The 57,671-nt window shown below is 40.0% G+C and carries 53 protein-coding genes; 33 read left to right on the top strand and 20 right to left on the bottom strand.

What is annotated here, in order from left to right:
* Positions 1 to 33 precede the first annotated feature (33 nt).
* Positions 34 to 324, bottom strand: coding sequence for a putative quinol monooxygenase (locus tag PR809_RS16405; protein WP_102137715.1), 291 nt, complete (start codon positions 322 to 324; stop codon positions 34 to 36).
* Positions 325 to 498: 174 nt separating this feature from the next.
* A complete protein-coding gene (gene rne / locus PR809_RS16410) occupies positions 499 to 3,783 on the bottom strand; it encodes a ribonuclease E (protein WP_206276798.1) in 3,285 nt (1,094 codons plus the stop codon).
* Positions 3,784 to 4,325: 542 nt separating this feature from the next.
* Here rne and rluC point away from each other — a divergent pair.
* Positions 4,326 to 5,285 (top strand): 23S rRNA pseudouridine(955/2504/2580) synthase RluC, encoded by a 960-nt coding sequence (rluC, locus tag PR809_RS16415; RefSeq protein WP_206276797.1) that lies wholly within the window; start codon positions 4,326 to 4,328, stop codon positions 5,283 to 5,285.
* 43 nt (positions 5,286 to 5,328) lie between these two features.
* Here the strand turns inward: rluC and PR809_RS16420 are convergent, their stop codons facing one another.
* Positions 5,329 to 5,916 carry a Maf family protein gene (locus PR809_RS16420; RefSeq protein WP_206276796.1) on the bottom strand — a complete coding sequence of 196 codons (588 nt, stop codon included), beginning with the start codon at positions 5,914 to 5,916 and terminating at the stop codon, positions 5,329 to 5,331.
* A 143-nt stretch (positions 5,917 to 6,059) separates the two neighbouring features.
* Here PR809_RS16420 and yceD point away from each other — a divergent pair, with 143 nt between their 5' ends.
* From yceD to umoD, 22 genes are all read left to right on the top strand, one after another.
* The gene (gene yceD / locus PR809_RS16425; RefSeq protein ID WP_102137719.1) at positions 6,060 to 6,584 is read left to right on the top strand and encodes a 23S rRNA accumulation protein YceD; all 525 of its coding nucleotides are present in this window, start codon (positions 6,060 to 6,062) and stop codon (positions 6,582 to 6,584) included.
* Between the two features lie 12 nt (positions 6,585 to 6,596).
* Positions 6,597 to 6,767, top strand: a complete 171-nt coding sequence (rpmF, locus tag PR809_RS16430) for a 50S ribosomal protein L32 (RefSeq protein WP_004253223.1) — start codon at positions 6,597 to 6,599, stop codon at positions 6,765 to 6,767.
* 12 nt (positions 6,768 to 6,779) lie between these two features.
* A complete protein-coding gene (plsX, locus tag PR809_RS16435) occupies positions 6,780 to 7,820 on the top strand; it encodes a phosphate acyltransferase PlsX (RefSeq protein ID WP_102137720.1) in 1,041 nt (346 codons plus the stop codon).
* A gap of 9 nt (positions 7,821 to 7,829) precedes the next feature.
* On the top strand, positions 7,830 to 8,780 hold the full coding sequence (locus tag PR809_RS16440) for a beta-ketoacyl-ACP synthase III (RefSeq protein ID WP_102137805.1): 951 nt from the start codon (positions 7,830 to 7,832) through the stop codon (positions 8,778 to 8,780).
* A gap of 18 nt (positions 8,781 to 8,798) precedes the next feature.
* A complete protein-coding gene (fabD, locus tag PR809_RS16445) occupies positions 8,799 to 9,731 on the top strand; it encodes an ACP S-malonyltransferase (RefSeq protein ID WP_102137721.1) in 933 nt (310 codons plus the stop codon).
* 7 nt (positions 9,732 to 9,738) lie between these two features.
* Positions 9,739 to 10,473, top strand: coding sequence for a 3-oxoacyl-ACP reductase FabG (gene fabG / locus PR809_RS16450; RefSeq protein ID WP_102137722.1), 735 nt, complete (start codon positions 9,739 to 9,741; stop codon positions 10,471 to 10,473).
* A gap of 155 nt (positions 10,474 to 10,628) precedes the next feature.
* Entirely contained in the window at positions 10,629 to 10,865 is a 237-nt protein-coding gene (gene acpP / locus PR809_RS16455) for an acyl carrier protein (protein WP_004253236.1), read from the top strand.
* 77 nt (positions 10,866 to 10,942) lie between these two features.
* Entirely contained in the window at positions 10,943 to 12,193 is a 1,251-nt protein-coding gene (gene fabF, locus PR809_RS16460; RefSeq protein ID WP_102137723.1) for a beta-ketoacyl-ACP synthase II, read from the top strand.
* A 151-nt stretch (positions 12,194 to 12,344) separates the two neighbouring features.
* Positions 12,345 to 13,175: an aminodeoxychorismate lyase gene (pabC, locus tag PR809_RS16465; RefSeq protein ID WP_195697340.1), complete on the top strand. Its 831-nt coding sequence runs from the start codon at positions 12,345 to 12,347 to the stop codon at positions 13,173 to 13,175.
* A gap of 52 nt (positions 13,176 to 13,227) precedes the next feature.
* On the top strand, positions 13,228 to 14,250 hold the full coding sequence (gene mltG, locus PR809_RS16470; RefSeq protein ID WP_206276795.1) for an endolytic transglycosylase MltG: 1,023 nt from the start codon (positions 13,228 to 13,230) through the stop codon (positions 14,248 to 14,250).
* A 5-nt stretch (positions 14,251 to 14,255) separates the two neighbouring features.
* On the top strand, positions 14,256 to 14,885 hold the full coding sequence (gene tmk / locus PR809_RS16475) for a dTMP kinase (RefSeq protein WP_166264649.1): 630 nt from the start codon (positions 14,256 to 14,258) through the stop codon (positions 14,883 to 14,885).
* A gap of 24 nt (positions 14,886 to 14,909) precedes the next feature.
* Entirely contained in the window at positions 14,910 to 15,902 is a 993-nt protein-coding gene (gene holB / locus PR809_RS16480) for a DNA polymerase III subunit delta' (protein WP_206276794.1), read from the top strand.
* Between the two features lie 12 nt (positions 15,903 to 15,914).
* Entirely contained in the window at positions 15,915 to 16,706 is a 792-nt protein-coding gene (locus tag PR809_RS16485; protein WP_166264653.1) for a metal-dependent hydrolase, read from the top strand.
* A gap of 40 nt (positions 16,707 to 16,746) precedes the next feature.
* On the top strand, positions 16,747 to 17,097 hold the full coding sequence (gene hinT, locus PR809_RS16490; protein ID WP_102137729.1) for a purine nucleoside phosphoramidase: 351 nt from the start codon (positions 16,747 to 16,749) through the stop codon (positions 17,095 to 17,097).
* Between the two features lie 27 nt (positions 17,098 to 17,124).
* Positions 17,125 to 17,517 (top strand): YcfL family protein, encoded by a 393-nt coding sequence (locus PR809_RS16495; protein ID WP_195697337.1) that lies wholly within the window; start codon positions 17,125 to 17,127, stop codon positions 17,515 to 17,517.
* A gap of 2 nt (positions 17,518 to 17,519) precedes the next feature.
* Entirely contained in the window at positions 17,520 to 18,098 is a 579-nt protein-coding gene (lpoB, locus tag PR809_RS16500) for a penicillin-binding protein activator LpoB (protein WP_102137731.1), read from the top strand.
* Positions 18,061 to 18,963 carry a phosphotransferase gene (locus PR809_RS16505; RefSeq protein ID WP_272524573.1) on the top strand — a complete coding sequence of 301 codons (903 nt, stop codon included), beginning with the start codon at positions 18,061 to 18,063 and terminating at the stop codon, positions 18,961 to 18,963. The genes lpoB and PR809_RS16505 overlap by 38 nt, the downstream gene beginning before the upstream one ends.
* Before the next feature lie 64 nt (positions 18,964 to 19,027).
* A complete protein-coding gene (nagZ, locus tag PR809_RS16510; protein WP_166264657.1) occupies positions 19,028 to 20,047 on the top strand; it encodes a beta-N-acetylhexosaminidase in 1,020 nt (339 codons plus the stop codon).
* Positions 20,048 to 21,436: 1,389 nt separating this feature from the next.
* Entirely contained in the window at positions 21,437 to 22,789 is a 1,353-nt protein-coding gene (locus PR809_RS16515) for an OprD family outer membrane porin (protein ID WP_102137734.1), read from the top strand.
* A 35-nt stretch (positions 22,790 to 22,824) separates the two neighbouring features.
* A complete protein-coding gene (locus PR809_RS16520; RefSeq protein ID WP_206276360.1) occupies positions 22,825 to 24,444 on the top strand; it encodes a bifunctional metallophosphatase/5'-nucleotidase in 1,620 nt (539 codons plus the stop codon).
* Between the two features lie 418 nt (positions 24,445 to 24,862).
* Positions 24,863 to 26,167, top strand: coding sequence for an NAD(P)/FAD-dependent oxidoreductase (locus PR809_RS16525; RefSeq protein ID WP_272524574.1), 1,305 nt, complete (start codon positions 24,863 to 24,865; stop codon positions 26,165 to 26,167).
* A gap of 582 nt (positions 26,168 to 26,749) precedes the next feature.
* On the top strand, positions 26,750 to 27,346 hold the full coding sequence (gene umoD, locus PR809_RS16530) for a UmoD family flagellar biogenesis regulator (RefSeq protein ID WP_102137736.1): 597 nt from the start codon (positions 26,750 to 26,752) through the stop codon (positions 27,344 to 27,346).
* Between the two features lie 70 nt (positions 27,347 to 27,416).
* Here the strand turns inward: umoD and mfd are convergent, their stop codons facing one another.
* Positions 27,417 to 30,860, bottom strand: coding sequence for a transcription-repair coupling factor (gene mfd / locus PR809_RS16535; RefSeq protein ID WP_102137737.1), 3,444 nt, complete (start codon positions 30,858 to 30,860; stop codon positions 27,417 to 27,419).
* Positions 30,861 to 31,136: 276 nt separating this feature from the next.
* Here mfd and lolC point away from each other — a divergent pair, with 276 nt between their 5' ends.
* The 3 genes from lolC to lolE are packed head-to-tail and all read left to right on the top strand — an operon-like array spanning position 31,137 to position 34,280.
* Positions 31,137 to 32,339 (top strand): lipoprotein-releasing ABC transporter permease subunit LolC, encoded by a 1,203-nt coding sequence (gene lolC / locus PR809_RS16540; RefSeq protein WP_102137738.1) that lies wholly within the window; start codon positions 31,137 to 31,139, stop codon positions 32,337 to 32,339.
* On the top strand, positions 32,332 to 33,033 hold the full coding sequence (gene lolD, locus PR809_RS16545) for a lipoprotein-releasing ABC transporter ATP-binding protein LolD (protein WP_125891188.1): 702 nt from the start codon (positions 32,332 to 32,334) through the stop codon (positions 33,031 to 33,033). The genes lolC and lolD overlap by 8 nt, the downstream gene beginning before the upstream one ends.
* On the top strand, positions 33,033 to 34,280 hold the full coding sequence (gene lolE, locus PR809_RS16550) for a lipoprotein-releasing ABC transporter permease subunit LolE (RefSeq protein WP_206276361.1): 1,248 nt from the start codon (positions 33,033 to 33,035) through the stop codon (positions 34,278 to 34,280). Before lolD ends, lolE begins: the two co-directional genes overlap by 1 nt.
* 40 nt (positions 34,281 to 34,320) lie before the next feature.
* Here lolE and PR809_RS16555 read toward each other — a convergent pair whose 3' ends face one another.
* Positions 34,321 to 34,893 (bottom strand): class IV adenylate cyclase, encoded by a 573-nt coding sequence (locus PR809_RS16555; RefSeq protein WP_206276362.1) that lies wholly within the window; start codon positions 34,891 to 34,893, stop codon positions 34,321 to 34,323.
* A gap of 140 nt (positions 34,894 to 35,033) precedes the next feature.
* Complete coding sequence (locus tag PR809_RS16560) at positions 35,034 to 35,522, bottom strand: TIGR00645 family protein (RefSeq protein WP_102137742.1); 489 nt, start codon at positions 35,520 to 35,522, stop codon at positions 35,034 to 35,036.
* 420 nt (positions 35,523 to 35,942) lie between these two features.
* On the opposite strand from PR809_RS16560, the gene cobB reads away from it, so the two are divergent.
* Positions 35,943 to 36,776, top strand: coding sequence for a Sir2 family NAD+-dependent deacetylase (gene cobB, locus PR809_RS16565; protein ID WP_102137806.1), 834 nt, complete (start codon positions 35,943 to 35,945; stop codon positions 36,774 to 36,776).
* 51 nt (positions 36,777 to 36,827) lie between these two features.
* On the opposite strand, the gene PR809_RS16570 is transcribed toward cobB, so the two are convergent.
* Positions 36,828 to 37,538 carry an SDR family oxidoreductase gene (locus tag PR809_RS16570; protein WP_166264663.1) on the bottom strand — a complete coding sequence of 237 codons (711 nt, stop codon included), beginning with the start codon at positions 37,536 to 37,538 and terminating at the stop codon, positions 36,828 to 36,830.
* Between the two features lie 385 nt (positions 37,539 to 37,923).
* Here PR809_RS16570 and pepT point away from each other — a divergent pair, with 385 nt between their 5' ends.
* A complete protein-coding gene (gene pepT / locus PR809_RS16575; RefSeq protein WP_166264665.1) occupies positions 37,924 to 39,159 on the top strand; it encodes a peptidase T in 1,236 nt (411 codons plus the stop codon).
* A 49-nt stretch (positions 39,160 to 39,208) separates the two neighbouring features.
* Here the strand turns inward: pepT and PR809_RS16580 are convergent, their stop codons facing one another.
* The 9 genes from PR809_RS16580 to rluE all read right to left on the bottom strand — a co-directional run bounded on the left by PR809_RS16580 (position 39,209) and on the right by rluE (position 48,234).
* Positions 39,209 to 39,808: a LysE family translocator gene (locus PR809_RS16580; RefSeq protein ID WP_206276363.1), complete on the bottom strand. Its 600-nt coding sequence runs from the start codon at positions 39,806 to 39,808 to the stop codon at positions 39,209 to 39,211.
* Between the two features lie 328 nt (positions 39,809 to 40,136).
* Entirely contained in the window at positions 40,137 to 41,261 is a 1,125-nt protein-coding gene (locus PR809_RS16585) for a ribosomal protein uL16 3-hydroxylase (protein ID WP_102137746.1), read from the bottom strand.
* 246 nt (positions 41,262 to 41,507) lie between these two features.
* Complete coding sequence (gene phoQ / locus PR809_RS16590; protein ID WP_181490123.1) at positions 41,508 to 42,965, bottom strand: two-component system sensor histidine kinase PhoQ; 1,458 nt, start codon at positions 42,963 to 42,965, stop codon at positions 41,508 to 41,510.
* Between the two features lies 1 nt (position 42,966).
* Positions 42,967 to 43,641, bottom strand: a complete 675-nt coding sequence (gene phoP, locus PR809_RS16595) for a two-component system response regulator PhoP (protein ID WP_206276364.1) — start codon at positions 43,639 to 43,641, stop codon at positions 42,967 to 42,969.
* A gap of 240 nt (positions 43,642 to 43,881) precedes the next feature.
* Complete coding sequence (gene purB, locus PR809_RS16600) at positions 43,882 to 45,252, bottom strand: adenylosuccinate lyase (RefSeq protein WP_206276365.1); 1,371 nt, start codon at positions 45,250 to 45,252, stop codon at positions 43,882 to 43,884.
* Positions 45,253 to 45,269: 17 nt separating this feature from the next.
* On the bottom strand, positions 45,270 to 45,896 hold the full coding sequence (hflD, locus tag PR809_RS16605; RefSeq protein WP_206276366.1) for a high frequency lysogenization protein HflD: 627 nt from the start codon (positions 45,894 to 45,896) through the stop codon (positions 45,270 to 45,272).
* 2 nt (positions 45,897 to 45,898) lie between these two features.
* A complete protein-coding gene (mnmA, locus tag PR809_RS16610) occupies positions 45,899 to 47,002 on the bottom strand; it encodes a tRNA 2-thiouridine(34) synthase MnmA (protein ID WP_102137807.1) in 1,104 nt (367 codons plus the stop codon).
* A gap of 139 nt (positions 47,003 to 47,141) precedes the next feature.
* A complete protein-coding gene (locus PR809_RS16615) occupies positions 47,142 to 47,591 on the bottom strand; it encodes an NUDIX hydrolase (RefSeq protein WP_102137751.1) in 450 nt (149 codons plus the stop codon).
* Positions 47,584 to 48,234: a 23S rRNA pseudouridine(2457) synthase RluE gene (rluE, locus tag PR809_RS16620; RefSeq protein WP_102137752.1), complete on the bottom strand. Its 651-nt coding sequence runs from the start codon at positions 48,232 to 48,234 to the stop codon at positions 47,584 to 47,586. Before rluE ends, PR809_RS16615 begins: the two co-directional genes overlap by 8 nt.
* Before the next feature lie 533 nt (positions 48,235 to 48,767).
* On the opposite strand from rluE, the gene icd reads away from it, so the two are divergent.
* Together icd and PR809_RS16630 are read left to right on the top strand one after the other, a co-directional pair.
* Positions 48,768 to 50,021, top strand: a complete 1,254-nt coding sequence (icd, locus tag PR809_RS16625; protein WP_206276367.1) for an NADP-dependent isocitrate dehydrogenase — start codon at positions 48,768 to 48,770, stop codon at positions 50,019 to 50,021.
* Positions 50,022 to 50,296: 275 nt separating this feature from the next.
* Entirely contained in the window at positions 50,297 to 50,653 is a 357-nt protein-coding gene (locus PR809_RS16630) for an MmcQ/YjbR family DNA-binding protein (protein WP_166264752.1), read from the top strand.
* A gap of 185 nt (positions 50,654 to 50,838) precedes the next feature.
* Here PR809_RS16630 and PR809_RS16635 read toward each other — a convergent pair whose 3' ends face one another.
* A complete protein-coding gene (locus PR809_RS16635; RefSeq protein WP_102139788.1) occupies positions 50,839 to 51,726 on the bottom strand; it encodes a PhzF family phenazine biosynthesis protein in 888 nt (295 codons plus the stop codon).
* Between the two features lie 667 nt (positions 51,727 to 52,393).
* Here PR809_RS16635 and PR809_RS16640 point away from each other — a divergent pair.
* Complete coding sequence (locus PR809_RS16640) at positions 52,394 to 52,783, top strand: nuclear transport factor 2 family protein (RefSeq protein WP_206276368.1); 390 nt, start codon at positions 52,394 to 52,396, stop codon at positions 52,781 to 52,783.
* An 87-nt stretch (positions 52,784 to 52,870) separates the two neighbouring features.
* Here PR809_RS16640 and PR809_RS16645 read toward each other — a convergent pair whose 3' ends face one another.
* Together PR809_RS16645 and PR809_RS16650 are read right to left on the bottom strand one after the other, a co-directional pair.
* Positions 52,871 to 53,713 (bottom strand): MBL fold metallo-hydrolase, encoded by an 843-nt coding sequence (locus tag PR809_RS16645; protein ID WP_206276374.1) that lies wholly within the window; start codon positions 53,711 to 53,713, stop codon positions 52,871 to 52,873.
* Between the two features lie 182 nt (positions 53,714 to 53,895).
* Positions 53,896 to 55,569 (bottom strand): methyl-accepting chemotaxis protein, encoded by a 1,674-nt coding sequence (locus PR809_RS16650; protein ID WP_206276369.1) that lies wholly within the window; start codon positions 55,567 to 55,569, stop codon positions 53,896 to 53,898.
* A gap of 355 nt (positions 55,570 to 55,924) precedes the next feature.
* Here PR809_RS16650 and PR809_RS16655 point away from each other — a divergent pair, with 355 nt between their 5' ends.
* Positions 55,925 to 56,263, top strand: a complete 339-nt coding sequence (locus PR809_RS16655) for a GlpM family protein (RefSeq protein WP_102139791.1) — start codon at positions 55,925 to 55,927, stop codon at positions 56,261 to 56,263.
* A 212-nt stretch (positions 56,264 to 56,475) separates the two neighbouring features.
* Positions 56,476 to 56,814: a hypothetical protein gene (locus PR809_RS16660; protein ID WP_241098686.1), complete on the top strand. Its 339-nt coding sequence runs from the start codon at positions 56,476 to 56,478 to the stop codon at positions 56,812 to 56,814.
* Positions 56,815 to 56,859: 45 nt separating this feature from the next.
* Here PR809_RS16660 and PR809_RS16665 read toward each other — a convergent pair whose 3' ends face one another.
* Positions 56,860 to 57,642: a class I SAM-dependent methyltransferase gene (locus PR809_RS16665; protein ID WP_206276371.1), complete on the bottom strand. Its 783-nt coding sequence runs from the start codon at positions 57,640 to 57,642 to the stop codon at positions 56,860 to 56,862.
* Between the last annotated feature and the right edge of the window lie 29 nt (positions 57,643 to 57,671).

Raw genomic sequence — 57,671 nt, forward strand, 5'->3', positions numbered from 1 at the left:
ATATGCTCCTAGGATCTCGTTTAACTAATGCGCTTATTCAAACGCACCATTCATCAGTTTGATAATAGGGTCCGACCGCTTATAGCTATTTATGAGCGGAACAAGGCGCTGAAAATGTTCGCTGGCACAGTGAATATCTAGCGCTTCTTGATTCGGCCACTCCTCGATAAAAATAAAGTGCCCCGGATCTTTTTGGTCAACGTAAAGGTCGTAACTGATACACAATGGTTCTTGTTTGGTTGCAGCGACTAATTCACGATATAGTGGCATAACTATTTCAATCGCCTCAGTTTTAATAAAATCTTCCGCAATGACTTTTAACATGGATTTCCCTTTTCTTTATAAATAAACTGTACAAAAACACAGTAATATAAACATGAATTGGGTGAGAATACAATGTAAAAAAACGACGAGGTGATGAAATTTTTAAATTATATTGTAATAAAAAAGCCTTGATAGTTTCCTATCAAGGCTTCGGTGTTTTAAAACTATTAAGTTTTAGTGACTAGATGGTTTTGCCATTGCAGAGGTTGCGACGTTTGAAGCAACATGGCCACCTGCGCCACCTTTACCTTCAAAGGTAGAGGCTTCACGCTGATACTCTGTTATCTCAAATGGTGCAGCGGCAGTTGTAGGTGCTGGCGCTTTTGTCATTGGAGAATAAGCATGGCGTTTGTGTAAGCTGACCGCTGGGCTGCTTGCTACCGCAGCAGGCTCAACCGCTGCAACAGGTTCGATAACTTCCTCGATACGGGCAACCTCAACTGATGTAGTGACAGCGACTTCAGCATGCTGTACTTCTTCAACCACGTCATTGACCTTTTCATTAACAATAACGGGCGCCGTTTGTTCGTCCGCGATAGTAACGCTTTCAGCCACTTCTGTTTGAGCTATTTCAACCTGTGGCTCAATAACGTCAGCCACTATTGCTACAGTTTCTTTTACAGCTTCGACGGTTTCAACTTCTTGCGAAACACCAGTTTTCTCTTCGACAATAACTGGAGCTGGTTCAACAATGTGCTCGACAGCGGTTGGTTCGTTAACTAAAGAAGTTTCTACAGTCGTGTCCTGAGACTCGAGTTTAACGTCTTCAGCGACGACAGGGGCAACAGTCACATGACTTTGTGACGCGGTAACATTTGCAGTTTCAGTTACAGAAGCTTCATTAACACTTTGTTGTTCAAGCATTTCTTCATTAGTGATGATTGCCATGCTCTCTTGCTGAGACTGGGCAATCGGGTAATGAATAAATACTTTGCCAGATGCGAGCTCAGGTGAGGCAACTGCAGCAACTAATGGCATTGGTGATTTTGTTAAATGACGTTCATCACGGTAGCGACGACGACGTTGCCCACTGACACGTAAATGACGTGGTGAACGACGTGAACGACGTGGAATGATGGTGTCTTGCTTTTCTTCGTCATCAGTTTGTGCCACAGCGCTTTGACGCTCTTCTGCTTGTACTTCACCTTCAGTTTGGCTCACTGGGGCAATTGGTGCAGGCAATGCAGTAATTGGCGCAGGCGTTATTTCAGGTGTCGTTTCAACTGGAGCAATAACCTGCTCGTTATCAGTAACACGAATTTTTTGCTCTAATTGACGACGTTGACGACGAGGGGCAACAGGACGTTGTTGTTCTTCCTTTTCCACTGCATCTTCAACATTATTTTGCTGAGAATCTTGCTGGGTTTTAGCCACCTGCTGTTGACGTTTTTCATCTTGGCGACGGCGACGCTCAGTCCGTTGCTCGCGACGTTGCTGCTGGTTGTCACGATTGTTAGTCTCAGTTGTTTGTTCGTCTTGTTGGCTCGTATTCTTATTATTACGGCCTTTATTACGATTATTCGCATCATCCGATGAGGCATTGCGGTTATTGCGATTGTCGCGGTTATCACGATTGTCACGATTGTCGCGTGTTTCATTATCATCGCGGTCACGACGATTATTATTACGGCGATTATTATTGCGACGATCATTGTTCCGACGACGATCATTATTATGGCGATTTTTTGGTGCAGGCTTCTCTACCACTTTTTCTTCTTCACCGAATAGGTTCTTGAAGAAAGCAGCAATTTTGCTAAATAAACCTGGTTTTGCTGGTTCTGCTGTTGCTGGTTTAACCGGCGCTTTTGTAGAGGCTTCTTTTAACTTAACAGTTGTAGATGCATCAACAGGCTCTTGCAGTGCAAAAGCAGAAATTGCAGGTTGCTCAGGTACTTTACGCTCAGCAGCAGTTTCATCACTTTGCGTTAAAGTTTCTGTCTCGTGATATTGAGCTAAGTTATAGCTTAGAGTATTTACCTCTTCACCTTTACGGATACGGATCACGTGGAAGTGAGGAGTTTGCATTTGGTCATTAGGAACAACTACAACACGAACATGGCTTTGGCGTTGTTCGATATCGCTGACCGCTTTGCGTTTTTCATTCAATAGGTAAGATGCAATTTGTACGGGAACAATCGCATGTACCTCATGGGTATTTTCTTTCAGCGCTTCTTCTTCAATAAGGCGAAGAACAGACAGAGAAAGTGATTCGTTGTCACGAATGGTTCCCGTTCCTGTACAGCGAGGGCATACGTGGTGGCTTGATTCACCTAAAGAAGGGCTCAAGCGTTGACGTGACATCTCTAATAAACCAAAACGAGAGATACGTGCAATTTGAATGCGAGCACGGTCTTGGCGCACAGCTTCACGTAAGCGGTTTTCAACTTCACGTTGATGCCTAACTGGCGTCATATCGATAAAGTCGATAACAATCAAACCACCTAAGTCACGTAGACGTAATTGACGAGCAATTTCATCGGCTGCTTCTAAGTTAGTATTGAACGCCGTTTCTTCGATATCACCACCACGTGTTGAGCGTGAAGAGTTGATGTCGATAGCAGTTAACGCTTCAGTGGTATCAATAACTAATGCACCGCCAGACGGTAAGCGAACTTCACGTTGGAACGCAGATTCGATTTGTGATTCAATTTGGTAGTGACTAAAGAGTGGAACATCACCACTGTAGTGTTTGATTTTACTTGCAAAATCACCACGACCAATAGCTTCGATATGGTTACGAGCCATTTCGACAACTTTCGGGTTGTCGATCAGGATCTCACCAATATCTGGGCGTAGGTAATCGCGGAATGCACGAACAATAACGTTACTTTCTTGGTGAATTAGGAACGGTGCAGGGCGATTTTCAGCCGCTTTTTGAATAGCTTCCCAATGACGTAAACGGTAGAGTAAATCTTGTTGCAGTGATTCTGCCGATTTACCTACACCTGCGGTGCGAACGATTAACCCCATGCCATCAGGGATTTCTAAAGAAGACAGCGCCTCTTTTAATTCCGTTCGGTCTTCGCCTTCAATACGGCGTGAAATACCACCCGCACGTGGGTTATTAGGCATTAAAACGAGGTAACTTCCTGCCAAGCTAATGAAGGTCGTTAACGCAGCACCTTTATTACCACGCTCTTCTTTATCCACTTGAACAATAACTTCTTGGCCTTCTTTTAACACATCTTTAATGTTAGGACGGCCTTGAGAGTGATAGTTACTTGGGAAGTATTCACGAGCGATTTCTTTGATAGGAAGGAAACCGTGTCTTTCAGCGCCGTAATCAACAAAAGCGGCTTCAAGACTAGGTTCAATACGGGTGATTTTACCTTTGTAGATATTGGCCTTTTTTTGCTCATGACCGGGACTTTCAATATCCAAATCATAGAGGCGTTGCCCGTCAACAAGGGCAACACGCAACTCTTCCTGTTGAGTTGCGTTTATTAGCATTCTTTTCATGTTATTACTTACTCATTATTTTCTTTTAAATAAGAGCAGCGAAAGAAAGAGCTACTGTAAACCGATGGCCTCGTGATTTTTACAAAACCGTCTGCCTCGCGGCAGTCGTTCGTATAGAGACGCGCAGTATTCGGTGAACCTGATTTTTAGATTAAAAATTCAGCGTTCTTAATCAGGATGCCGTAAGTTATTAAAGAAAACGGAAGTTCCTAACCCAATAAGCCAAAATTCGTTGCTCGCTAATTTATTTGATGTTGCTAAATGTCTTACGCCATTGCTGCATTGTTACGCCATCAAATAAGAAATCCTATAAAACGTTAACTTTCGTTTTTTAAACATCTCAGCAACTTCATATTATTCCATTGCCATAGCCATTATAGCAAGTGGATACGGAAGTTATATGGAAATTTTATTTAGAAATAGGATAAATCATGCAGAAAATAACCAAATTAAAAAAAAAGATAAAAAATTTTGTGGAGTCGGTATGATAGTGAAAGCGAATAAGAGCATATTTTAATCAATTAGAGTTAACGCATTCCCGAATGAATACACAAAATCAAGTTCAATTTATTGACATCAGCGATGACGAAGCTGGGCAACGTATCGATAACTTTTTGCTCACTAAACTAAAGGGTGTCCCAAAAAGTATGATTTATCGCATTATCCGCAAAGGGGAAGTGCGTGTTAACAAGGGGCGGATAAAGCCTGAATATAAATTGGCAGAAGGGGACCAAGTCCGCGTTCCACCTGTTCGGGTTGCTGAGCGTGAAACAGCCCCGGTTTCTGCTAAGCTGGATAAGGTCGCAGCATTAGCGAATTGCATTTTATTTGAAGATGACGTTCTCTTAGTGCTGAATAAACCGTCTGGTACAGCCGTTCATGGGGGAAGCGGTTTAAGCTTTGGTGTTATCGAAGGCTTGAGAGCATTACGCCCAGAAGCGCGTTTTCTTGAATTGGTTCATCGTCTTGATAGAGACACATCAGGCATTTTATTGGTGGCTAAAAAACGCTCAGCACTTCGGGCGCTACATGAACAATTGCGTCTGAAACAAATGCAAAAAGATTATTTAGCATTGGTAAGAGGCAACTGGCAGTCACATATGAAAGTTGTCCAAGCGCCTTTACTCAAAAATATTCTACAAAGTGGTGAGCGCGTTGTAAAAGTGAGTAGCGAAGGAAAACCATCAGAGACGCGCTTTAAAGTGGAAGAACGTTTTGATAATGCAACCTTAGTAAAAGCGAGCCCCGTCACAGGACGTACCCATCAAATTCGTGTACATACCCTCTATGCAGGGCATCCAATTGCGTTTGATGACCGTTACGGTGACAAACAATTTGATAGCCAACTGGCAGGAACAGGTTTGAATCGTTTATTTTTGCATGCGAGCGCACTGAAATTTACGCATCCTAAAACGGGTGAAGAGATGCGGTTGCACGCTCCATTAGATAGCCAGTTGAATCACTGCCTAAAAATACTGCGTAGCCGTAAAGCAGAAAAGTAAGCCATTTAATTAACTGGCAGGTTTTTCCTGCCAGTATAAATAGTTAGAGACTAAGTAATGGGTTGACTTGGTGTTGACGTAACATCTCGAGTAATAAGATAAGTGGAAGCCCAACTAATGTATTAGGGTCACGTCCTTCTAAACGTTCAAATAAACTGATCCCTAACCCCTCTGATTTAAAACTTCCAGCACATTGATAAGGCTCATCTTTGAGTAAGTAATTAGTGATTTCCTCATCAGATAATTGCCTGAAATGAACATGAAATAGTTCACACTCAACATTAAACTTACCTGTTTCAGTATCAAGCAAACATAAGCCAGTATAAAAAGTAACCTTATTTCCTGACGCAGATTGAAGTTGTTGAAACGCATTATCAAAATTATGTGGTTTTCCCATAATTTTATTATCAATAACACAAACTTGATCAGAACCAATTACCAGATGCTGAGGGTATTGAGCAGAGAGCGCGCTAGCCTTTGCATGAGATAAACGCATGACTAAAGCTTGAGCTGACTCATTTAGTATAGGGAACTCATCAATATTGGGTGCCGCTGCTAAAAAAGGTAATCCCAACTTTTTTAATAGGGCTTGTCGGTATGTCGAAGTTGACGCCAAAATAATCGATTTCATGATTTTTCTCGAAACTCGTAGCCAAAAGGGTTAACTCATTTTAAACTATAAAACGTAAAACCTACGGTTTTTTGGTGAAAAGGCGAGTTTACCCCGCCTTTTTCTTTGACTATAGCTCATTACAAAGTTAATATGCGCGCCTTATGCAAAAGGTAAAATTACCCCTGACTATCGATGCGCAGCGTGCAGCTCAGAAAAACCTCGACTATGTTGGGAGTTATACATCTGAGCAAGTTACACGAATTGCCGAATCAGTAGTCAGTGTAGACAGTGATGTAGAAACCGAATTATCATTTAATATTGATAAACAACGACTCACGGTTATCGAAGGGAAATCCGATGTGGATCTCACCCTCCAATGCCAACGTTGCGGGAAAAATTTCAAGCATCATGCCTACGTATCGTATTGTTTTAGTCCTGTCGTCAATGACGAAAAGGCCGAAGCATTACCGGAGCTCTACGAACCGATTCAAATTGATGAATTTGGTGAAATAGATTTGCTGGGAATGATAGAAGATGAAATAATTCTATCCTTACCAGTGGTTCCGGTTCATGATTCTGAACACTGTGAAGTGTCCGTAGCGGACATGGTGTATGGTGAACTGCCTCCTGAGGCAGAAAAACCAAACCCATTTGCCGTATTAGCCAGTTTAAAGAAAAGTACTTAAGGAGTAAGGTCAATGGCCGTACAACAGAATAAACCAACTCGTTCAAAACGCGGTATGCGTCGTTCACATGATGCACTGACTGCAACCCTAGTTTCTGTAGATAAAACTTCCGGTGAAACTCACCTGCGTCACCATGTGACTGCAGATGGTTACTACCGTGGCCGTAAGGTTATCAACAAGTAATTTGTTGTTACCTTGGCTAATCTAACCATTGCGTTAGATGCTATGGGCGGGGATGTTGGTCCCCGCGTCACGGTGCCTGCTGCATTGCAGGCACTGGCATCTAATCCAGCACTCAAATTACTGCTTGTCGGTCAACCCGAAGCCATTCAACCTTTGCTTGCACATCAAAGTGCTGAGCAAATTTCGCGTGTCGAAATTATTCCTGCAGACGGCATTATCGCAAACGATGCAAAACCATCAAACGCGATAAGGCAAAGTAAAGGAACATCGATGCGAGTGGCCTTAGAGTTAGTGAAGACAGGGCAGGCACAAGCGTGCGTGAGTGCAGGGAATACGGGTGCGCTGATGGGCTTAGCGAAATTAATGCTAAAGTCTATAGAGGGGATTGAGCGCCCAGCGCTAATGACAATCTTACCTAATCAGCAAAAAAGCCAAACAGTAGTACTAGATTTAGGCGCTAATGTTAACTGTAGTAGTGATATGCTAGTCCAATTTGCCGTAATGGGTTCCGTGATGGCTGAGGAAGTGGTTAACATTTCTAAACCGAGAGTTGCGTTACTGAATATTGGCGAAGAAGAGAGTAAAGGGTTGGATAATATCCGCGAAGCCGCCTCAGTATTAAAAGAAACGACATCAATTAACTACATTGGTTATGTAGAAGGTAACGAGTTACTGACAGGTAAAACCGATGTGTTAGTGTGTGACGGCTTCGCAGGTAATGTCTCATTGAAGACGATGGAAGGCGTAATACGCGTCATTCTTTCATTGATAAAATCGACCGGTGATCAACATAAAAAAAGCAGTTGGTTTATGCAACTAGCGAAAAAATGGTTAAAAAAACGTTTAATGAAACGTTTTGGGGACATGAACCCCGACCAGTATAACGGTGCGACTCTGTTAGGATTAAAAGGTATTGTCATCAAGAGTCACGGTGCAGCGAATGAAGGCGCTTTTAAAGCTGCTATTGACCGCGCAGTACAAGCTGTTGAAAAACAAGTCCCAGAAAGAATAACAGCGCGACTAAATATTGTTTTACCTAGGAGTGATCAATAACCTATGGCTATGTACAGTAAAATCTTAGGAACCGGCAGCTACTTACCAGCACAAGTACGTACCAATGCTGATCTGGAAAAAATGGTTGATACTTCTGATGAATGGATTGTGACACGCACTGGCATACATGAAAGACGAATTGCCAACGAAGACGAAAGTGTCTCAGTGATGGGGTTTCATGCTGCGAAGAATGCTTTAAGCATGGCGCAAGTTGATGCAACTGACATTGGCTTGATTATCGTTGCAACCACATCAGCAACTCACGCTTTTCCTAGTGCAGCTTGCCAAATCCAACAAATGCTTGGCATTCAAGATTGTGCCGCATTTGATGTTGCAGCCGCATGTGCAGGTTTTACCTATGCAATTAGTATTGCTGATCAATTCGTCAAAACGGGTATGACCAAAAAAGCATTAGTGATTGGTGCCGATGCATTATCTAAAACATTAGACCCAGCAGACCGTGGCACGATTATTTTATTTGGTGATGCGGCAGGGGCTGTTGTTATTGGTGAATCTGAAGAACCGGGTATTATTTCGACACATTTACATGCCGATGGCCGTTATGGGGATTTACTCACATTACCTAACCGTAGCCGCTGTTCTGAAGACCCTGCATATTTAACCATGACAGGTAACGAAGTCTTTAAGGTTGCAGTGCGCGAATTAGCTCATATTGTTGATGAGACATTAGCACAGAGCGGCATTGCGAAAGAAGAACTTGATTGGCTAGTCCCACATCAAGCAAATTTAAGAATTATTTCTGCGACGGCAAAAAAATTAGATATGACAATGGATAAAGTCGTTGTCACATTAGACCGTCACGGTAATACTTCTGCAGCATCAGTTCCTACAGCGTTGGATGAAGCGGTGCGCGATGGCCGTATTCAGCGTGGTCAACTTGTGCTTTTAGAAGCCTTCGGTGGTGGTTTCACTTGGGGCTCTGCATTGGTTCGTTTTTAATTAACTGAGAAAATAGACATGACACAATTTGCTATGGTATTTCCCGGGCAGGGTTCTCAGTCTTTAGGTATGTTAGCGGCACTGGCTGAAGAAAATCAGTTGGTTGAGCAAACATTCGCTGAAGCATCGGAAGCATTGGGTTACGATCTCTGGGCGTTAGTACAAAATGGGCCAGAAGAAGAATTAAATAAAACATGGCAAACACAGCCTGCTTTATTAGCAGCGTCTGTGGCGATTTTCCGTGTTTGGAAAGAAAAAAATGGCGTAATGCCTACAATCATGGCAGGCCACAGCCTTGGGGAGTATTCAGCTTTAGTTTGTGCCGGTGTTATCGACTTTAAACAAGCGATTAAATTGGTCGAATTGCGCGGGAAACTCATGCAAGAAGCGGTTCCTGAAGGCACTGGTGCAATGTATGCCATCATTGGTTTAGATAACGAATCAATTGAAAAAGCCTGCCAAGAAGCCTCTCAAGGTCAAGTGGTTTCACCGGTTAATTTTAATTCACCGGGCCAAGTTGTGATTGCGGGTGAAAAAGCGGCCGTTGAACGTGCGGGTGTCGCATGTAAAGAAGCGGGTGCAAAACGTGCATTGCCATTATCCGTTAGCGTACCTTCACATTGTGCATTAATGAAGCCAGCTGCTGATAAATTAGCCGAAGCGTTAGAAAAAATTGATTTTTGTGAGCCAGGCTATCCAGTTATTAACAATGTTGATGTTAAAATTGAGAAATCGGCACAAAATATTCGTGATGCTTTAGTCCGTCAACTGTATAATCCAGTACGCTGGACGGAAACAGTAGAATTGATGGCAGATCAAGGTGTTGAACATCTAATTGAAGTAGGCCCAGGGAAAGTATTGACTGGTCTTACCAAGCGAATTGTCTCTAAATTAACTGCCGTTGCAGTCAATGATCCTGTATCATTAAGCACTGCTTTAGAAAATAGCTGAGGACGACATGAGCTTTGAAGGAAAAATTGCACTGGTAACAGGCGCGAGTCGTGGAATTGGTAAAGCGATTGCTTTAACTCTAATTGCTCGCGGTGCTACTGTTATCGGAACAGCAACCAGCGAAAAAGGCGCAGAAGCCATTACCGCTTATCTTGATGGTAAAGGTAAAGGTTTAGCGTTAAACGTGACTGATACAGCATCAATCGAAGAAACTTTGACCAAAATCCGCGAAGAATTTGGTGAAATTGATATTTTGATTAATAATGCAGGTATCACTCGTGATAACCTATTGATGCGTATGAAAGAAGATGAATGGCAAGATATCATTGACACTAATCTTTCATCCGTTTACCGTTTGTCTAAATCCGTTTTGCGTGCCATGATGAAAAAACGTTGTGGACGTATTATTTCAATTGCATCCGTTGTTGGTGTAATGGGAAATGCGGGGCAAACTAACTATGCAGCAGCGAAAGCAGGGTTGATTGGTTTTAGCAAATCATTGGCTCGTGAAGTCGCTTCTCGTGGTATTACTGTCAACGTCGTTGCACCTGGTTTTATCGAAACTGATATGACTAAAGCATTGACAGATGAACAGCGTGCAGGCATTTTATCTCAGGTTCCTGCGGATAGACTGGGTGATGCACAAGAAATTGCCAGTGCTGTAGCGTTTTTAGCTTCTGATGAAGCTGCTTACATCACAGGTGAAACATTGCATGTCAATGGTGGCATGTACATGATCTAAAGAAATGATGGAACTATTTGCATTTTTAATGTTATCCAACGCTAAATAATGCAAAATAATAGTTCCAACAGCCGGGATTGGGTTGTATCTTTTCCTGTATTTCATAAACTACGAAAACCATCGCGAAAGCGAGTTTTGATAGGAATTTTAATAGTATGAGCACTATCGAAGAACGCGTTAAGAAAATCATCGTTGAACAACTGGGTGTTAAAGAGGAAGAAGTTGTAAATACAGCTTCATTTGTTGATGACTTGGGCGCTGATTCTCTTGACACAGTTGAGCTGGTTATGGCTCTGGAAGAAGAGTTCGATTGCGAAATCCCTGACGAAGAAGCTGAAAAGATCACAACAGTACAGGCTGCGATTGACTACGTCGAGAACGCATCTAAATAATTGTACGAAAACTTATCTAGGCGATCACTCGATCGCCTATGTTTCTTTTGTAACTTTTCCCTCCTTGGAGGAAATACGTGTCTAAGCGTCGTGTAGTCGTAACCGGACTGGGCATGTTATCTCCTGTCGGCAACACAGTTGAGTCATCATGGAAAGCTGTTTGTGACGGACAGAGTGGTATCAGCCTAATCGATCATTTTGATACTACTAACCACGCAACTAAATTTGCTGGCTTAGTAAAAGATTTCAATTACGAAGAATTTGGCATCTCCCGTAAAGATGCAAAGAAAATGGATCCATTTATCCAATATGGTATCGCGGCTGGCTTTCAAGCCTTCAAAGATGCTGGATTGGAAGTAACAGAAGCCAATGCTACCCGAATTGGTGCAGCGATTGGTTCTGGTATTGGTGGGTTAGGCTTAATTCAGGACAACTGTGAGTCATTACTGCACGGTGGACCTCGTAAGGTAAGCCCATTCTTCGTACCATCAACCATCATTAATATGGTGGCTGGTCATTTAAGTATTATGTACGGTTTCCGTGGCCCAAGTATTTCAATTGCAACCGCCTGTACATCAGGTGTGCATAATATTGGCCATGCTGCACGTATGATTGCTTACGGTGACGCGGATGTAATGGTTGCAGGCGGTGCTGAAAAAGCGACAACACCACTCGGTGTAGCTGGTTTCGGTGCAGCAAGAGCATTATCAACACGTAACGATGACCCGCAGGCGGCAAGTCGCCCATGGGATAAAGACCGTGATGGCTTTGTTCTGGGAGACGGCGCAGGTATCATTATTCTTGAAGAATATGAACATGCCAAAGCGCGTGGTGCAAAAATTTATGCAGAAATTGCAGGTTTTGGGATGAGCAGTGATGCTTATCATATGACATCACCACCTGAAAATGGTGCGGGTGCAGCACTTGCAATGGAAAACGCACTGAATGACGCAGGAATTAAAGCGAGTGACGTGGGGTATATCAATGCTCACGGTACTTCAACCCCTGCTGGTGATTTGGCAGAAGCGCAAGCGGTTATTAATGTATTTGGTGAAGGTACTGACGTATTAGTCAGCTCAACTAAATCAATGACGGGGCACTTACTTGGTGCAGCGGGTGCTATTGAGTCAATCTTCACCATTTTGTCATTGCGCGAACAAATTGTTCCACCAACCATCAATCTGGATAACCCAGATGAAGCGTGCAAACTGGATTTTGTTCCAGGTGAAGCCCGTAAAGTGGACAACATGGAGTTTGCTCTGTGTAATTCATTTGGTTTTGGTGGTACCAACGGTTCATTAATTTTCCGTCGTTATCACGGCGAGTAATTAATTTACTACCGTTATTAATTAGCCCTAGTCACTTAATTGTGGCTAGGGCTTTATTTTTTTCAGTTCTTTGCACAGTTCTTCGCTTTAGTTTATGATGATCCCACTTGATTACTGTCTGATTTATCAGCTTTTATTATAAGTAATATCAATGTCATATTGGGTTAATGGGCAGCTTTGCCAGCAAATAAGTGTTACCGATCGCGCAGTCTCTTTTGGGGACGGCTGCTTTACGACCATACACGGTGTTAACCAGCAAGCTAAAATGCTAGATGAGCATATTGCTCGGTTAAAACATGATAGCCAGAGGTTGAGAATTGCACAGCCAGATTGGGAAAGCTTGGCAGAGCACTTAAAGCAGATTTGTACAGAACAAACTCAAGACGAGTTTGTGATTAAAGTGATCCTGAGCCGTGGTGTCGGAGGCCGGGGATATAGTGCTAAAGGTTTTACTTCACCGACGGTGATAGTGAGCGTTTCTCCCTTTACAAATAACTATGTTCAACTGCAGTGCAAAGGAGCGCGCTTAGTTCTTAGCCAAATTCCATTAGCTCGTAACCCATTGTTAGCTGGTATGAAACACCTCAACCGCCTAGAACAAGTTCTTATTAGACAAGAGGTTGATGAACTTGGTGCAGATGAAGCGATTGTGCTAGATACCGACGGCATTATTATTGAATGCTGTAGTGCGAATGTTTTCTGGCGAGTTGGGCAAACTGTGTATACCCCAATTTTATCTCACAGTGGTGTGAATGGATTAATGAGACAAAAGATCATATCACTGTTAGAGGATAGCCAGTACCATCTTCAACAGGTCGAACGCTTTGCTAATGTTTTAAATCATTGTGATGAAGTGATCATTTGTAATACGTTGATGCCTGTTTTGCCAGTACAAAGTATTCAAATGAATAAACAGTGTCCACCATTGCAATTTGCGTCCCGCGAGTTGTTTGAGTATTTATTTTTGCGTTGCAAAATTTAGTTTTTATAAATGAATTAATTATTACCAACACACGCATTGAAATGGTCAATAAATGAAATTAGCCAAAAAAATCATTCTAATCGCCGTTACCTTGGCTGCTATTGTCGCAGCTGCGGTCTATTGGCAATACCGTCAAGTATTGGACTATGCCAAAACGCCTATCAACATCACACAAGAAAAAATCTTCACGGTGCCTGCGGGGACTGGACGTGTTGCGTTTGAAGGGCTACTTATTGAAGATAACATTCTTGAAAAAGGGAATGAATTTCAATGGTTACTCAAACTACGACCTGAACTGGCTCAGCTAAAAGCGGGAACTTACCGTTTGCAGCCGGGGATGAATGTTGAACAGCTATTACAATTAATTGTGAGTGGAAAAGAAGCCCAGTTTTCGATCCGTTTTATCGAAGGTAATCGTTTAAGTGATTGGGGTAATATTTTACGAGACGCTCCTTACTTAGAGCCTAAAACTACCAACTTAACCCCGACTGAACTGCATTCCCTCATTGGCTTTAACGGGGAAGGCACTTTAGAAGGGTGGCTATATCCTGACACTTATTTATACACAGCAGGGACAACCGATGCTGAAATTTTGAAACGTGCCTATAAACGTATGCAAAGTAGCCTTGATGAAGAGTGGAAAGGGCGTGATAGGGATTTACCCTATAAAAATGCCTATGAAATGCTTATCATGGCTTCGATTATTGAGAAAGAAACCGGTATCGATAGTGAAAGATCTCAAGTCGCTTCGGTGTTTGTTAATCGCCTAAAGAAAAATATGCGTCTGCAAACTGACCCAACAGTCATCTATGGTTTAGGTGAAAAGTATCGTGGTAAAATTTATCGTAGTGATTTAGATAATTACACACCATACAATACTTATAAGATTGATGGTTTGCCACCAACACCGATTGCAATGCCGAGCCTTGCATCGTTAAAGGCTGCCGCACATCCGGCTAAAACGGATTACATATTCTTTGTCGCAGATGGTAAAGGTGGGCATACTTTTAGTCGTAATCTAAACGACCACAATCGTGCCGTTAAAGTTTACCGCCAATTTGAACAGCAAAACTGATAAAAATGAAAAACCAATTTATTGTTATTGAAGGACTCGAAGGCGCTGGTAAAACAACTGCAATCAATACGGTTGTGGAAACGTTGAACCAAGCAGGGATCACAGATATTGTCTTTACCCGCGAGCCTGGTGGAACGCCATTGGCAGAGAAACTCCGTGAGCTGATAAAGCAAGGTATTGCAGGTGATAAAGTCACGGATAAGGCTGAATTGCTGATGTTATATGCAGCCCGTGTACAACTGGTTGATACAGTGATCCAACCTGCATTAGCAGCAGGTAAATGGGTGGTGGGTGATCGCCATGATTTATCTTCCCAAGCTTATCAGGGCGGCGGACGTGAGATTGACCGCGACTTAATGAAATCATTACGTGACTTGGTGCTAGGTGAATTCAAACCTTCATTAACGTTATACCTTGATTTACCACCTGAATTAGGTTTGCAGCGTGCAAGGTCACGAGGTGAATTAGATAGAATTGAAAAAGAATCGTTAGCCTTTTTTGAAAGAACACGCAGCCGTTATCTTGAACTTGCTGCTGGCGACAAAACGATACTCACTATTGATGCAAGCCAAAACATTGAGCAAGTACAGCAAGATATTCGGCAAACGCTGACAGAATGGCTCGCGCGTGCCTGATAAACCACATAAGGTATTAATCCCATGAATTGGTATCCTTGGTTAAATGAACCTTACCGACAAATCATTACTGCGTACCAAAGCGGTCGAGGCCACCACGCGTTACTGCTTCATTCTATACCGGGAAATGGGGCGCAAGCGCTGTGTTATGGCGTGAGTCGTTGGCTTATTTGCCAAGAAAGAGACGGCTTAAAAAGCTGTGGGCAATGCCATAGTTGCCGTTTGATGCTCGCAGGTCATCATCCTGATTATCATATTATTGAAGTAGAAAAAGGAAAATCTACTGTTAGTGTTGATGCGGTTAGGAAATTAATTGAAACCTTAAGTCGCCATGCACAGCAAGGTGGCAACAAAGTGGTGTATATCCCACAGGTTGAAGCATTGACAGATGCAGCAGCAAATGCCTTATTGAAAACATTGGAAGAGCCTGCAAAGGATACTTATTTTTTATTAGGAAGTGATAAACAAGAGAATTTGCTAGCGACTATTCGCAGCCGCTGTTTAAGTCATTTCTTGCCAGCACCCGACTCACAAATTGCGCTCTATTGGCTTCAAAAGCAAAAACCAGGTATTGCGACTGAAAATGCGATAACAGCATTAAAAATATGCCAAGGTGCACCAATTTCTGCGCTGGCCTTACTGGACGAACAACGTTGGCAAAAACGTAATGCGCTGTGCCATAGTTTAAGTCACGCATTGCAAACGGGTGATATGCTGAGTTTGCTGCCTAGTTTGAATATCGATGAACTGCCTGATGCCTTAAATTGGTTACTCAGTTTATTTGCGGATGCGATTAAAATTCAACAAGGGGCTGGTTTTTTTTGCATCAACCAAGATAAGCAAGCTCAAGTCCTGCAATTAGCTGGTGCTATGAATCGTACTCAGTTAATAAATATGTATGATAAGTGGTTATATTGCCGTCATCAATTAATGACAGTTCCTGCTCTGAATCAGGAACTGATCCTGACAAATCAATTATTACAATGGGAAGCTTCACTGGCTGTCCCTACATTTTAAAAAGAGTTAAATATGTTTGTTGTTGATTCACACTGTCATCTCGACTGTTTAGATTATGAAAAATTGCACACAAATGTCGATGATGTTATTGCAAAGGCCTCGGCTCGTGATGTTCACTTTATGTTAGCTGTTGCAACGACGTTGCATGGTTTTGAAAGCATGAAGAAAATGATTGGCATGCGAGACAATATCGCTTTTTCATGTGGTATCCATCCTCTTAATTTAGATGAAGGGTATGATTTCGCTCGATTAGCACAATTAGCCGCAGGAAACGAGGTCGTTGCGTTAGGGGAAACCGGGCTGGATTACTATTACCAGCAAGAAAATGCCGCGTTGCAACAAGAGTCTTTTCGTCAGCACATTCGCATTGGTCGCGAAGTTAATAAGCCAGTCATTGTGCATACTCGTGCGGCACGAGAAGATACCTTATCGATTTTGCGCGAAGAAAACGTGATGGATTGTGGCGGGGTATTACACTGCTTTACTGAAGATAAAGATACGGCAGTGGAACTACTCGATTTAGGCATGTATATCTCATTTTCAGGGATCGTCACATTTCGTAACGCAGAACAAATTAGAGAAGCCGCTCGTGTTGTCCCTTTAGATCGCATTTTAGTTGAAACTGACTCACCTTATTTGGCTCCTGTTCCTCACCGTGGTAGGGAAAACCAACCTGCGTATGTTCGTGATGTCATTGAATATATGGCAGTACTGAAGGGCGTTAGTGTTGAACAGCTCGCTGAAATTACGACGCAAAACTTCAATCGTTTGTTTCATTTAAATGTTGGTACAGGTAACGTATAAATTAGTTCACAAGAACGATTAAATGACTAAGGAAATTGAAATGGCAGAAGAAACGATTTTCAGTAAAATTATCCGTCGCGAGATCCCCGCAGATGTGGTTTATCAAGATGAACTTGTCACGGCATTTCGTGACATTTCGCCACAAACACCATCACACATTCTTATCATTCCTAATAAATTAATTCCGACTGTCAATGATGTCACTGCGGATGACGAGCTTGCGTTAGGCCGTTTGTTTACTGTTGCGGCTAAAATTGCCAAAGAAGAAGGGATTGCAGAGGATGGTTACCGTTTAATAATGAACTGTAATGAACACTCGGGGCAAGAAGTCTTTCATATCCACATGCATCTAGTGGGTGGTCGTCCATTAGGGCCATTATTGGCTAAGTAATGAGTAATAAGGGATAAGGGATCGACAATGAACCGTATTGCATTACTTGCTTTGGTAACAATGTTGCTAAGTGGTTGCATCTTTAAAAAGACACAAGGGCTGGTTTTTAATGAGCAACAACGCATCATTATGGAGCCAGCAGTACTCGCACAAGGGGTCATTGTCGAAAACCCAGTGATAGGTAGTGAAAACCATCAAACCATTGCCACGATTAATATGAGTAATACTCAATCTGAAGTGGTGACTATTGCTTATCGTTTATATTGGTATGATAAGCAAGGGTTAAAAGTGGAAACTTCAAATACCTTGTATCAGCAGATTGCAGCGAATTCCGTTGCGAAAGTTCGTGCTGTGACTTCCTCTCCACGTGCAACAAATGTACGTGTTCATGTATTTTTATCGCCAAAGGCCGGAGAGTAATAATGAAACGCATCTTAATGGTTGCTGCCGCTACATTAATTTTGGCTGGGTGCCCTTCATATCCACCTCAACAACCTGGTACTCAGCCACCGATTGTCCCCGTAGAGCCGGAAAAGCAACCTGAAGTAACGCCACCACCCATTGATGTTGTTCCAACTCCACCAAAACAGCAAACAACAGATTGGTCAGCGTCTATTACGCCTTTAGTTAACCAAATGGTGACTGAGGATGGCGTTGAAAGCGGCAAAGTCCTGTTAGTTGATTCAGTGAAAAATAATACGAACGGTTCACTACCTGTGCAAGCGGTGACATCAGCCATGACAACCGCAGTTGAGAATACAAATCGCTTTAAAGTTGTTCCTGCCAGTGTGGTGAGTTCTGCGCGTAAAACTCTCGGTTTATCTCAAGAAGACAGCTTGGTAACCCGTAGTAAAGCAATTGGGTTAGGTCGCTATGTCCAAGCGGATTATGTCATTTACAGTGTGATGTCAGGTTCAAACAAAGAAAGAAGCCTTGAAATGCAATTGATGGAAGTGCAAACAGGTGAAATTATTTGGACTGGAAAGCACAATATTGAGTAACTCGCAGTTACTTTTTCAACTGTTAGTGACGTGCTTTCCTACAATCTCGGTACGAGATTGGGAAATGACCCCGCTAGCAGGGCTGTCAGGTGGAAGTTATTTGCTGCAATGTTCTTTGCCTGGCAGCCAAGTAAAGCTTATCGCACGTGCTGATGGAAATGCACAAACCGCGTTGTATGTTAACCGAAAGAAAGAAGCGCGGATATTACAGCAATTACGTGCTTTTTCCTTTACACCGAAAGTGATTGGTCGAAATTCACAATGGTTATTATTAGGGTGGTGTGAAGGGCAACACCCTGATAATCATGTTTTTTTGCAGTCTAGCTTTCAGTGCGAACTTGCAAATATAGTCACACAATTACATCGTGCGCCACTGTTGGGGTATCACTTACAACTGCGCGATGAAATATCGCATTATGGCTATTTAATTGATAAAAAACGTTTTTCACCTCGTTGGAAAAAATTACATCATTATTTCACCTCTGCTGATTTTCCTAAAATGCTAAAACTTGCCCCTGCCCATATGGATATTCATGCTAAAAATATTGTTTGCACACCAACAGGGCGATTACTGCTATTGGATTGGGAATATGCGGCAAATACAGATATCGCGTTCTCTTTAGAAACCTATTTTCAATTTAATGGTCTGAGTGATATTCAGCGAGATTTTTTCTTGACGCAATATTGTGACATTCACGGTGCTTATCGAGACAGACAGCAATTGGCCGAAAGCTGTCAATTGTGGGCACCTTGGGTAAAATATATGACATTAATGTGGTATGAAGTGCAGTGGCATGAAAGCCAGTCATCTGACTTTTTGTTACACTCACAGTCATTACGACAATATTTTGGTTTATTAGGTTGATGGCCAAGGGCTATCAGAAAACAGTATCGGATTAAGTTAATTAGTTTAATAAGTGAGGCATGTTATGGGTCCTATAATGCTAGATGTTCAGGGTTATGAATTGGACAACGAAGAGCGCGAAATATTAGCTCACCCATCCGTGGGAGGGTTAATATTATTTACCCGTAACTTTCATGACGCAGCACAATTACGAGAACTTGTTCGCCAAATTCGTGATGCATCAAGACACCGGTTATTGATAGCGGTTGACCAAGAAGGTGGTCGAGTACAACGTTTTCGTGATGGTTTCACCGCATTGCCTTCTGCTCAGGCATTTGCTGCACTCAATAGTGAAATGGATGGCGCTAAGCTTGCTGAAGAGGCTGGCTGGTTAATGGCATCAGAGATGATAGCCATGGATATTGATATTAGCTTTGCACCTGTTTTGGATCTTGGTCATCAAAGTATTGCGATAGGTGAACGCTCATTCCATGAAGACCCAGAGATTGCGATGGTTATGGCGGAGCGTTTCATTAAAGGTATGCGCAGTGCGGGTATGAAAACGACAGGGAAACACTTTCCTGGTCATGGTGCAGTGAAAGCCGACTCGCATAAAGAAACGCCACGGGATGATCGCACGTTGGAGAAGATCCGTGGTAAAGATATGTTAATTTTTAAAGACTTTATCCAACGAGAGTTACTCGATGCGGTTATGCCTGCCCATGTTATTTATACCCAAGCGGATGATCGTCCCGCGAGCGGTTCACCATTTTGGTTAAAATCGGTATTGCGTGAGCAGCTTGGTTTCCAGGGGGTCATCTTTTCTGATGATTTGTCTATGGAAGGCGCGGCAGTGATGGGGAGTTACCCTGAGAGAGCACAGGCCTCACTGAATGCGGGGTGTGACATGATTTTAGTCTGTAATAATCGTGAAGGTGCCGTCAGTGTTTTAGATAACTTACCGAAGCAATATGATAGCCAAGCCTCTAAACTATATCATAGTGGTCGACAATACAGTTTGACAGAACTACAAGCCGTTGAGCGTTGGAAAGAAAGTCATCGGCAACTGGTTGATTTACATGAGCGTTGGCAAGAACACCGCTAATAATTTCGATTACATTTAGTATATCTAAAAGCCAGTATTTTATTTACTGGCTTTTTTGCATAAATACGCATAGCAAAGGGACACTATTTTGCATAAAGAAGATGGTGATATCATTGCTCATATTAAAAGTTACCCGTAACGTTATCAATAATTGCACAGTTAATCACAATAATATATCTAATCGTATTAGATAAAAATCAATCAATATTTATTTTGCTCTCTAAAATAATTAGAGAGTATTTTATTGATTTAATCATTTTAAGGTTCATTGTTTGAAATAAAGAAGTGAAATTGTTGATAGTTTGACTTATTGGTATTTATATTTTTAGTTTATATGAAATGATTAACTAATAATTTGCATTACAGCTTGTTTTTTATGCGATTAAAAGTGTTCAATATGACTTTGAGCCATTTAATAATGAAATAGGTTACTTTAAAAAGTTAAAGAAAATTTAAATAAATGAAAAACAAGATAAGTAAAACAACGTTTGATAGCTAAATAATACTTATCATTTATCCGAGATTTACTTGATCGCAATTGGCCTGTAGGGAAATGTACTTTCTCTTGTGATGTGCTATATAGAATAATTGTGGATTGAATATATATCTACAAACAGTATGTATTCATGTGAAAATTTTTATTAGGTTATATTTTATTCATTACTCTTTATATCTATAAAGAAAGCAGTTTACAGATATCCATTTAAATTTATGTTTTAACTGGTTATAAATGAATTGATTCTGAAACCCTATCCAAAATAAAGATTTATACCTTAAATTCTCCTAAAATGAAGTGTGACTGCGATCACTGTTGGCAGGTAGTTTAATGCAACTGATGTAACGCGTTGTGACAGCGATCGTTTTAATTGACATAAAATTACGATAGCATTCATATTATGAAAGATTTATGACAATTTAGAGCGATAAGTAATCAGTTAAAAAAAACAGCAATTTAATGGTTGCACTTTAAGTTAAATATTCAAATTTATTTGAGATGATTATTTCTCAGGGGAACACTTTGTCATAAAAAATAGAGTGAAAATTTTTTCTTAATGAATTAATGCGGTGTCGGTAAATACAGTACCGTAATGTGAGGCTTAAGCCAAACAAACACCAAATATGAGTGTTTATCGCTATTGATTCAATAATGTACTTTGGAATTCCTATAAGGAATATTTCTATTCATAGTAATAAGTAAACACAAATACAGGGAAATACTGTATTGAATTTTATATTTAAAATGACTTATGTGTTTGAAATGGATGTGTCCGTTTGTCTTTAAGTGAAATTGTTTTATTAAGCTAAAAATAAAAAATGGTGTTTTGTTGTTCATGGAAACATGGCACAGCATAAAATTAATTCAAATAATCATTAACTAGGTTTATTCCAATGAAAGTTAAAAATATTGCGTTATTAATGCTTTCTCCTTGCTATTTAGCGGTAGCAATGGCAAATGCCAGCAACTGGGAAGATTCTATCAAGGAAAACTCATTCATTGCGGATTCGGAGCTAGAGCTGTCAACCCGTAACATGTGGAAATACTTAAAAACAGAAAACCGTTTTGATAAAAACGAAAACCGTTATAGAAAACAAGTCGCAAATGCTTGGGGTCAAAACTTCCAAGCAGATTTCAAATCAGGTTATTTCGCGGATGTCATTGGTTTTGATGCCTCTTATTACGGCGGTATCAAACTGGGGGCAAGTAAAGACTTCGCCTCCCGTGCAATTTTATATAACGATGATGGCCATGCGAAAGGGTATAACAAAATTGGTCAACGTTATGCAAAAGTAAAACTGGACCTTGAACCAGTAAAATTTAATGCGAAAGCAGGTTGGTTTACGCTGAAAAATACGGGTATTTTCACGAATTCACAGCGTTTATCATTGAACAGCTATAGCGGTTACTACACTAATACTGCGATCAGTGACTGGAGTTTGGATTTATTATATCTCGATAAGAAAGTCATGCGTCGTGATAGTCCAAACATTGATGCTATGTATTTTACTGATGCAAATGGCGTTCGACACAATGTCAATCATGTCATCACCGGTGGAATTAACTACAATACTAAGCCATTGAAAGTGCATTATTTCTATGGGCAAGCGGATGATTTATTCCGTCAACAAGGCTTAGAAGCAAAATATAAGCTGACTTCAGATGTGACACTTGGTACACAAATCTATAACCATGAATACGGTAGTGATGGTAAACGTACTGAAACCGATAAACAAAAAGGGAAGCGTAATTTTGACAAACGTGCGTGGCACTATGCAGGAACGGCAGAATGGCGTATTCCTGAGTCGCCTTGGACGTTAAGCACAGGTTTAACTTATACCCAAGCGAAAAAAGCAAATGGTGTCGGCCAGTTTGCGCGTAACCCAATTGGTAATACCCGTGGTCGCTTTAACTCCCCAGCTTATGCAGATATCGACTACGTACGTGATGGAGAAACCATGGTCGCTATGGCCGCAGAGTATCGTATTAGTAAAGAGCTTTCTGTTGGCGCACGTACTAACTATTCAGAATTTAAATATGAAGGTGAAAGATTAAAACAAGGTCAATTTGGTCTATTTAGTTATTGGAAACCAACTGAAAATCTTTCTGTTTCGTTAAGTGGTGGTCTGGGCTGGCACCATCGTCAGGAAAACGATTACACGACGCCAAAATTATATGATGGCCACTCACGTCGCGCACACTCGTTATCTGGTTCAATGACAACAACTTATCGTTTCAAAATGTAGTCGATAGTTGAAAAGGATTAAAAAAGGTAAGATAAATGAAACATAAAATTGGATTACTCACACTGCTCATTTCCGGTGCACTTTTGGCGGGTTGTGCTTCCAAAAATACGGATACAGTAAAAGTACAAGTCATTGGTATAAATGATTTTCATGGGGCTTTACAAGCACCGGGCGATGGTAAACTAGGTGGCATTGAGTCAATTGCGACGCTAGTTAATCAATTAAGAGCGCAAAACGATAAAACCATCGTTGTGGGCGCAGGTGACTTAGTCGGAGCAAGTCCGCTATTGTCATCAATGTTCTACGATGAACCCACTATTGAAGCGCTAAGTGCGATTGGTATGGAAACCAGTGCAGTGGGTAACCATGAGTTCGACAAAGGTAAAGAAGAGCTGCTGAGAAAGCAAAATGGTGGCTGTCACCCAACGGCTGGTTGTGTGGGTAAAGATTCCTTTGCAGGGGCTGACTTTAACTACTTAGCTGCCAACGTTATTGTTAAAGAAACAGGTGAAACACTGTTCCCATCTTACTTTATTAAAGAGTTTGATGGTGTTCCAATGGCATTTATTGGTTTAACGTTAGAAGGTACGCCGGCTATCGTAACTCCAAGTGGAACCGCAGGTTTAGAATTCAAAAATGAAGTTGAAACTATTAATAACCAAGTGAAATTATTAAAATCACAAGGTATTAACAGTATCGGTGTTCTAATCCATGAAGGCGCAACACAACAAGTTGATACCAAAGTTAAAGATATTAACCGTTGTGATAATATCAAAGGCCCAATTGTCGATATCGTCAAACAATTAGATGCGAATGTAGACTTTGTTATTAGCGGTCATACACACCAAGCTTATAATTGTGAAATCAATGGGATGACAGTCATTTCTGCCCAATCTAATGGGACTTTATTGTCTCAATTAAACATTGAGATTGATAAAAACACGAAAGATATCGTTAGCATCAATGCAAAAAATATCCCCGTTGAAACGAGTCGCTATGAGAAGAACCCTGAGTTAACTACGTTCGTACAAAAATACGAAAAAATTGCGTTACCTATTTCGCAACAAGTGATGGGGTCTTTAACGGCCAATGTGGATAAAAAATTACTCCCTGCGGGTGATTCAACTTTAGGTAAGATTATTGCTGATGGTCAATTATATGCAGCCTCCAGCAAAGAAGCGGGCGGTGCTCAAATTGCATTTATGAACAGTGGCGGTATTCGTGCTGACATGAAAGCAGGTGAATTGACGTATGGTGATATTTTCACTGTCCAACCATTCTCTAACGTGGTTGTCACACAGTTGCTAACAGGTTCACAAATTAAGCAAGCGCTTGAACAGCAATGGGATCGTGCTCGTCCACAAGTCATGCCTGTTTCTAAAGGTTTTTATTACGAGTGGGATGACAGCCGCCCAGTGGGTGACAAAGTCATTCAAAAATCAATGAAATTAAATGGTAAGCCGTTAGACATGAACAAAAGCTATCGTGTTGCTGCGAATGAATTCTTAGCAACAGGTGGTAGCCGTTTCTCTGCTTTCAATCAAGGTAAAGACCGTGTTTATAGCCTGCCAGATAACGAAGCGTTAATGCAATACTTTAAAGATAACTCACCAGTTTCAGTTCCAACTGATGTGCGTATCAAGAAAATTAAATAATAAAATTTAATGTTTCATAAAAAAACTCTGAGGGTGTTTATCATCCTTAGAGTTTTTTTTGCGCTCTATTTAGGTTCATATTGAAAGTGATTGGGGGGGAATTGATTGTGCGTCACAAATTAAAAAATGATAGAATAATAATTCTCATTATCATTACACTGTTTGCGGATTTAAACAATTGATTGATATAAATGCTAAAAAGCTGACTCGATTCGTTCTGGAGAAAAAATGATTTGACGAATGTGATCGTAGTCATAATAATCAACTAAATTGATATGAATCAATATTTGGTATTACCAATAGACCACTCATGATATTCTAATTGGAATGAAAGGAACTGTGGCTAATTATTGTTATATAAGGTTTTTCTAAATGAGAAACCTTAAATAACATTAATATATTTTGTTTCGAGGGATTTATGACCTTATCTCAACCCAAAATCATCGTTGTAGGCGGTGGTGCTGGTGGATTAGAACTGGCAACACGTTTAGGCCGCAAGCTAGGCCGTAAGAAACGCGCACAAATTACCTTGGTTGATCGCAACCCTAGTCATTTATGGAAACCGTTGTTACATGAAGTTGCGACAGGTTCGTTAGATGATGGCGTCGATGCGATAAGCTATTTGGCCCATGCCCGCCATAATGCGTTTAATTTCCAATTAGGCTCGCTTACCAATATTGACCGTGAAAATAAAAAAGTGGTTCTCGGTGAACTTTATGATAAGCATGGCGAATTATTAGGCCCTTTGCGTGAATTAGAGTACGATATTTTAGTGATGGCATTAGGCAGTACTTCGAATGATTTCGGTACTCCTGGAGTTAAAGAACACTGTATTTTCTTAGATAACCCACACCAAGCGCACCGTTTTCACGATGAAATGCTAAATCTGTTTTTACGTTATTCAGTCCGTGATAACGCAGAAGAGAGCGTTAATATTGCTATTGTTGGTGGCGGTGCAACGGGCGTTGAGTTATCAGCAGAACTCTATAACGCAGTTGAGCAACTGACCAGTTATGGTTTCAAAGGGTTAGATACTGATGCATTGAATGTCACATTAGTCGAAGCAGGGGAACGTATTCTGCCGGCTTTACCCCCTCGAATTTCAAGTGCAGCTCATCAAGAACTTAATAAGTTAGGTGTGAATGTATTGACGAAAACCATGGTAACCAGCGCTGATGCAGATGGTTTGAATACGAAAGAGGATGGTAAAATTCATGCGGATCTCATGGTTTGGGCTGCTGGGATCAAAGCACCTGATTTCATGAAAGATATCGCTGGGTTAGAAACAAATCGTATCAACCAATTGGTGGTAAAACCAACGTTACAAACATCTCGTGATGATATGATTTTTGCCATTGGCGATTGTGCGTCTTGCGCTAAGCCAGAAGGGGGCTTCGTACCGCCAAGGGCTCAGTCAGCCCATCAAATGGCTAGTCTATGTTATGACAATATTGTCGCGTTAATGAAAGATAAACCTTTAAAAGAATATGTTTATAAAGACCATGGCTCATTAGTTTCACTCTCGCGCTTCAGTACTGTTGGTAGCTTGATGGGCAACTTAATGCGTGGGGATATGATGGTAGAAGGGCGCATTGCGCGTTTTGTGTACATCTCTTTATACCGTATGCACCAAATCGCATTGCACGGTTATATTAAAACTGGGCTAATGATGCTTGTTGGCAGTATTAACAGAATTATTCGACCGAAGTTGAAATTGCACTAATCTGCTAATAACCACTTGTTTAATCTGGTTTTATTATCGACATGCACCTGTATATTCGTATAACAGGTGCATTATTTTTTATATTTATAATGATAAATACTCTTTTAATAAAATATATTAACTAAATCTGTCAAGACTTATCTGTATTAAATATTGCTTAGAAAAACTATTTAGATCAAAAGTAATATATTAAATATCGATTATATTGTCATTATCACTTATGCATATATTATATCCAAATGAAACATAAACCGAGTAATTAATATTGAATGAGTGATTAGAATATTGAATACCTTAAGTGTAAATAATTAAGGTATAAATTTGTTTATATAACGAAAAGTTAAAAATGAATTAGTTTTATTTGTATCTGCTTGATTATTAATAATTAAATTGATTTAATTAAATGGATATAAGAAAGTACACTAATAGTAAAGTTTCTACTTTCTAAAACAGTTATAATAAACCGTTTTTTGATGATGGCTTAAGATAATTCTAAAAAACAATACGATTAGTACGTAATTATCGAATTATTCTGAGTAGTGGTTACAATAGATACAGCATATTTTAATAAGGGTTAACACGATGAAGCTAAAATTTAAGTTGTTATTAGCAACTGTAGTGGCACTCCTTATTGTCTTGCTCGTGACTTTATTCAACCGAGGCCCCGAAACTAAATTGGCTACGGTTTTATCTGTTGAACCAATTCAATCCAATCGTCTTGTTGAGTATGAAAATTGTACAGTAACAGGGGTTTTAGGCTCTTTTAACCAACAGTCTCTTTCTCGTTTTCATCCTGCGCAAAGCGAATGCAAAATGATTTTCATGATTGAAGCGCTACAAGGGAAAGGCTTTCCATCTCTGTTTGATATGCAAAATCAAACTTGTGTTAAGACACAAAAAATGGAATTAGTTGTTGTTGGATATGATGTCGTGTACCAAATTGGTAAAACCATTGGGAAAGTTAGAACATCCTATGAACCATCAATGTTTATTCCTTTAGATGATAAAGGGCGCTTAGTGCTAACATCATCTAATTCAGTATGTGAAACCATTCGCAGTGATATAAAAGGATTATTACCATTTTATTGTCTACAGCAAAATGAATTACCAGTCACAAGAAACGCATCAGTCGTCTTAGAATTGCAACCGAACAAAAATACATTTGGCTTTATGGAATAACCTTTTTATATAAATATTAAAATGATAAAGGCGACATGAGTGTCGCCTTTATCATTTTACAGTGTTAAATCTAGATGATTTGATGTTCTTCAAACCCAGTGAGTAATTGCTTAATAAACTCTAATCGATAGACTCTTTCGGTTAAATCATGGAAAAATTTTAGTCGAACAGGGCCATCTAACCGATAAGTTTGTGGCTGGTTTTGTAATAAGCTTATTAAGAAACTTGGGTCGACTTTATTTTTATCACTAAACTCAATAAACCCACCGTTTTCATGGGCTTCAATCCGTTTAATACCAAGGGCTTGAGCTTGTAATCGAATAGCTGCATTCGTTAATAAGAATTTACCTGCATCAGGTAAGCTACCAAAACGATCGATTAGCTCTGTACGTAAGTCGTCGAGTTCTTGGCTGTCTTTTGCACTAGCTATTCGCTTATAGAAAGATAAGCGAATATTCACATCGTGAATATAGTCGTCAGGCAACAGAACAGGCATACGTAACTCAACCTCTGTTTGTTGGCTAGTTAAATCTTCTAGTGAAGGCTCACGACCTTCTTTTAGCGCATCAACAGCACTTTCTAAAAGCTCCATATAGAGGGTAAAACCAATTGTGGTCATTTGCCCACTTTGATCTTCACCGAGTAATTCGCCAGCGCCACGAATTTCTAAATCATGAGTTGCCAAAGCAAACCCAGCACCTAAATCTTCCAGTGAAGAAATGGCTTCAAGGCGTTTATGTGCATCGGTGGTCATGGCTTTTGGATGCGGGGTGAGCAAGTATGCATAGGCTTGATGGTGAGAACGACCCACTCGGCCACGTAGTTGATGGAGTTGCGCTAACCCGAAATGGTCAGCACGTTCAATAATAATGGTATTAGCCGTCGGTATATCAATACCCGTTTCAATAATTGTTGTGCATATCAATACATTAAAACGTTGATGATGGAAATCTGTCATTACGCGTTCTAATTCACGCTCACGCATTTGACCATGGCCAACAACAAAACGCGCTTCAGGGACTAACTCTTCAAGGCGTGCTTTTGCTTTTTCAATATTTTCAACATCATTGTAAAGGTAATAAACTTGGCCGCCACGCAAGGTTTCACGTAAAATTGCTTCACGGACAACTAAGTCATCATATTGGCGTACAAAGGTTTTTACGGCCAAGCGGCGCGCGGGTGGTGTGGCGATGATAGATAAATCACGCATACCACTCATGGCCATATTGAGCGTACGAGGGATAGGTGTGGCAGTGAGTGTTAAGATATCAACGTCTGCACGCATGGCTTTGATCCGTTCTTTATGACGGACACCAAAGCGGTGCTCTTCATCGACGACAAGTAAGCCTAAATCTTTCCATACCAAGTCACTTTGTAGCAACTTGTGGGTACCAATCAGAATATCCACTTTGCCTTCAGCGGTCTGGGTAATAATTTGTTGTTGCTCTTTCGCTGTTTTAAAGCGTGACAACATTTCGATGCGAACAGGCCAGTTAGCAAACCTATCTTTAAAGTTATCATAGTGCTGCTGTGCAAGTAGTGTCGTGGGGACTAACACGGCAACTTGCTTGTTATTATTAATCGCAAGGAATGCGGCTCGCATTGCCACTTCGGTTTTACCAAAGCCCACATCGCCACAAACGAGACGATCCATCGCTAATGGCTGGCACATGTCACTGAGAACAGCATTGATGGCGGCTTCTTGGTCAGGCGTTGTTTCGAATGGAAAACCTTGACAAAACTCTTGGTATTGCTGTTTATCATGCTTAAATGCAAAGCCAGCCTTAGCGGCTCGTTGTGCATAGATATCAAGCAGTTCGGCCGCAACATCACGTACTTTTTCTGCGGCTTTCTGACGTGCGCGTCCCCAGCTATCACTGCCTAATTTATGCAATGGGGCATTTTCATCCGCACCACCGGCATAACGACTAATTAAATGGAGTGAAGAAACAGGAACATACAGTTTATCATTACCCGCATAGGTTAAAATTAAATATTCAGCTTTAATTCCGCCCGCTTCTAAGGTAATGAGCCCTTGGTAACGACCCACACCATGCTCAATATGCACAACAGGTTGCCCAGTGCGTAACTCAGCTAAATTACGAATGAGGGTATCGGTATTAATGGCGCGGCGATTATCCGACCGACGGCGAACAACACGCTCCCCAAGTAAATCGCTTTCACAAATTAGTGCTTTATGGATATCAGACTGAATAAAGCCATGTTCAGCGGCCCCAATGGTGATGGCAAACCGGTTGTCCGCAGGGCTAGTATAGCTTTGAATAATTTCAGGGCGAATTTTTAAACGAGCTAATAGTTCGGTAACGGTTTCACGTCGGCCTTCGCTTTCGACAGAAAAGACGATAGTTCCATCGAACTGTTCAGTAAACTGCCGCAATTTTTCGAGTGGCGTTTTGCTTTGCCCTTGTGTGCTGATATCAGGCAATGGCAGATAATCTAAATTGGTATTTGCCGCTTTTTTGGGCAGAGACTCGGGAGATAACTGAATACGTGGCCAGTTTTTTAACGATTGATTAAGTTGTTCAACGGTTAGCCAGAGTTCAGATGGCGGGAGCAATGGGCGCATTGGGTCGACACCGCGGCTTTCATACCGCTGCTGGGTGTCAACCTGAAAGCGTTCAGCGGCCTCTTGTAAGCTTTGCGAAACAATTAAGCTTGATGGCGGTAAATACTCAAATAAAGAGGGCAATGGCTGTGCGAAGAATAAAGGCTGCCAATACTCGATACCCGTTGGTAAGGTGTTTTTACTGACTTGTTGGTAAATATGTTCTGGGTCACGGCGAACTTCAAAACGCTCGCGCCATTGGCTGCGGAAACGTTCAATCGCGTCTTTATCTGTCGGGAACTCATGCGCTGGGAGTAAATTAATTTGCTCGACTTCCTCGAGGGTTCTTTGCGAGTCAACGTCAAAAGTTCGCAAGCTATCAATTTCATCATCAAAGAAATCAATACGAAACGGTAATGAACTTCCCATTGGAAATAAATCGAGCAGCGCTCCGCGTGTTGCATATTCGCCATGTTCTAAAACTTGTTCTACATGACGGTAACCCGCGTTATCGAGCTCATTGCGTAAGTTATCACGGGAAAGTTTATCACCTTTTGCCATCACCAAGGCATGACTGGTTAAAAAGTCAGCAGGGCAGACTTTTTGCATCAGTGTATTGACGGGAAGAATTAACGCGCCTTTTTGTAAACTGGACAAGCGGTACAAAGTCGATAAACGATGAGAAATAATTTCCTGGTGGGGGGAGAAATTGTCATATGGCAATGTTTCCCAATCAGAAAGTGTCTCTATAGGGTGTTGTGTAAACTGTTGAATTTCATCTTTTAAACGTAATGCATTTTGCATGTCACGTGTCACGATGATAACAGGCCCTTGATGACGTTGTATTATTTCTCCACATTCAAGTGCACCAGCCGCCCCGATAAGGCAACCTAAATGGCGAACATCGCCACTACGACTAGGGAGTTCATAACGAAATTTTGACAACATAGAAATCTTCGGTATCTCACAGCGATTAGTAAGCGGTTAAACAAGAGTTAGCACAAACATAGCCAAATTTTGTACGAAAAATAGTTAAGTTAATCAATGAATAGTTAAACTACAAAATTCGGAACAAAACAATCAGTTTTAACCCGTAATTCGTCTGAAAGTCAGACAAAAAGGCATCCAAAGCAGAAAAAAAACCATCGAGTGGTTCCATTCATCAATCGTACCCTTTATTATCGCTGAACACTTCGCTTTGGCAACAGGGGCATCATAGATTTCATGCACCAATCTGTCTCATTATTTATAGGCCTACGTTATTTACGTGGGCGCGCTGCAGATAAATTTGGGCGTTTCGTTTCCAGTTTATCTGCTATTGGCATCACACTGGGGGTGACGGCATTGATAACCGTCACTTCAGTGATGAATGGGTTCGAGCGATCTTTACAAGATAGCATACTTGCTTATATGCCGCAGGCAATTTTAACCTCTGCCTCTGGAAACATAGACCCAGCAAAATATCCAATAACCGATCTACAGCATTTAAACGGTGTTAGCCATGTCGCACCTATTGTGCAATCTGATGTGGTACTACAAAGCCGAACCAATGTTGGCGTTGGTGTCATGGGGGGGATTGAACCCGAAGAACCTTCGCTGTTATTGGATAAACTGGTTGTTGGGCAACGTAGTGACCTTAAAGAAGGCAGCTATAATGTTTTTCTGGGAAACAAACTGGCTGAAACGCTTGGCGTAAAACGTGGTGATGAAGTTCGCTTAATTATTCCTGGGGTGAGTCAGTTAACACCGATGGGGCGTATTCCAAGTCAGCGCTTATTCACCGTTGCAGGTATTTTCCAAACGAATGGGGAAGCGGATACGAGCGAATTGGTTGTCGCACAGCAAGATGCTGCACGTATGCTACGTTATCCAACAGGGCACATTACTGGGTGGCGTTTGTATTTGGATGAACCTTTAAAGGTTGACGTTCTGAGTCAGCAAACGTTACCAGACGGCTTAGTGTGGAAAGACTGGCGAGAGCGTAAAGGGGAGTTTTTCCAAGCCGTTCGCATGGAAAAAAATATGATGGGCTTATTGCTCAGCTTAATTATCGCAGTGGCGGCATTTAACATTATTACCTCGCTATCATTGTTAGTGATGGAAAAGCAAGGTGAAGTGGCTATTTTAAAAACTCTTGGTCTCAAACGTTGGCGTATTTTAATGATATTTATGATCCAAGGTGCAGGGGCGGGGGTGATTGGCTCACTCATCGGCACAATATTAGGCACAATACTGTCTAGTCAACTGAATATCATTATGCCGCTGATTGGTTTATTACCCAAAGGTGTCTCTTTACCTATTGTGCTTGATTACTCTGGTATTTTAATTATTGCACTGAGTGCAATGCTGATTTCTCTGCTGGCAACGCTTTATCCTTCTTGGCGTGCAGCAGCGGTTCAACCTGCTGAGGCTTTACGTTATGAATAAACAACCACTTCTGGTCTGTGAAAATTTAAGTAAAACATATCAAGAAGGGACATTGTCGACGCAAGTGTTGAAAAATGTCAGTTTCTCCATGGGGCTTGGGGAAATGATGGCCATTGTGGGAAGTTCTGGTTCAGGTAAAAGTACCTTATTACATTTACTGGGTGGCCTAGATACCCCATCAGAAGGGAATGTCATTTTTCGTGGGCAGCATATTAATCAATTATCCTCAGATGAACGTGCGGCTATTCGTAATAAAGATTTAGGTTTTATTTACCAATTTCATCATCTTTTACCGGATTTTACCGCCCTAGAGAATGTGGCGATGCCTTTATTAATTGGCAAGGTTGCGAAAGAAACAGCATTTTCGAAAGCGACCGAAATGCTAGAAGCCGTCGGGCTAGCACATCGGGCAGGGCATCGTCCTTCTGAATTATCAGGGGGAGAGCGTCAGCGTGTTGCTATTGCAAGGGCGTTAGTGAATGAGCCAGCATTGGTTTTAGCCGATGAGCCGACAGGTAATCTGGATTTACGTAATGCAGACGCCATTTTTGAATTGCTGGGGGAATTAAACCGAACACAGCGGACCGCATTTTTAGTGGTCACTCATGATATGACACTGGCTCGCCGGTTATCTCGCCAATTGGAAATGCGTGATGGGCATTTGCAGCAGGAAATTACCTTGGGGGCTCGGTAATGTCTAAATTGCCTCTTTCACTACTCACGGCGCTACGTTTCAGCCGTGGCCGACGTCGAACTGGGATGGTCTCGTTAGTCTCGATAGTTTCAACGTTGGGTATTGTTCTCGGGGTTGCGGTGCTCATTATCGGTTTGAGCGCGATGAACGGCTTTGAGCGTGAATTAAATAACCGTGTATTATCTGTCGTTCCCCATGGGCAAATATATGCAGTTAAACCTCCTTATAAAGATTTGGAATTTGCTGAACAAGTTATTCGGAAAACACCGGGTGTAGAAGGCGTTAGCCCTTACATCAATTTTACTGGGTTGCTTGAGCGTGGCGCAAATTTAAAAGCAATCCAAGTGATGGGAGTTTCACGAGAGACTCAGCCACAAGTCAGCGCATTACCACAGTTTATTCTCAATGACGCTTGGCAGCATTTTGAAGCGGGTAAACAATCGATTATTTTAGGCCAAGGTGTGGCTGATGCATTGAATGTGAAGGTTGGGGATTGGGTGACAATCATGATCCCAAATACGGATGCTAGCTTAAAAATTCAGCAACCTAAGCGTATTCGTGTGCAGGTGACAGGGGTTTTTAAACTTAGTGGCCTGCTAGATCACCAATTGGCTCTTGTTCCACTCGCAGATGCACAGGAATACCTCGACTATGGGGATGGTGTGACAGGGTTTGAAATCAAAGCCACAGACCCATTTATTGCCGATCAAGTCGTTTATGATGCAGGTTTGAAAACTATGCATCATGTTGTTGTAAAAAGTTGGATTGGTGATTATGGCTATATGTACAATGATATTCAAATGGTTAGAAGTATCATGTATTTAGCTATGATCTTAGTCATCGGTGTTGCCTGTTTTAATATTGTTTCTACGCTTGTTATGGCCGTTAAAGATAAAAGTAGTGATATCGCTGTATTGCGAACCTTAGGGGCAAAAGATAGGCAAATCCGCGCTATTTTCTTATGGTATGGTTTGTTGGGTGGCCTTGTTGGTTCTTTGATTGGCGCAGTACTTGGGGTCGCCATATCCTTAAATTTAACGTCAATGATCAAGGTCATAGAGGCTATTGTTGGCCATCCAATTTTATCCGGCGATGTCTATTTTATTGATTTTTTACCTTCTGAATTGCATGTTATGGATGTGGTTTATGTTTTAATTACAACCATTATATTAAGCCTGCTAGCCAGCTGGTATCCGGCTCGCCGAGCGAGTAAGTTAGACCCAGCGCGGATCCTGAGTGGCCAATAGTTATTAGGGGTAAAGAGCTAATTATTTTTAGGGGATGGCGCTAAAAATTTATTGGCTCTTTATTTGATGACTGTGCAGTTAAAAACATGTGTCTATAGCTGCGAGTTTCGACCATTTCTTCTGTAAATCCATACTTTTTGGCCGTCGCCATCAACCTTTTATATAAACTATCAAGTAAATCTTGCTCATCAGTCATGATGGCAAACTCAGCAAACCAACCGATCCCACTAAGATGGTCAATTGTAATGTGTATGTCATTCAGAAAATAAATACTTCTTACCTTTGTCGTGGTTAAGTAGCAATGGTATCCCAGTGTCGTCAACATGTTTTGTACATGGCGGCAGTCATCAATATTAATGGCTTTGCATTCAGAAACCCCAGGGCCTTTAACTATCCATAATTTTATGCCTGATGGCACCATTTCACGTACATACATGCTGACGTTATTGTCGGCCAGTGGTAAATGCGGGTTTTCATAGAAATAATCTGTTTCTGTATTATTTTCCGTAAAGGGTTCAGCTAAGTCGGCTCTTATTTTATACAAAAAAGTGTCAGGGTCTGGTAATTGAAATTTAATCTCAGCTTCATATTTGCCGACAAAATGTTGGCTCATGTTGAGTATCCTTGCTACTGGTATTCAGGACAGTGATGGTAACACAACGCGGAAAATGAAGAGGGGAATAAAGATAAGATTAGCCAACAGATAAGTGCCTATCTGTGGAGATTAGGCACTTTGAAAATAAATTTTACTGTTTATTTTTTTGTCATTTTATCTAGATAACCCATAACGAATGCAGACAATACAAAGGTTAAATGGATAATGACATACCACATTAGTTTGTCATTTGAGACACCTTTTAAGTCCATGAAGATTTTTAACAAGTGAATTGAGGAAATTGCAACAATGGAAGCCGCGACTTTATTTTTTAATGATGAAGCGTCCATTTTTCCAAGCCAGCCGAGTTTTTCGCTGCTGTCAGGAATATCCATTTGGGAAACAAAGTTCTCATAACCTGAAAACATCACCATCACCAATAACCCACCGACTAATGCCATATCAATCAATGATAATAGCGTCAAAATTAAGTCCGCTTCAGGAATTGAAAAGATATTTGGCAAAATATGGTACAGCTCTTGAAAGAACTTAATGGTTAAAGCCAATAGTGTCAGTGAAAGCCCAAAATAGATAGGCGCTAAAATCCAACGTGAAGCATACATCGCTCTTTCAAAAAACTTTTCCATGAAATCCCTTGTAGTGGTGAGTTAATAACACAGTAAAATCTGCGAGGCGTATTTTAACTGCACTCAGAGTGAACGAGAAAGGTTTTTTTATTGTTTTCCCATTGTGTCGGTTTTATGGCGTATTTATGAAGATATGATGTCATTTTCATGAACAAAAAGTGACAAAATCGATACCTTCGATATTTTTATTTGCATTCAGCATGATGATGCGTTTTAGTATGTTAACATTTAGATAATGTCATCAGTTATGGTAAGGAAATGGTTAATATGCCAATAAAATACACACTTGAGCTTGATTGTTTTAAATAATTTCAAACAATCAAGGTTTATAAATTCATGTCGTAATGACATGATAGAAAACAATTAATATTTAATACGGTATAAATTTATTGGTTATATGGATGAAAGGAAGCTTTGATGTTGCGATTTCGTTATAGGTTAAAAAAAGCTCGTAAGAATAAATGTATACGCCGCCAGCGACTTCGTAACCGGTCTTTTTATATAGATAATAGATTGGATAACATGAAAAATGTCAATATCGTCGTTTTGACGGGGGCTGGAATTTCAGCTGAATCTGGGATCCAAACATTCCGTTCTGCGGATGGGTTATGGGAGGAGCATCGCGTTGAAGATGTCGCTACTCCTGAAGGTTTCGAGCGTGATCCTGAATTAGTACAACGTTTTTATAATGAGCGGCGTCGGCAGTTACAGCAAGAAAATATTAAGCCTAACGCTGCTCACTATGCACTTGCACAGCTTGAAGAACTTTTTGGTGACCGCTTTTTGTTAATTACGCAAAATATAGATAATTTGCATGAAAGAGCGGGGAGTCAGCGGGTTATCCATATGCATGGAGAGCTATTAAAAGTTCGCTGTAATTGGTCAAATCAAGTATTGGAGTGGAAAGGGGATTTATCCACGGATGATCGTTGTCATTGTTGTCAATTTCCTCAACCGCTAAGACCTCACATTGTTTGGTTTGGTGAAATGCCAATTGGCATGGATTATATTTATCAATCCATTGAATCGGCGACTATTTTTATTTCTATTGGGACGTCTGGCCATGTTTACCCTGCTGCAGGTTTTGTCCATGAGGCAAAATTACATGGGGCCCATACGGTAGAACTTAATTTAGAGCCTAGCCAAGTGGAAAGTGAGTTCGATGAAAAACACTATGGTTTAGCTAGCAAAGTCGTTGTTGAATATATTAATAAGCTTATTACTGAGTTACAGACAACGAATACCACGCAATAAGCTTTCAATATATGGCAATATAAGGGAAAACACATTGTTTTCTCTTATAGATTAGACATTCGTATCCATCATAGCGGGCATTGTAATCTCTTTGACGCAAGTTGCATTGCTGGTATTGGCGATAAAGCGTACGGCATTGACAACATCTTGTAATGGGATTAATTGCCCATCACTTCTTTCAATGACTTCATCGACAGAAACAGTTAATGGGAACTCAGTTGCTAGATAACCTAAGTTTATGACTGATATTGCTATTTTATCTTCTCGCAGAGTTTCTCTTAATGACTGAGCTATTCCTCTGAGGGCATATTTGGTGGCAGAAAAGGTGACTTCCTTGCCATTATGATTATCTAAACCCCATGTGGAACCAATCAATATAATCTTACTGTTTTTTGCTAGGCGCAAATTAGGTAAAAGCGCTTTTAAGTTTAATAAACAGGCGCTTATATTGGTTTGAACCATATTGAGTAACTCTATGTCATCAGTGGACTCAAATTGGTACTCCTCATTAAACGCCAGTTTTTCCCATATGCCAACGTTATAAATTAAAGTATGAATAGGTTGATTTTGAATAACATGCTTAATGGCATTTGCACTATTAATGTCATTTAAATCAGCAGGGATCCACGTAAAATTAGTTTGTTCAAAAGGGGGTTTTGAGCGGGAAACACCATAAATATGGTCTACTTTTTCAGGAAATCCTTCGACTAATGCCTTGCCTAAGCCTTTGCTGACACCATAAATTAAACATGTTTTTGACATGAACATTCCTATTAACGAGTAAAATTTCGTTTTGTTTATTAATTAGCTAATAAATAAAAAATTAGACATCATATATAGCACACTATTTCAATTTAATAATTGATGATCTGTGTAGTGGGTGAGTGAAAGTTAACCAAATGGAGTGTTTTTAGGTAACAAATAACGAACAACCTACTAATTAATATAATTTGATTATTAGCTTTATTAATTATATGTGCTGATTGTGACTATAATAGTTAATCAATAAAAAAATAGGCTGAAAAATAAATTTTATTAAAGATTTATCATAAAAATAGTGAGCATTAACAGGAAAGCTGATTTGAGACAATAATTGAATCTGTGATCTTTCCCATAATATGAGCATTAATATTTTAGGGGGAAGGGTATGGACAAACTCTTAGAGCGGTTTTTTGAATATACTGCTTTCGACACACAGTCAAAACTAAACGCAAAAACAGTACCGAGCAGTGCGGGACAGTTAAAGTTTGCCCGTGCATTAGTTAATGAGCTGAACGAATTAGGTTTTGAAAAAATAACACTAAGCGACCAAGGTTGCGTGATGGCCTATTTGCCATCAAATGTTAGTTGGGATGTTCCAACGATTGGTTTTATTTCACATTTAGACACAGCGCCTGATTTCTCAGGTAAAAACGTGAGTCCACAAATACTCGAAAATTATCGAGGAGGGGATATTGCGTTAGGTATTGGTGATGAAGTGCTATCCCCTGTGATGTTTCCGGTACTCCATGAAATGATTGGCAAAACCCTGATTATGACCGATGGTAAAACTTTACTCGGTGCCGATGACAAAGCGGGTATTGCAGAAATCATTACAGCATTAGTACGCTTAAAGGAAAAGAATATTCCGCATGGTAAAATCTGTCTTGCATTTACTCCTGATGAAGAGATAGGACGCGGGGCTCGCCATATCGATTTTAAACAATTTGATGCATTGTGGGCCTATACCGTCGATGGTGGTGGTGTTGGTGAATTAGAGTATGAAAATTTTAATGCTGCCAATGTTTCGATTAAAATTGTTGGTAATAACACTCATCCAGGTACAGCCAAAGGGGTGATGGTCAATGCATTAGGGCTAGCGAATCGTATTCACTCGATGTTACCTCCTGATGAAACACCTGAAAATACAGAAGGATATGAAGGGTTTTATCATTTAACATCGTTAAAAGGGACAGTAGAAAAGGCCGAGTTGAATTATATTATTCGTGATTTTGACTTAGCAGGCTTTGAAGCTAGGAAGAAAAATATCATTCGAATTGCTGAAAAAGTTGGCGAAGGGCTACATCCAAGCTGTTATATCGAACTGACGCTTGATGATACCTATTATAACATGCATAAAGAGGTCATGAAGTACCCACATGTTATTGAATTAGCGAAACAAGCAATGCTTGATTGTGGCATTGAGCCCGTTATTCAACCTGTTCGTGGTGGTACCGACGGTGCTCAGCTTTCACATCGCGGCTTACCGTGCCCAAATATTTTTACAGGTGGTTATAATTTCCATAGTAAACACGAATTTATAACACAAGAAGGTATGGAGCAGGCTGTTAGTGTGATCATGCGTATTGCGGAGCTAACGGCTATTCACGCACGGCAATCGTGATATTTTTGAGAAGTAAGAGTGCTTATAACAATAAGCACTCTTACTGTTGTTATTGAAATAATACAGAAATACCACTAAGTGCCAGTAAAACTCCCATGACTAAGTTAAATCGCTTTAATGTCTTAGGTTGTTTTAGCCTTTCTCTTAATTTACTTCCAAACATAGCCCAGATAGCAACACATGGCCAATTGACAGCTGCAAATATTATAGCGACCTGCAACATTGATAAATAGGGCGCAGTTGTATTGGTATACATCGCTATTCCAGAGACCGCCATCATCCATGCTTTAGGGTTTATCCATTGAAATAGTGCCGCTTCTAAGAAAGTTAGTGGTTTAATTTCTTGGTTATTTGTCTGTGCAATTGAGTGGCTAATAGTCGTTTTCCATGCAAGCCAGAACAAATAAATAATTCCAAAATATTTTAATATCGAATAAACCATAGGGGATGATTGGATCAATGTGCCCACACCTAGCCCTACTGCAACGAGCATAATAAGAAAACCGATTGATACCCCAAATGAATGCGGCAATGTTTTCCTAAATCCAAAATTAATGCCTGAAGCAAGTAACATAATATTATTGGGTCCTGGCGTTATGGATGTCACAAAGGAAAACAATGATAAAGCCAAAAGTGTTTCTATGTTCATGTTGTTATCATCTTTAAAAGAAGCAATTAATGCTGTGTAAAATTGGCGATATTGAAGTAAAAGAGTTTAGAATCGAATCAAATAAAGTCCTTTATCTTTGCGTGCTTATGGGTAAGTAAGACTCATAATGGGAGTATATGAACGGGGAATGAAATACATATTAAAATAAATAATTTAGTTATTAATAAAGGTATTTTAATTACAGTCAGCGGTTTTTATTAATGGGTAGGAGAGAGATGTTATATAATACTAATAAGATTATTTTGAAGAAAAGGCCCATATTTAATGAGCCTTTCATAAAATACAAATTTAATATTATAGGTACCGATTAATCATCAAAATACCAGTAACCATTATTGACGAGTGCGGTAAGCAGTGCGATAAAATTAACGTCATCAATGGCATCAGCTAAAAGTTGGCTATTAACAGCATCATAGCGACATAAGCTATCAGCGGCTTCATAACACTCAGTTTCTAAGCATTCTCCATTCACAAAAAATTGGTCGCCAACACGCAATGCCCTAAGACCATTTAATTTGTATAAGGTTTCTTGCTGAGTTTTAAGTAAATCATAGATTTCTTCTTGCTCATAAGGCGGCTCAGGTGGTGCAATGTCTAATTCATGGCGTGATTGTGAGATAAACTCACCTAGCCATTTACGAAATAGTTCAGGGTCATTAATGAGTGATCCCATCATCTCACGTAGCTTAATTTGTTCACCTTGCAAGATCTCTGCGGGGTTATCACGAAATGATAAATCGGGGTCACTATAACGGTAACTACCTAAATCGTTAGAGATTAAGTGGTCAGCAAAGCTACTGATTAATTCACGAGTATTTGGTGCACGAAAGCCAACTGAGTAATTTAATGAAGGTTCAATGGCGTAGCCTTCATGTGGAAACCCTGGTGGGATATAGAGAATATCGCCAGGTTCCATCTCTTCATCAATGATGGCATCAAAGGGTTGCACTTGCAGTAAGTCAGGATGTGGGCAGTGTTGTTTCATTGGGATTTTTTCGCCCACTCGCCAATGTCGGCGGCCTTCACCTTGAATAATAAACACATCGTATTGGTCTAAGTGAGGGCCTACACCACCACCGGGAACCGAGTAGGAGATCATTAAATCGTCCATTCGCCAGTCTGAAAGCACACGGAATGGTTTCATCAACGCAGAGCTTGGGTGATGCCAATGGTCAACAGCCTGAACTAAAATAGACCAATTTTCTTCACCGAGGTGCTCATAGTTTTCAAATGGGCCATGACCAACTTGCCAAATTCCTTCTTTATGGCTAACCAAACGGCTATCAACCTCATCTTCCATTGCCAAACCGGCAAGTTCGTCAGGTGAGATAGGATCAATAAAATTCGCAAACCCTTTTTTAATAAGCAATGGGCGCTTTTGCCAGTGACTGTCGAGAAAACTTTGCCAGTCGAGATTTAGTTTGTAATCCATCTTATTGTCCCTTGGAGCTGCTAAATATTGCTAATCTGTTTATTGCAATATACCCGGCCTTAATACTGAAAAATGACCTATATACACTGGTATGATGCTAAATAAACTTTATGAGAAACATGGGGTGACGGTTTATCTTGGGCGTAAACAAGTTAGCCACCCTAAACGACTTTTCATAAAACACTTCACAAATAGTATACCGGAAATGGTTTGTAAAATAGGGGGCAAACGGACACATATCACAGATTAACTATCTTCAATCATAGATTGCTGCCTAAATGTGACGGATAAACGAGCACCGCCAAGAGGGCTGTCACTAATTGTGATCTCCCCGTCATATTGGTCGATAATATCCACGGCAATGGATAAGCCTAAACCTTGGCCTGGACGAAGCGTATCTGCACGTTGCCCTCGAACAAAAATTAAGCTACGTTTGCTTTCAGGTACTCCAGGACCATCATCATCAACAATTAATGTTAAGCTATCAGCTCCCGTAATAGCGCTAACCTCGACAAATTCAAGGCAATATTTACACGCATTTTCCATAATATTGCCCATTACTTCCATGAAGTCATTAGGCTGACCTAGCCAGGTTATTTCAGGAGAAACATTAACCGTAATAGAAACCCCTTTGTGCTGGTAAACTTTATGTAGGGCACTTGCAAGGCTGTCTAATATTGATGGAACAGATGAAATTTCACGTAGCATCATGTTTTCATCACCCTGCGTTGACGCACGGTGTAAATAATAACCAACCTGCTGAGAAATACGGCCAATTTGTTCAAGCATGATAGGCTCAGCTTGTTCAATATTCATTTGTTTGCCTGAGCGAAGCAGGCGTAATGTCGACTGTAAAACAGCTAACGGCGTTTTTAAACTGTGTGTTAAATCAGAAAGTGTGGTGCGATATTTACTGTAGCGCTTTCGTTCATTCGTTAACAAAATATTAAGGTTGCGTACTAGGCCGCGAAGCTCATACGGTGGGTTCTCGTCCAGTGCATCCCGTTCACCTTTTTCTAGGCTACTGAGTTGTGATACTAATGATTTAATTGGCCGTAGGCTCCAATAAGCGGCCAACCATAATAAAGGGATGACTAAAATTAAGTTAGCCAGTAAAACGTAACCAAACCACTCCCAAACTAACCCGGTATTTTGTAAGTCTTGTGGTAGGGTGTCAACAACGACAATGGTGAGAGGCGGCAGGTTTTCGCTTGCTGCATATTGGTTAACGGACACGGAGTGAGTAAGCGGTTCGTCGTCATTACCCATGTCGTCTAATTTTGTGTTGAACTCGGGGTTGTCGTCTAGGAGTTGGCGAGTTTCACGAATGTCCGTATCAATTTCATATAAGCCCTCTTTTTTTAGCCAATCATTACGGATCAGCCGTTCAACGCTAGGTACATCCCGTTGGCGCCATAATACGAGACCTTGTTCATCATAAATAATAACCAAAGTAGGGTTATTTAACGTGAAATTTGGTGGAACACGAATATCAATTTTATTATTTTGCCATTGGGCTAGGCTGTAAATTAAGTTACTTTGGCTACGTAATAGGGTGTAAGTTGTTTTATCGAAACTAATTAGATACCCCAAAATTGCTACGATACCGTAAGACAAAGAGAGCGCCAAGATCACGGCTGATGTTGCACAGAGAAAACGCGCTCGTAGCGAAAGGGGCTTGAACTTAAATTTACGTAGCTTCATATTAGCCATTCACATCAAAACGATAGCCTTGGCCACGTACAGTGACAATCACATCATCACTATGGAATTGTTGAATTTTTTTGCGTAATCGGCCCATTAAAACATCGATAGTATGACTTTCTCTAAGTTCGGCATCTGGATAAAGCTGGCGCATTAACGAGTCTTTGCTAACCACTTTCCCATTGTTGCGAAGCAGTGTTTCAATGATGGTGTACTCAAAAGCAGTTAATTTGACGGTTTCATCGTTAACTGTAAATTCTTTACGTGAGAGGTCAATAACGAAATTGCCTAATTCGAGTACTTGTGACGCGAGACCGCTATTTCTGCGCATTAAAGCTTGCATACGGGCGACCAGCTCTTCTAGTTGGAAAGGTTTTGTCACGTAGTCATCTGCACCACTGTTTAGCGCTTGTACTTTTTCTTGCCAACTTTCCCGAGCCGTCAGTACTAAAAGTGGAATATTGACGTGCTCGCCACGCCAGCGTTTTATCATGGAAAGCCCGTCTTCATCAGGTAAGCCCAAATCAACTACTGCGATATCTGGGCAACTTTCGTGTAAAAAGTAGTCAGCTTCTTTTGCATCTTCAGCGGAGTCAACCTGATGACCAAGCTCTTTAAGCTGTACGGTTAAATGGTGACGAAGTAATGCATTGTCTTCGACAATAAGAATACGCATCGGAAACCCTCATATTGAAAAGAGATAGCTACAATTTATCAGATAGTAGCACTAGATACGCTATGGTAAAAAGAGTTCTGAACAACGACAAGGGATTAAGTAAATATAAATCAAACGAACCTAAAAAATAGTTTATCTATATTTATCTCTAGATAATTTAGCATGAGGGATAGAACGGGGAATTCAGAATGGTAATTAAAAAAGGCGACTTAGAAGCCGCCCAATTTGACACTATCGAGGCTATTTTAGCTCGTCAATAAAAGTGACAGCGTAACCGATGTAGTTAGCCGGTGTCATCTCTTTCAAACGTGATTTTTCATGCTCTGGCAATTCTAAACTATCAATGAATTGTTTCATCCCTTCGGCGGTAACGCGTTTGCCACGGGTCAATTCTTTGAGTTTTTCATATGGTTTTTCAATGCCATAACGGCGCATTACGGTTTGAATCGGCTCAGCTAGTACTTCCCAGTTTTGGTCTAATTCATCCAGTAAATGCTGTTCATTAACTTCTAATTTGTTTAGGCCTTTCATGGTTGATTGATAAGCAATCAATGCATAACCTAAGCCGACACCGAGATTACGTAATACTGTCGAGTCCGTTAAGTCACGCTGCCAGCGAGAAACAGGAAGCTTGCTTGCTAAATGGCCTAAGACGGCATTTGCTAACCCTAAGTTACCTTCAGAGTTTTCAAAATCAATCGGGTTTACTTTGTGTGGCATAGTGGAAGAACCAATTTCACCAGCGATTGTTTTTTGTTTGAAGTGATTTAATGCGATATAGCCCCAAATATCACGGTCGAAATCTAACACGATAGTGTTAAAACGAGCGACACAATCAAATAACTCAGCAATATAGTCATGAGGTTCAATTTGTGTGGTGAATGGGTTCCATTGAATGCCTAAAGACGTAACGAAGGTTTCGCTAAATTCGTGCCAATTCACTTCAGGGTAAGCGACCATATGTGCATTATAGTTACCAACTGCACCATTGATTTTACCTAAAATTTCAACTTGTTGTAGCTGGCGGAATTGACGTTCCAAACGATAAGCAACGTTGGCAAACTCTTTACCAATGGTGGAAGGCGTTGCAGGTTGGCCGTGAGTACGTGATAGTAACGGCAAATTGCGGTACTCATGAGCCATTGTTTTGATTTTATCAATAATTTGACGCCATTGTGGCAGTAATACTTCTTCGCGAGCGGTTTTCAGCATCAATGCATGCGAAAGGTTATTGATATCTTCTGAAGTACAAGCGAAGTGAATAAATTCAGAAACGGCATGAAGAGCAGGGATGTTTGCCACTTTTTCTTTTAGGAAGTATTCTACGGCCTTCACATCATGGTTGGTTGTGCGTTCAATTTCTTTGATACGCATTGCATCTTTTTCACCGAAGTTCGCGACAATTTCATCTAAGTAAGCGATTGCGTCAGCGTCAAATGAAGGAACTTCTTTGATTTGAGCGGTTGCAGCCAGTTTTTGTAGCCAGCGAACTTCAACTTGCACGCGAAATTTCAGTAAACCAAACTCACTAAAAATAGTGCGTAAAGTGCTGACTTTATCACCGTAACGGCCGTCAATCGGGGATACAGCGGTCAGTGAGGATAATTCCATTGGTAGCAACTCCAGATTTAAAGGTGAGACAAAATATCTTTCGCCTGATTAGCCAGACGACTGCGAGAGAACATGAGTTGGATACGACTTCCGCCAACTTGTTGCCAAAGCACCGCGCAGCGAATACCTGCGAGTAAAGTGGCTCTAACTTTTGCTTGAACTAACGTATTCTTTAGAATATCAGGGGAGCCCGTGACTTGAATTCGAGGTCCCGCAGGGCTGACTACGTCCACGTAAATACCCGCAAGCGCGTTAAATACACCTTCAGAAAGTGACTCAAAATAATCAGCTTGGCGTTCGAATTGCTCAATACGTTGGCCAAGTTGGTTCATCGCTTCTTGGTTTTTATTGAGACGACGCTCGAGTGCCATAATACTTAACATATAGCGTGTCATTTCAGCGGATAAACCACTGTTGCCGCCTGTTAACATGCCTAACAGGGCACTGAGTCCCGTTTTTAAATTTTCGGTATCATTACCAAAGACATCCAAAGTGGATTTTGGATTCATATTGGTGAGGCAATTGACCATGGTTTCAGTGTCTTTCTCAAGACAAACACCTTCATGTGCAAGTTTTTGAACCATTGCGCTTGCTTGGCAGATACCCGCTAAAGCAAGCGTAATGTCATAATAGTTTTTTGCCACATTTACTCCTGAATACGGGCTTCAATAATACCGCCACCGAGACAAACTTCATCGATATAAAATACAGCAGATTGACCTGGAGTGACAGCCGCAACTGGGTAATCAAAAGCGACTTCAATGCGTTCATCACTCAGTGGGGTAATAGTACAAGGAATATCCGCTTGGCGATAACGTGTTTTTACGACGCAACGTAGCGGCTCAGTCATTGTTTTTCGGTCAACCCAATGTAACTGCTGGGCAATTAACCCAACAGACATTAAACGAGGGTGTTCATGGCCTTGTGCAACGATAAGAATATTGTTTTCAACGTCTTTATCGACAACATACCAAGGTTCTTCAGACCCCTCTTTTGTACCGCCGATACCTAAACCTTTACGTTGACCTAAAGTGTGGTACATCAAACCTTCATGTTGGCCAATAGTTTCGCCATCGACAGTCACAATAGGGCCGGGTTGAGCGGGTAAGTAGCGGCCTAAAAAGTCGCGAAATTTACGCTCGCCAATAAAACAGATGCCAGTTGAATCTTTTTTCTTCGCTGTAATCAGGCCAATTTCTTCAGCGATGCGACGAACTTCAGGTTTTTCCAGTTCGCCAACAGGGAACAGACTTTTAGCAACTTGTTCATGGCTTAATGTATATAAAAAATAGCTTTGGTCTTTATTGCCATCTAAACCGCGTAATAACTGGCTTTTTCCGTCAACATCGCGGCGGCGAACATAGTGACCAGTGGCGATGTAATCTGCGCCTAAGTCTTCAGCAGCAAACTCTAAGAAAGCTTTAAACTTGATTTCTTTGTTGCAGAGGATATCTGGGTTTGGTGTGCGACCTGCTTTATATTCAGTTAAAAAATGTTCGAAAACATTGTCCCAGTACTCAGCAGCGAAATTAATGGTATGAAGTTCAATACCCAGTTTGTCACACACGGCTTGCGCATCAGCAAGATCAGCCGCAGCCGAGCAATATTCTGTGTCGTCATCTTCTTCCCAGTTCTTCATAAACAGACCAGCAACCTGATACCCTTGTTGCTGTAGCAAGTAAGCGGATACAGAGGAGTCAACACCACCGGACATCCCGACGATGACTTTTTTTTGGCTGTTATCTGACATGGTACTATTATTTGACATGGAAATATCTCACTGCGGAAAAATCAAGCCCCATACTTTAGCATGTTGTTCCCGCATTACACCAGAGTTAGAGGGGAATATTATTGCTTGGTGAAGATTTCACCAAGCAGAAGTTAAGGGCTTAAAGGTAATGATCACCGTAAGCCGTTAAGATATCTAAAGGATAATGCTTTCCTGTGAGAAAACAGCGCAAACTTTCAGCAACTAATGGCGAGCGTAAGCAGCTGCTATGTAAAATTTCTTCGGCCGTTAGCCAGTGGCATTCGCTAATATCACTGTCTTGTGGTTGTGTTTCACAAAGGGAACCAAGTTCTACGGCGAATAAAAAGCGGATAAACTGGGTTTTATCTGGGGCAATCCATTGATGAATTTTAATTAATTGCGTTGGTGTGGCTTTTATTCCAGTTTCTTCCAGCAACTCACGTTCAGCGGCCTGCAAAATAGTCTCATTCGCTTCTAAATGCCCAGCAGGTTGATTCCACGTGGGTTTGTTATTTATCCACTCTTCCACGACTAAAAACTTGCCTTGAGCATGCACGACAGTTGCTACAGTCACATTAGGTTTAAACAACAGTTACCTCCTTCCATTCGCCAACTGAAAGATTTCCCAAATTAAATTCACCAATTTGATAGCGAATTAGCCTAAGTGTTGGAAAACCTATATTTGCCGTCATACGACGGACTTGCCGATTACGTCCTTCATATAAGGTGATTTTTAACCAACTGGTCGGGATATTTTTGCGTTCCCGTATAGGTGGGTTTCTTGGCCATAACCATTCTGGTTCGCCAACTAACTCGATGCCTGCGGGGAGCGTTGGACCATCATTTAACACCAGCCCTTGCCGAAATTTTAGCAGCGCCTCGTCATCAGGGAGCCCTTCTACTTGAGCATAGTATATTTTCCCTGTTTTTTTCTGTGGTTGTGTTAAACGCGCCTGTAGCTTTCCATCATTGGTTAAAATTAAAAGCCCCTCACTGTCCCTATCAAGGCGTCCTGCTGCGTATACATCGGTGATTGGAATATATTTTTTTAATGTATCGCGGCCTTGTTCATCAGTAAATTGAGGTAAAACATCAAAGGGTTTGTTAAATAAAATGATTTTAGTTGATGTTTGCGAACTAACCGAAACCCGTTTAGCTTTATGTTTTAAAGCGGTAGGCCTCGGTGAGTAGCGGTTTTTCTTCGAAACGGATTTCGTGTTCGGTCTGTTCATGGCCATTCAATAAGAATTTATAATTTGTGGTTATTTACCGCATCTAGTGTAGGAGATTTAACGGTTGGATCCTAGGAGGTATTTTTTCATGGCGATGTAATATTTAATTAACAACTTTAAAAACATTTAAATCAATAAAAACAATTTTCTATTTAAAAATAAGTACATATGAGTTTATTTGGATGGTGATAGTGTGAGCAAAACGTATTTTTAATTTGAGTTAACTTGCTAATATTATTTTTTGTAGGGAAGTACTTTAATCAAAATCAAGTCACTCGCTCAAATGAGTCTTTGACAACTTTTCATCGCGGTTTGATTTATTTTCAATAATAGAATACTTAAATTAATTTATTGATTTAAAAGTGTTTATAAAGAGTTATTCGATTAACTTACAAGATAAAACAGTACGTTAAATGCGATCGGCATTGAAGCTTAGATGAGTAATCATTGGCGTTCGACGCAGATTGAAGTAGTATTGACACGTCTCTTACAAAAAATTAACAAGCAAAATACGCAAGTGAAAGGAGAGGTTAATGGAAAGCAAAGTAGTAGTTCCGGCAGAAGGCGCTAAAATTACCATTGATGCAAAAGGCAAACTAAACGTTCCGAACAACCCAATTATCCCTTATATCGAAGGTGACGGCATTGGTATCGATGTTACACCAGCAATGTTAAAAGTGGTTGATGCGGCAGTTAAAAAAGCCTACAACGGTGAGCGCAAAATTTCTTGGATGGAAGTTTACACCGGTGAAAAATCTACACAAATTTATGGTAAAGATGTTTGGTTACCAGAAGAAACCCTCGATTTAATCCGTGATTACCGTGTTTCAATTAAAGGTCCTTTAACAACTCCTGTTGGTGGTGGTATTCGTTCCCTGAACGTTGCACTACGTCAACAACTTGACCTGTATATCTGTTTACGTCCTGTTCGCTACTATAAAGGCACTCCAAGCCCAGTTAAACAACCTGAATTGACGGATATGGTTATTTTCCGTGAAAACTCTGAAGATATCTATGCAGGTATTGAGTGGAAAGCGGGTAGTGCAGAAGCAGACAAAGTTATTAAATTCCTGAAAGATGAAATGGGTGTGACTAAAATCCGTTTCCCACAAGATTGTGGTATTGGTATTAAGCCTTGTTCTGAAGAAGGTACAAAGCGTTTAGTTCGTGCAGCTATTGAATATGCTATTGATAACGGCCGTGATTCAGTGACTTTAGTTCATAAAGGTAACATTATGAAATTCACTGAAGGTGCATTTAAAGATTGGGGATACCAATTAGCACAAGAGGAATTCGGTGGTGAATTATTAGATGGCGGCCCATGGGTTAAAATTAAAAACCCTAAAACAGGCAAAGATATCATTGTTAAAGATGTTATTGCAGATGCTTTCTTACAACAAATCCTGCTGCGCCCAGCTGAATACGATGTTATCGCGTGTATGAACCTAAATGGTGACTACATTTCTGATGCATTAGCAGCACAAGTTGGTGGTATCGGTATTGCTCCAGGTGCGAATATTGGTTCTGAGTGTGCATTATTCGAAGCAACGCACGGTACTGCACCAAAATATGCGGGCCAAGACAAGGTAAACCCAGGCTCTATCATTCTCTCTGCTGAGATGATGCTGCGCCACATGGGTTGGGTTGAAGCGGCAGACTTAATCGTTAAAGGTATGGAAGGCGCAATCGAAGCTAAGACAGTAACTTATGACTTCGAACGTCAATTAGAAAACGCTAAGTTACTGAAATGTAGCGAGTTCGGTGACGCTATCATTAAACACATGTAATTTATTACGTGGTGTGATTAATAACGGGGGCTTAATAGTTCCCGTTTTTTATTGTCTAGAAAAATTCTTCTGCAAAACTCTTCTACAAAACAATTGTTATTTTATAGCTTAAACCTGCCAATTTTTCCTACGATCATCATGATATTTATCGGTCATCGCTTGACTCTTATGACCTAATAAAGTTTTAGAAGAAGAGTTACAAGGTCGATGAGACGGCATACAATAATGAGGTTAGGTGATATTACTGAAGTTTATTATTGAAATGGGATGATCAAATGAACCGTAGTGAATTGATTGATTATATTCAGAATAATTATGGTGTGGATCCTGATAGTCCGTGGGCAAAGTACCCTGATTATCTTGTTTTTAGGCGAAAAAACAATACAAAATGGTTTGCAGTTATTATGCGTATTTCATCTCGTAAATTAGATCCAAATAAGAATGAAGAGATAGTTAATATTGTCAACCTTAAAGCCCCACCGGAGCTCATTGGTTCATTGAGATTAAAGGATGATATTTATCCAGCTTATCATATGAATAAAGAGCATTGGATTACGATAAAGATACCAGGGAGTCTTACCGATGATGAAATTAAGGGACTAATTGAAGATAGTTATAGGTTAACGGCATAGTCATTTATTATATGCAGGGCTATCCCATCCTTGGGAAAAGTTTCTATACTAGTTAGTTAAGCTTTTTAGCGATGATAAATAATCGAGGGAATGGTATTAAAACATGGCTATTATATTGCATTTGCTAGCCTTATTTTTTATTAAATAAATCATAACTTATGTAGCTGAACATATTGTATTCTTTGTTAAATGTGTATCATTTGCGTATCGATCATGGCTGCTTGGCCACCAACTTTCACTTGAGTGATATTTTTTGCTTGTGAGTTAATGGTTACATGAATCGAGGAGGGGCATCCCATCGCACGGCCTTGCTCAAATAGAAATTGCGTTTCATTCGGTAAGACATAATTGACCAAATAGCAGCCAAGTGCTCCACTAGCGCTGCCTGTTGCCGATTCCTCATTGATCCCATAGAGCGGTGCAAAATTTCGACAATGCGCTGTGGTTGAGCGAGCATGACTTAACTCAAACACATGGAAGCCGATAGCATTTGATTCTCTGCTGATTTCCGTTATTGCTTCATAATTAGGCTGCAGTAAATCTAAATAGCCTGTATTCACTGGAATAATAATGTCAGGTAACCCAGTTGAAACTATCATAATAGGTAAGCCTGTTTCAGTAATAATTTCACTCGTTATGCCAAGAGCTGTTGCAACTTCATTGATATTAGGCCCATTTCTTAAGGTTGGTAGCGCCTGCTCCATAACGATATTGTTTGGGCTAACAGATACACTTAGAATACCGGCTTTGGTTTTTTGGGTGTAACACCCAGAAGAAATTAGCTTAAGTGAAGCTAAAGTGAAAAACACCGCTAATGTTGCATGACCACAGAAATCGACTTCACCTTCAGTGGTATAGAACTCCACTTTAAAATCAGTCTCTTCACCATTATAGACAAATGCTGTTTCTGAAAAACCAACTTGTTGTGCAATAGCAATTTTTTGTGAAGTGCTGAGCACCGGCGGGTTGAGAACAACACCAGCAGGGTTACCACCAGTGTTATTTTGTGTGAAAGAATTGACAAGATACACCAGAATATCTTGCTCAATTGAGCCGGTATTTTTAATTGGCATTTGTTTTTCCGAGTTCTGAATAGATATTTTAAATTTTCCGAGTGTACCTTACTCATCGGTTTAAATTTAATGAGCAGTACAAATAAGACATTAGCATAACCCATTGTGTAATAAAGTAAATATGATGTTATTCTTTATTGATATATAAGGTTGGCAATTAGGATAGGTTATTGGCAATGACTTTTTCGTTATATATCATTGCGTAACAAAAAAAGCCCCTGCAAGCAGGGGTATCTAATGGAAATGTATATTTATAGTTATTGTTATAAGGCGCCTATTGCTTAGATAGACCACTAAATAATACCAGTTCTTAAGCCTTAATCCAAATCGGAGTAAGCATAAAAGTGAAATTTTTTATAGGAGATTCAATTACGCATAAAGTGAGTTAATGAGTAATTAATTGAAAACACCAATAAAACTAAACTAAAGTTGATGAATAAGAAATAAGTTTTGATTGTTTACCCAAAAAGTTATCGTGATATAAAAAAGGGATAAAATGCATAAAATTAAGCACTATCTTTCAGATTAAATCACGGACAAATGATAAATCATCGAAAGATAATATAAATGTGAAGTTTAAAAGATAATAAATTCAATTTTGACTTGAAATACAAAATAATACACCCATAACAATTAAAAATGATATTTTTATGATAAGGGATAAAATATGACTAATTCACAGAGGGTTACACAAGCACTAAACGCAGTATTGGGTGAGGGCATAGGTTCATTGTCTGTGGCTAGACAATATTTTTCAGATAAATACATCCAAGTTGTTGATGGAAAGCAAATTGATTTTAATGAGTTTATTGCACACTTACAGGTATTGAAGCAGGCCACTGAGTCGATTGTTATTACTATTAAATCTATCGCTGAGGGAGATGGGTGTGTTCATACTCAACATTTGGCAAAAGCAACTAAAAAAGATGGCTCAATAAGTGAATTTGAGGTATTTGCCTGTTTTCAAATAGAAGATGGGAAAATTATCCGTTGCGAAGAAATGACAAGAATGATTAAAGGCAGTAGTAAGGATGAAGATTTAGGCTCAAGAACTTAAACCTTCATTATTTGTAAGGTATTTAATATTACTAATTTAGGTAAAGTCTAATAAGAAACAAGATTTTACCTTGATTACATACAGTGTTTAACTTGGGTAAATTAGTTGTAATCCAGTACCGACTTCTTGTACGGGCGCATATTTTGCTAAATGTATTTTTGCGTTGAGATCTGTACAATGACATGGGTGTATAAATTTTAAATCCTGTTGGTGAAAGTAATTCCCCGTCTGTTCCAAAACCTCTTTTGAAGCTTGTTGCAAATGAAACCCGCCTATTACGGTGACAATGTTATTTATACCAGTTACATGTTTTGCATATTCAGTGATATTGCAAATTCCAGAATGAGAGCAACCAGTTACGACAATTAGGCCTTCCGTCGTTTTAATTGCAAGTGCTGAATCATCAAATACATAGTCGTCAACGATATTATGATTGAAGTCCAGGGTCGTACCAATTGGCTCTTTTCCTTCAAAGCTATTAATTCTAGGAATTTGGCCTAAAAATACGATGTTTTCAGAAAGATAATAAGGCTTAGTCACTTCTATTAAATTGAAGTAGGACGCTAAAATATCTTTAGATGTATTTGTTCCGATGACTTTAGATTGAAATTTTTTAGGAATTAAGGCATCCGGGTGGTATACCAGATGCTTCGTTTCAGGTGTTTCAATGTTACGACGGTCAAAATATTGGATTAAGTGACTTAAGCCCCATGTATGGTCGTTGTGACCGTGAGAAAGAACCAAGTCAGTGATATTTGCAAGGTCAATATGTAAAATGTGTGCATTATCAATAAATATATCTGAATAGCCGGTATCGAATAATATTTTTTTATCATCGGCCTCGATATAGTAGCAGACACCAGGTTCACCGCAGAAATAACTATCAATCAGGGTATTATTATCGACAAGAACAGTAATTTTTATTGTCATCATGAACTCAGATTTCATAGAAGTAATTGTAATCTGTTATATCAGATAAACGCTAAAAAGTATTAAATGGCTATAAAACATAGTAATAAAAATTGATAACGTGGAGGGAGTAATAGAGAAAAGATAAAAATGTTGGAGGTGACCAAAGAAAGTCAACCCCCTAAATGAAATGTTATACTTTGCTAGATAGATTGTTTTACTTTTTTAGTTTTAGCCTCTTGGGGAGTATCACTATCTATTTCATGTTCACTTTTGGGTTCAATGTGAAAAATAGAAATAATAGCCTCTAATAAATCTGATTGGGACTCCAAAGCTCTTAAGGACGATTGCAATTCACGAGTCATGGTTGCATTCGCTTGTGTAGTGTTGTCTAATTCATTGATTGCTAGGTGTATTTGGCTAACACCATGGGTTTGTTCATTTGAGGCAAGCGCAACACTTTGGATCATCTCATTGATATTAGATGTATCCTGTGCAATTGAAACAATATTGTCATTTGCATCAGCGGCTAACTGGAAACAGTGATTAATTTTATCATTTGAATTATTAATTAATAGCTTGATTTCTTTGGATGCTTGAGTGCAACTAATTGATAATTCGCGGACTTCATTTGCGACGACTGCAAACCCTTTGCCATGTTCACCCACTCTAGCTGCCTCTACAGCGGCATTCAATGCTAATAAATTAGTTTGAAACGCAATATTATCAATGGTTGAAGTAATTTTGCTAATTTCTTTCGAAAAATCGACAATATCATCCATATTTTCAACAACATCAGAGATAAGTTCATTACTCTTATCAATTGTTATACTCGTCTCTGTCATCAATTTGCACGATTGATTAGTGTGAGCGGTATTCAATTTAAAAGATGAATCGAGTTCTTCGACGCTGGCTGCTGTTTCAACAATGGCGGCTGCTTGTTGATCTGCTCGAATAGAAAGGTCGTGATTCATCTGAGTGATATCACTCAGCTCAACTTTTATATGGTGAGTGTTGTCATAAATATTTTTGACGATATCAATCAATTTACTTTGCATATTAGATACATGCTGTTTAAGTAATTTGATTTCATATAAACCTTTGTTATCAAAGCTATGGTATAAAACGCCATGGCTAACTTTTTCAATACCATCAATAACTTGGTTTAGTGGGCGAATAAAGAAAAGCTGTAGAATAAAGCGAATGAACAGAGTTACGAGGATAACGATTGAGATAGTAACGATTAAGCCAATCAAACTTTGTTTATACAGTTGCTCACTTGCGAGAGCAATATCATGATAGCTACTATTTAATTGTTGATGATATTTTACGTAGTTTTTCTCAAATGTGTCCTGAAATCCCTGAGTCGGCTGGTTTAAAAAGTCATATGTTTTTCCTTGAACTAAAAATACGGAAAGCTCATTTAATGCAGCGTATAACGCGTTATATGATTTTTCTAACTCAGCAAATTGGTCACTATTTTTGTAGATGGAAACGGTTGTAAATGCATCCCAATAATTACCCGTTTCAGCTATTTTTTTATGATAAAACGCGATGAGACTATCTATGTCAGTATTTGATGTTTTCATCTTATTGATAACTAATAAATGGCGAGAGCTAGCACGATTTAATGTATTTCTTGCTTGTAATAAAGACTGCCATGTATTGTTTAGTTGAGTTTGTTCGTTATAGATAGTATCGAGTTTGGTTAATGTCTCTTGATATTGTTTTAAAGAACTAAAGAAAAACCAACAAGTTGAAAGAAGAAGGGCGATAAGTAGGCCTGAAATAAACCAGACTAGAGTTGTTGTCTTAAAACCAGAAAAAGAGAACTTAGTTGAACTAAAATTAATTTTTTTTAAATTACCAGACATCATTGATTATTTCCTTTCATACCATCGAATAGTATGTTTCACACATACTAAATACGACTTCTAAACATAACGTGATTAACCATGAGCAAATCGAAGCTGTCCGATAGCTAAAAAGTTATATGTAGTCACGCGAAAGCATCAGGCGTAGGGACTGAATAAATGTATCGGCACTATTTCTGGATACTTTATATCCAACAATTTGACTTAGCTCATAAAATTGAAGTTAATTAGGTGTTTTTACTGATTCAAGGTGGGAAAAGGACACTGTAGTTGTACATTGACAGCGACAATACAGTTAACTTACGGATTATTTGTGATAATAATAGTCCATGTTTAAAATTTAATTATTGAGTGCGGTATGTTTTCTTTACTCTTTAAATGCCTTTTAGGTGCTTTAGCTGTGTTGGTTATTGCACTATTTTCGCGTAGTAAAATTTACTACATTGCAGGATTAGTTCCTCTTTTTCCTACATTCGCATTAATTGCACATGTTATTGTTGTACAAGAGCAAGGAGCGGAAGCTCTGAGAAAAACTGCACTGTTTGGGTTGTGGTCTCTCATTCCTTATGCAATGTATTTATTAACGGTATATTTATTAGCAACAAAAATCACAGTTTGGGGAAGTTTAAGTGTTGCAACTGTTATTTGGATAATAACAGCGGCAATATTAGTTTATATATGGCAACTCACTCAATAGATAACATTGGGAGACATAATTAACTGCAAACTATAATGAAAACTAAAGAAGCACGATAAGCTGACGGCTTAAGTACACTTGGGTAGAGTCGCAAAAAATTAATTATTAACTATAATGATAACCAGTGTTTTCTATTGAGCTGTATCATTAAAATGTTATTAAGAGCCTTGGTGTTACTGTTAGTAGCTGGGTGCGCATATATTGCAGGAATTATGACTGAAGTTTCACTTGATCCTGAATTAGATACAGAGAGTCGGGTTAAAAGCTCTGTCGAAGATTTTCTTGCCTACCCATCAGCAGCTAATTATAGAAATGTTCAATATTATGTATTGACGAAAAGTGAAGAAGGGGATGAAACGGGCTATTATTGCGGTGAAGTCTTTGGTTTTGAAAATGAATTACCTCATGGCTATAAAAGATTTATCATTAGGCTTCATAAAAACAGAGCTGGTAAGGTAATGATATCCATTCCTTTTGTGGAAAAAACTGATGATATTATTCCCGCAGAACAATTTGAAGCTGTATGGGATAGGTACTGTAAAAGAAGCTAAGTTAATGATCGCTCGTTGAGTGATTAACACAACGAGCGTTAATAATTAATTGGTTTTAATTGCCATTGTCGTTAGGAATGTTGGTAGATAATTATCAATAACGAACCGTGGATTAGGTTGCCAATCTTCTTTAAAACCTGTGATAGAAAAGCCTGCTTTTATTTGCCCACCTATTAAGTCTGTCAGCGAGTGACCAAACACAAAAGCTTCTTGTCTTTCCTGTTTCTGTGCTATTTGCTCTGCTGATAAAGTGGATAGCTCGGAGTATGGCATAGTATAACTTGGTTTTATTATGCCTTGCTCGTCATAGTGTTTATCTCGTTTGCCAATAAAAAGAATTGGGTTATAAAAGCTGGATAATAGGCGCCCATTGGTTTTTAACACACGGTGGCATTCTTGCCAGACAGGGTTAACATCTGGAATATATAAATTAGAAATAGGGTGGAATATAATATCAAAGGTTGCATCCGCAAACATGTGTAATGAGCGCATGTCACCTTGAATAATCTCTAATGTTAAATCATCCCTTTCTGCTACCATTTTGTCTTGCTCAAGTTGTTTCTGAGAAAAATCAAACACAGTCACATTTGCGCCCGCAGCTGCGAGTACCGGGGCTTGTTGCCCACCCGCTGACGCTAAGCAGAGAATTTTTTTATCTTTTATATCGCCTAGCCAAGCTGCGTCAACAGGTGTTGGCGTTAAATGAACCTGCCATTTACCTTGCTTGGCATCATGGATAGTTTTGGAATCAACAGGTTTTGACCAAGCAAGTTGGGATTCTGCTTGTTTATCCCATGCCTTTTGATTTGCACTCGTGTAATCGGTCATAAATGTACCTCTGTATACAATAATTTGTC

It is taken from the genome of Providencia sp. PROV201 (assembly GCF_028479545.1).
GTDB classification, from domain to species: domain Bacteria; phylum Pseudomonadota; class Gammaproteobacteria; order Enterobacterales; family Enterobacteriaceae; genus Providencia; species Providencia huaxiensis.

Excerpts from the sequence above, each read along its gene's own strand:
- PR809_RS16405 (WP_102137715.1), bottom strand. The coding sequence starts at position 324 with ATGTTAAAAGTCATTGCGGAAGATTTTATTAAAACTGAGGCGATTGAA.
- rne (WP_206276798.1), bottom strand. The coding sequence starts at position 3,783 with ATGAAAAGAATGCTAATAAACGCAACTCAACAGGAAGAGTTGCGTGTT.
- rluC (WP_206276797.1), top strand. The coding sequence starts at position 4,326 with ATGAATACACAAAATCAAGTTCAATTTATTGACATCAGCGATGACGAA.
- PR809_RS16420 (WP_206276796.1), bottom strand. The coding sequence starts at position 5,916 with ATGAAATCGATTATTTTGGCGTCAACTTCGACATACCGACAAGCCCTA.
- yceD (WP_102137719.1), top strand. The coding sequence starts at position 6,060 with ATGCAAAAGGTAAAATTACCCCTGACTATCGATGCGCAGCGTGCAGCT.
- rpmF (WP_004253223.1), top strand. The coding sequence starts at position 6,597 with ATGGCCGTACAACAGAATAAACCAACTCGTTCAAAACGCGGTATGCGT.
- PR809_RS16440 (WP_102137805.1), top strand. The coding sequence starts at position 7,830 with ATGTACAGTAAAATCTTAGGAACCGGCAGCTACTTACCAGCACAAGTA.
- fabD (WP_102137721.1), top strand. The coding sequence starts at position 8,799 with ATGACACAATTTGCTATGGTATTTCCCGGGCAGGGTTCTCAGTCTTTA.
- fabG (WP_102137722.1), top strand. The coding sequence starts at position 9,739 with ATGAGCTTTGAAGGAAAAATTGCACTGGTAACAGGCGCGAGTCGTGGA.
- acpP (WP_004253236.1), top strand. The coding sequence starts at position 10,629 with ATGAGCACTATCGAAGAACGCGTTAAGAAAATCATCGTTGAACAACTG.
- pabC (WP_195697340.1), top strand. The coding sequence starts at position 12,345 with ATGTCATATTGGGTTAATGGGCAGCTTTGCCAGCAAATAAGTGTTACC.
- mltG (WP_206276795.1), top strand. The coding sequence starts at position 13,228 with ATGAAATTAGCCAAAAAAATCATTCTAATCGCCGTTACCTTGGCTGCT.
- tmk (WP_166264649.1), top strand. The coding sequence starts at position 14,256 with ATGAAAAACCAATTTATTGTTATTGAAGGACTCGAAGGCGCTGGTAAA.
- holB (WP_206276794.1), top strand. The coding sequence starts at position 14,910 with ATGAATTGGTATCCTTGGTTAAATGAACCTTACCGACAAATCATTACT.
- PR809_RS16485 (WP_166264653.1), top strand. The coding sequence starts at position 15,915 with ATGTTTGTTGTTGATTCACACTGTCATCTCGACTGTTTAGATTATGAA.
- hinT (WP_102137729.1), top strand. The coding sequence starts at position 16,747 with ATGGCAGAAGAAACGATTTTCAGTAAAATTATCCGTCGCGAGATCCCC.
- PR809_RS16495 (WP_195697337.1), top strand. The coding sequence starts at position 17,125 with ATGAACCGTATTGCATTACTTGCTTTGGTAACAATGTTGCTAAGTGGT.
- lpoB (WP_102137731.1), top strand. The coding sequence starts at position 17,520 with ATGAAACGCATCTTAATGGTTGCTGCCGCTACATTAATTTTGGCTGGG.
- nagZ (WP_166264657.1), top strand. The coding sequence starts at position 19,028 with ATGGGTCCTATAATGCTAGATGTTCAGGGTTATGAATTGGACAACGAA.
- PR809_RS16515 (WP_102137734.1), top strand. The coding sequence starts at position 21,437 with ATGAAAGTTAAAAATATTGCGTTATTAATGCTTTCTCCTTGCTATTTA.
- PR809_RS16520 (WP_206276360.1), top strand. The coding sequence starts at position 22,825 with ATGAAACATAAAATTGGATTACTCACACTGCTCATTTCCGGTGCACTT.
- PR809_RS16525 (WP_272524574.1), top strand. The coding sequence starts at position 24,863 with ATGACCTTATCTCAACCCAAAATCATCGTTGTAGGCGGTGGTGCTGGT.
- umoD (WP_102137736.1), top strand. The coding sequence starts at position 26,750 with ATGAAGCTAAAATTTAAGTTGTTATTAGCAACTGTAGTGGCACTCCTT.
- mfd (WP_102137737.1), bottom strand. The coding sequence starts at position 30,860 with ATGTTGTCAAAATTTCGTTATGAACTCCCTAGTCGTAGTGGCGATGTT.
- lolC (WP_102137738.1), top strand. The coding sequence starts at position 31,137 with ATGCACCAATCTGTCTCATTATTTATAGGCCTACGTTATTTACGTGGG.
- lolD (WP_125891188.1), top strand. The coding sequence starts at position 32,332 with ATGAATAAACAACCACTTCTGGTCTGTGAAAATTTAAGTAAAACATAT.
- lolE (WP_206276361.1), top strand. The coding sequence starts at position 33,033 with ATGTCTAAATTGCCTCTTTCACTACTCACGGCGCTACGTTTCAGCCGT.
- PR809_RS16555 (WP_206276362.1), bottom strand. The coding sequence starts at position 34,893 with ATGAGCCAACATTTTGTCGGCAAATATGAAGCTGAGATTAAATTTCAA.
- PR809_RS16560 (WP_102137742.1), bottom strand. The coding sequence starts at position 35,522 with ATGGAAAAGTTTTTTGAAAGAGCGATGTATGCTTCACGTTGGATTTTA.
- PR809_RS16570 (WP_166264663.1), bottom strand. The coding sequence starts at position 37,538 with ATGTCAAAAACATGTTTAATTTATGGTGTCAGCAAAGGCTTAGGCAAG.
- pepT (WP_166264665.1), top strand. The coding sequence starts at position 37,924 with ATGGACAAACTCTTAGAGCGGTTTTTTGAATATACTGCTTTCGACACA.
- PR809_RS16580 (WP_206276363.1), bottom strand. The coding sequence starts at position 39,808 with ATGAACATAGAAACACTTTTGGCTTTATCATTGTTTTCCTTTGTGACA.
- PR809_RS16585 (WP_102137746.1), bottom strand. The coding sequence starts at position 41,261 with ATGGATTACAAACTAAATCTCGACTGGCAAAGTTTTCTCGACAGTCAC.
- phoQ (WP_181490123.1), bottom strand. The coding sequence starts at position 42,965 with ATGAAGCTACGTAAATTTAAGTTCAAGCCCCTTTCGCTACGAGCGCGT.
- phoP (WP_206276364.1), bottom strand. The coding sequence starts at position 43,641 with ATGCGTATTCTTATTGTCGAAGACAATGCATTACTTCGTCACCATTTA.
- purB (WP_206276365.1), bottom strand. The coding sequence starts at position 45,252 with ATGGAATTATCCTCACTGACCGCTGTATCCCCGATTGACGGCCGTTAC.
- mnmA (WP_102137807.1), bottom strand. The coding sequence starts at position 47,002 with ATGTCAGATAACAGCCAAAAAAAAGTCATCGTCGGGATGTCCGGTGGT.
- rluE (WP_102137752.1), bottom strand. The coding sequence starts at position 48,234 with ATGAACAGACCGAACACGAAATCCGTTTCGAAGAAAAACCGCTACTCA.
- icd (WP_206276367.1), top strand. The coding sequence starts at position 48,768 with ATGGAAAGCAAAGTAGTAGTTCCGGCAGAAGGCGCTAAAATTACCATT.
- PR809_RS16630 (WP_166264752.1), top strand. The coding sequence starts at position 50,297 with ATGAACCGTAGTGAATTGATTGATTATATTCAGAATAATTATGGTGTG.
- PR809_RS16635 (WP_102139788.1), bottom strand. The coding sequence starts at position 51,726 with ATGCCAATTAAAAATACCGGCTCAATTGAGCAAGATATTCTGGTGTAT.
- PR809_RS16640 (WP_206276368.1), top strand. The coding sequence starts at position 52,394 with ATGACTAATTCACAGAGGGTTACACAAGCACTAAACGCAGTATTGGGT.
- PR809_RS16645 (WP_206276374.1), bottom strand. The coding sequence starts at position 53,713 with ATGACAATAAAAATTACTGTTCTTGTCGATAATAATACCCTGATTGAT.
- PR809_RS16650 (WP_206276369.1), bottom strand. The coding sequence starts at position 55,569 with ATGATGTCTGGTAATTTAAAAAAAATTAATTTTAGTTCAACTAAGTTC.
- PR809_RS16655 (WP_102139791.1), top strand. The coding sequence starts at position 55,925 with ATGTTTTCTTTACTCTTTAAATGCCTTTTAGGTGCTTTAGCTGTGTTG.
- PR809_RS16660 (WP_241098686.1), top strand. The coding sequence starts at position 56,476 with ATGACTGAAGTTTCACTTGATCCTGAATTAGATACAGAGAGTCGGGTT.
- PR809_RS16665 (WP_206276371.1), bottom strand. The coding sequence starts at position 57,642 with ATGACCGATTACACGAGTGCAAATCAAAAGGCATGGGATAAACAAGCA.